Raw genomic sequence first — 47378 nt, 5'->3', positions numbered from 1 at the left:
TTACGGGACCAGTCTGTCCAAAATCAGAAAGAATTCATCCATCAATTGTTTGGACTTGCAGCATAAGATACGATTCCGTTAGGAATATATGTGCTTTATTCTCCTATATTTTATTTTTGCACCAGAATCATGAGAAGGGAGTATGTGTCTATTTTACCGTTGTGAGCGGCAATAACAAAGTAAAACTGCCGAAGAACGGAACGGTTGTATTTGCTGGCGCGCCGAACTCGGAATTTGCAATCACGTTGAACTAGCTACAATTCTAGATGGACTTCAACAAAACCAGTACGACACAGAAGAGGTGTTTTGCTGGTTTTGTTTGTATTTACGTATGATCTTTACGAAGAGGCTTTCCACGAATAATATCACGCTCAAACTCTGCAAGAACAGCTAGCATACCAGTTCTGGGCAATCATCTTTTGCCCCACTCATCTTCTCGGTGTAAATACGTTCGCAGCCGGCATTATGATGTACAAGCCCTATACGATGCAGGAATTATCCGAGGTGTTTCGGCTACTAAGTTTAACCAACATGGCACACTCACACATCAACAGGCTGCACTTGTGTTAGAACGAACACTAGAATATCTAGGTGTAGAAAAAGAGTCAAATACAGGGCCCTACCACATACCCATCAACCTAAGATTTTGAAATAACCCCCAAAACGAAAATTTTATATCCCTACAGTTATTTATGAAAGTTCAATTCATTTTTTCATTTTGGGGAACAACCAACTTCTTAAGTTGATGGGCATGGGGTAGCACCGTACATCCATCAACTTAAGAAGAATAAACGCCACCAAAACAAAAAAAAGCCCCAAATTTTTCTTGAAAATAAATTAGGGCTCTTGAACCAGAAAAGTATATTTTTAACTATGAAAACTACGATAAATTTTTCCTTTTTTCCTACTTGCTAAATTCAGCAAGTAAAATATTTTTAAAAGGATCAGGATTGTCAGCTTTTCCTAAACTGTTAAAATTGACAGCTAACGTATGCTTACCTCCAAGTGTACCTCCAGCAAAAGTACTAAACCCTGGAATGCCACCTGAGTGCCCCCATATCGAGACACCGTTTGGAAGCCTAGTTTCATAGATTCCAAGACCATATCCGACGATTTCAGCACTTCCTGTAGGAACTGTAGTAAGCATTTGTTTTAGTTGCTGTTCCTTCAGTAATTTACCACTGAGTAAGTAAGAGAAGAATTTGTTTAAGTCGTCAGCAGTAGAAATCATATCTCCAGCCGAGCTACCTATACTTGGATTATAATACGTAATGTCTTTTAGCTCACTTGCTCCGTCTGGTTGGAAATATCCACGGGCATGGTTGGTGCCTGGAATAACGCTTGAATTGCCAGGTAGAAATGTATTTGACAATTCAAGTGGTTCAATAATTCGATTTTCAATCTCTTCCGCATAGCTGTTTCCAGTTACTTTTTCGATAAGGATACCCAGTAATACGTATCCTGTGTTTGAATAAGACCAGCCCTTTCCTGGGGCAAAGTCTGGGGGCAGCGAAAGTCCCAACTTCACTAGATCTTCAGCAGTAAACGATTTATTTCTATTCTTAAAAAAATCAGCTTCTTTTGTCCTTGAGTATTCAGCGATACCACTTGTATGGTTCAATATCTGCCGGATAGTAATCTGTTTAGCATCATATCGGTTTCCTTGAATAACACCAGGCAACCATTTTTCGATGGAATCGTCTAGATTCAGGCGATTCTCTCCAGCTAATTGAAGTACAACCGTTGCGGTGAACGTCTTCGTTACGCTGGCAATACGAAAGCGAAAATCTGTTTTCATTGGTTTCTTGGTGCTCAGATTCGCTACCCCAGCGGCATAACCCCACGTTTTTCCACCCTCATAGGTTTTAACAAGTATCCCCGGGAATCCAAGATGCAATGTATCTCGCATTGCTTGTTTGACGGAATTACGATCTCGTTGAGTGCTTGTGTGTGACGAACTAGATACATTTTCAGTGGACTCTGCTGTTACAATTGATGTTGGTGTTGTGTATAACAGGGAACTCCCAGCTATTAAAATGGCAAGACTTGCACATGTAATTTGACTACGTGTTTTCATAAGGCATTCCTCTCCTCTATTCATATTGTATAGGTGGTTGCTTGCTGTTTCATACTAACCACACAGCTATCATCTTCACCGATTACAAAAGGTCAACATTGAATTTGTAATCATCTTCATAAGTATTATTTTACCAACGCCATTCTGCCCTAACAAACGGTAAATCTCTCTTTTTCCACATGTTTGTAAACCACAGAAATTACTTCTTTTCCTTGAAACACTTTTGTTACTAGTTTGTTTTTCATATATAAGTCATATCTGTTCCGCCTTTCACGCCTCGTAATATTTTTATCCTATACAATGAAACTCTCTTTTTCCTTACCCATTCCTTACAAATTGCTTACGTTCAAAATAGATTCTATTTATTAATATTATTTAAAATCTGCGATACGATTTAATCTTAATTTAGTTGTTTTATAGAAATATTTCTGGTTTTCAGAAAATAATAATCGGAATATTCATTGTTTTCTATATTATTTTTAGAAAATAATCCCATTAATAGGAGTGTTATGATTTAATTGTTAGTCAATATCTCACTTTTAGAGCGTTAGTGTCTTTGAGAAAGTCTAAGCAAGCTATTGATTTCATTACCATCACAAACGAACTGCAAAAAAAGAATAGGGTTGAAGAGGCGGGAGAAGTCTCTTATTCCACCCAATTAGTTTCTATCGTCCCTATTTAGTAAACTTAAGGAGCTCGTTTTTATGAAAACTACCGAATCAAAAAGTCTATGGGGAAATACAATTTATTTACAAGTTTTCTCTGCATATTCACTGCTTATGCTCGGAGTATTTATTGACATGTTAGCCATTATGACCATTGTTAGTTTTGAATGGGAAGTAGACCCCATCATGATTGGATTAATTCCTGTTGCGTATGCACTTCCTGGGATTATATTTAGTTCATGGGCAGGCGTGATTGCTGATCGCTTTAGAAAAATTCCAATTATGATGTTTTGTAATCTAATGGTTGGTTTATTAACAATTGTTCTTTTATTTGTCCAAAATATTCATTGGCTTTTGTTAGCATTAATGGTTCGTTCCATTTTCACCGTTTTTTACTATCCTGCACAGCAAACACTAACACGACAGATTGTTTCTCCTGATCTGCTTACCAAAGCAGTAAGTATCAATGGGATAGTTGAGCAAGGAACCAAGATACTGGGCCCACTTATAGGAGGAATGTTGCTGAGCTGGTTTCAGCCAGAGTTTTGTCTGATTATAAGGGCAATATGCTGTTTACTAGCTGCTTTGGTTCTGTTGCCCACAATAAGGTTACAGGAATCTCTGTCAAGAGAACATATAGAAAAGAAACAGCAAAGTACTTGGACTGCTTGGTTACAAGGCTGGGGTTATGTATTATCCAATCGTATGATATTATCAACCATGATTTTCTTTACAATAGCTATGGCAGTATTACAATTAGTAGACTCACAGTTCCCTACTTTATTTAAGAGCTTGTTCCCAAATGATAAGAGTAAAATGGGATACATCATTTCTATTATTGGTCTTGGGGGAATAATTGGCGCATTCTTAACTCAGAAATTAAAACATTTTCAATATGGTTGGATAATATGTGGAGGTATTGCTTTAATGGGAATTGGCTTTGGAGGAATCAGTCTGATAACTCTGATAAGTCCTGATGCATCCCTCATTTTTGCCTATCTGATCAGTTTTATAGCTGGTATTGGAAGTGGACTTATGTTTGTATCCAATCAAGTCATTCTACAAATAGAATCTCATCAAGAACAGGTCGGAAGAGTATTTGGGATTCAAAGCAGTTTAGCAAATGCAGCCCTCATTATTTCTCCTGCTATGAGCGGTCCACTGGTTCACTTCTTCGGAGTAATTGAACTCTATTTTTATGTGGGTATTGGGCTCATCATCATTGCAGTAATTGGGGTTGCACTACAGAAATATTTATGGGTTACACATAAACAAGAACCTGTAAGAGTAAATAATTTTTGAAGGGAAGATTTTTTATGGCCAATGAGGAATGTTATCCGTTAAGTCATCCACAGAGGAGAATATGGTATACAGAAGTTATTCATTCCGGTAAAGGGATATGTAATTTAAGGTTTTTGTTTAAACTTCATAGAAAAATGGATTATTTAAAATTAAATCGAGTTGTGAATCGTGTTATTAGTGAAAATGATGGTCTTTGCATCAGATTAAAAGAAAATGGGCATCAGGAACCTGAACAATATTTTATTAAACATGAAGAACAAGAATTTGAGTTTTTCGATTTCAGTTCCGTGGAGGATTCAGATTTGCTTGAGAAATGGATTGAGCAGAAAACAAAAGAAACGTTTACATTATTTAATTCAGATTTATACTATTTCGCTTTAATAAAATTAAACGATAATGAATGTGCAGTCTTTGGGAATGTTCATCATATTATCATGGATGGTTTATCAATCCAAATATTTACCAGTCAGATTGTAAAATATTATTATGAGATGCATAACGAGACTGAGGAAGGCGAAATTAGAAATTCATATGTTCAATTTCTGGCCAATGAACAAACATACTTGAATAGTATTCGCTTTCAAAAAGATCAAAAATTCTGGTTAGAGGAATTTAAAACAATTCCATCTGTGACGGGATTGAAGCCTTATAATACGTACCAAGTTAGTACCAAAGCATCACGTGAAACGTTTATATTATCGGAGCATTTGAAGAAAAAGATAGAGTTATTTTCTGAAGATTATAAATTAAGTGTATATTCTCTTTTTGTTGCTGCTTTCTCATTGTCTATGTATCGGTGGACCTCATCGCTTGATATTGCATTAGGAATGGCTTATGGCAATCGTATGACTAAAATGGAACGGGAATTAATTGGAATGATGGTGAGTACGGTTCCTCTAAGAATGGATATGGATCCAGAAGAAGAAGTATTTTCATTTATTGGTAGGGTGTCCAGAAAACAAAGTAAATCATTACGACATCAGAAATACCCATTTGATTTGTTATTAAAGCAGATTAATAAAGAGAATAACAGCAATGTTAGACTTTTCGGAACTACGATTGATTATAGAGATCGTGATGAAAGTGGTGACTCACTTTGGATTCCAAATGGTGAAGAAATGCAAGATTTTGCAGTACATATTGAGAATTTGACTGATATAGACTCTTTACAAGTACATATTGACTATCGTAAAGAGCTATTTTCTAAAGAAGAGATAAACCGCTTTTTTAAAACCATGTTAGCAATAATAGAAAATACATTTAAAAACCCAAAGCAAAAGGTTTCTGAGATTGAAATTATTTCAGAAGAAGATAAAAGAAAAAGTTTAGTAGAGTTCAACAATCCTAAGCTTGATTTTCCACCTCAAGTAACTATTCATGAATTGTTCGAACAGCAAGCGATGATTTATCCAAATTCTATTGCAGTTACGTATGAAAAAGGAAAAGTTACTTATAGGGAGCTAAATGAACGTGCAAATCAGTTAGCTCATTATCTGCAGAAAAAAGGAGTAGGACCTGATACTTTAGTTGGGCTGTGTGTTGAACGTTCTCTAGAAATGATTGTAGGTATTTTAGGGATTTTGAAGGCTGGTGGAGCCTATGTTCCACTTGATCCAACATATCCAGAGCAGCGACTTCAATATATTTTAGAGGATGCTGGCATTCAGTTATTCGTAACGCAAGAAAGTTTAAAAGAATTGAAATGGTTACCAGAAAATATTAAATCGATTTGCCTGGATCGTGATAGAGATGAGATTGGGCAAGAAAGTAAGACCTTACCGTTTTCTGATGTAAGTTCTCAAAACCTAGCTTACGTAATCTATACTTCGGGATCAACAGGGAATCCAAAGGGCGTTATGATAGAGCATCACAATGTCATTCGTTTATTTAAATCGACGGACTGTTGGTATCAGTTTAATGAAAAAGACACTTGGACGCTTTTTCATTCTTATGCATTTGATTTCTCAGTATGGGAAATTTGGGGAGCATTATTATATGGTGGGAAATTAGTTGTTGTTCCGTACTGGATTAGTCGATCGCCCAAAGATTTCTATCAACTGTTAGTAAAGGAAGAAGTCACAGTTCTAAATCAAACACCTTCCGCATTTCGACAGTTAATACAGGTGTGTGAACAAGAAGATGAGAATAAAAACTTGCAGCTGCGTTATGTGATATTTGGTGGAGAAGCGTTAGAACCTATTAGCTTGTTACCGTGGTTTCAAAGGTATGGGGAGAAAAAACCGCAGCTAATTAATATGTATGGAATTACAGAAACTACCGTTCATGTTACATATTATCCAATTACTCAAGATGATGTGCAACATGCTTCAAGAAGTAATATCGGAAAGCGGATTCCAGATTTAGAAGTGTATATACTAGACGTTTATCAACAACCTGTACCTATAGGTGTAGATGGTGAGCTTTATATTGGCGGGGCAGGGCTTGCACGTGGGTATTTAAATCGACCTGAATTAACTGCAGAGCGCTTTATACCTCATCCATTTAGTAGTGATCCGAAAGCAAGATTATATCGGACAGGAGACTTAGCAAGGTATTTGCCAGATGGGAATCTGGATTATCGTGGAAGAATTGATCATCAGGTCAAAATACGTGGTTTCCGAATTGAGATTGGGGAGATTGAGTCTACTTTAAATGCATATGCATCTATAAAAGAGGCTGTTGTAATTGTTAGAGATGATCAACCGGGTGACAAACGATTAGTAGCATATGTTGTAGGAGATGGAAATGTAGGTGCGTGGCGAGAGTATCTTAAAGCGAAACTACCGAGCTATATGGTCCCTTCGAGATTTGTGACGATGGAAGCCATTCCACTAACAGCTAACGGTAAAGTTGATCGTGAGGTCTTACCTATGCCGGAGGAAGAGCAGACTAACAGTGAAGCTGTTGCCCCACGGAATAGTAACGAAAAGATACTGGCTACCATCTGGAAGCGAGTATTAGGTGTTAAAAAGGTAGGAATCCATGATAATTTCTTTGAAATTGGTGGCGACTCGATTCTCAGTATTCAAATCATATCTCAAGCAAGTCAAGAGGGATTAAAACTTACTCCAAAGCAAATGTTTGAATGCCCAACCATTGCCGAGTTGGCACAAGTGGCTATAGAAACGCAGGGAGTACAAGCGGAGCAGGGAATTGTGACAGGAGAAGTGCCCCTTACTCCAATTCAGTACTGGTTCTTCGAGCAAGAACATTCACGTCCGGAGCATTGGAATCAATCGATGCTTTTAAGAGTAAAAGAGAGATTGGACGTGAAGTTACTAGAAGGAGCGATCTTAAACTTACTAAAACATCATGATGCTTTACGTTTCCGGTACGAACAGTTACCAAATGGAACGTGGAGGCAGAGAAATGAAGGGACTGATGAGCATTCTGTACTTCATGTGGTAAAACGGAACAAAGCTAATGAACAAGCGTGGAATAAAGTAATACAAGAAGAGATGAACATTACTCAAACTAGTTTCAATTTAGTTACAGGTCCGTTAATGAGAGTAGTTTACTTTGAGGACACCTTGTCTGGAAATGATCGAATATTCTGGGTGATTCATCATTTAGTAGTAGATGGAGTATCGTGGAGAATTCTATTGGAAGATTTACAGGCGGTATATAACCAGATGAAACAAGGTCAAGGAGTTCGCCTACCTGCGAAAAGTACATCTTTTAAAGAGTGGTCGGAACGCCTGCAGGCATACAGTGATTCGGGTATTTCAAAAGAAGTACAAGATTATTGGAATGAACGGGTAGAAAAAGAAACGATGAAAATTCCAATGGACTATCCAATGCAAGAAACAACAGAAGAATCGATTGATCAAGTGACGAGGACTTTAGGAGTAGAAGAAACACATGCATTGTTACAAGAAGTTCCAGTGACTCATAAGACAAGGATTAATGAGGTACTATTGGCGGCATTAGGACAAGCTATCGTCGATTTTACAAATCAGCAAACGGTTTCTATTCATCTAGAAGGACACGGGAGAGAAGAGATGGTTGAAGGTATTGATCTATCACGGACAGTGGGCTGGTTCACGAGTATTTATCCTGTTCATCTGAATTTTCAAGGAACTAAAACACCTATTAAAGGATTAAAGGCTGTAAAAGATCAATTGCGTCAAATTCCGAATCGTGGAGTTGATTATGGTATTTTACGTTACTTGAAAAAAGAATTACTTCCGTTTTATCAGCAAAAGCCTTCAATAAGCTTTAACTATTTGGGCCAATTTGATCAAGTGTTTTCAAAAGAATCTTTGTTTATGCAAGAGACAGGGTTTACATTTTTAGATCATGCTCCAGATTCCAAGCCATCTCATCTAATTGAGGTTATCGGTATGGTAAAAGATGAGAAGTTACATTTTTTTTGGATATATAGTAGAAAACAGTTTTCTAGATTAAAAATTCAAGCGATAGCAGATGGTATGTTGAGGCATCTTCTTCAACTTATTAATAAACCAACAACAGAGTCAGCTTTTACAGTATCAGATTTTGCTGATGCTGAGGATCTTACGGAAGAAAGCTTGAGCAAAGTATTACTTAAATTAACAAAGAAGAGGGTGTAAAGATGGGAGACGTTATAGATATATATGGATTATCACCTTTGCAAAAAGGAATATTGTTTCATACTTTATACGATCAAGATGATGAACATTCTTTTTCCTACATTGTACAAGTAGGCTTCTTGCTCGGGGGGCAATTGGATGTTGCTACTTTTGAAAAGGCTTGGGAATATGTTATTCATCGACATGAAGTTCTACGCTCAGTATTTGTGTGGGAGGAAGTAGAAAAACCTCTGCAAGCAGTTTACCAACGTCTTCCTTTTACTATTCATCAAGAGGATTGGAGTGCCCATTCGCATGAGGAGAGGGAGAAGAAATTACACCAGTTTTTGACTGCAGATCGTAGAAAAGGATTTTTATTAGATCAAGCACCGTTGATGAGAGTCACTGCGATTAAAGAAGCAGAAGAGGAAACGAGAATCATTTGGACACATCATCATATTTTGCTAGATGGGTGGAGTGTGTCATTGGTCTTTAGTGAAGTGATGGAAGTTTATCTCAAGATGATAAAGGGAGAATTGTTGAATCTTCCTAAATCTCTTCCTTATAAAAAATATATCCAGTGGATAAATAAACAAGATCAAAGTCAAGCAGAGGAATTTTGGACAGAAGAATTAAAGGGGTTTTATGCACCTACGCCATTAGCGATGGAAAGAAAGGATCAAGAACAGGAGAAGGGCTATGGAGAGTGTGTTTATCAGATATCTGAGGAACTCACTGAGAATTTACAAGAGTGGGTACGAAATAGTCGATTAACATTGAATACGTTAGTACAAGGCGCATGGGCCTATTTGATGAGTAGGTATAGCGGTGAAAGTGACATCGTATTTGGCATAACTAGCTCTGGACGTCCTACTGATTTGATAGGAGCAGAGAATATGGTAGGTCTATTTATTAACACATTACCTACGAGAATTCGATTAACGGATGATACATCAGTAGTAGATTGGCTTCGTAAAATACAGATGAAAGAAATGGAACGAAGACAATATGAGCATAATTCGTTGGTTGATATTCAAGGGTGGAGTGAGGTTCCGCGGAATAGTTCCTTATTTCATACCTTGTATGTGTTTGAAAATTATCCAATTCAAGGTAAGAGAAATGATGATTTAAGATTACTAGATGTTAAAAGCGCGGAACAAACAAATTATCCTTTAACACTCATTGTAATGCCCGGTAAGAAAATTACTTTAAAGTTGATGTATGATCGAAGCTATTTTAATGAAGAAACAATAAATCGGATTCAGGGTCACTTATTGCAAATATTAATTCAGATGACGAAGAGCTTAGATTCAAAACTCTTTGAAATTACTCATTTAACAGTGGAAGAGCAGACACAGTTACTAGAGGAATGGAATAATACTCAAGTAAAATATTCAGCTGAAGGCATGATTCATACGGTGTTTGAGGAGCAAGTCAAGAAAAATCCAGAAGCAATCGCAGCTATGTACGAAAATGAACAAATTACCTATAGAGAGTTGGATGAGCGTGCGAATCAGCTAGCACATTATTTACAAAAGCGTGGTGTAGGTTCAGAGTCTCTAGTCGGGGTATATATGGAACGTTCATTACAAATGATGATAGCGTTATTAGGTATTCTAAAATCAGGAGGGGCGTATGTTCCACTTGATCCTACTTATCCAGAGAGTCGGCTTCGTTATATATTAGAGGATGCTGGAATCGAAGTACTAGTGACGGAAGAAAATTCAAAAAATTTATATATATCTGAAGATGTTGAAACGATTTGTATGAATAAAGATTATACTGCAATTAAAAAAGAAGAATCAATCCCATGTATAAGTGGTGTAACAGGGAGAAGTTTAGCGTATGTTATGTATACTTCAGGATCTACAGGTAATCCAAAGGGAGTGATGATTGAGCATCATTCAGTAATCAATTACCTAGAATGGATGCAACATAAATATCCACTTTCTGAAAAGGATGTGGTCTTGCAGAAAACCCCATTCTCATTTGATGTATCTGTTTGGGAGTTATTTTGGGGTATTCACGTTGGAGCAAGTGTATCTTTCCTACCTCGAGGTGGAGAAAAAGATCCTTCTATTATAGCTGAAGTGATTAAAAAACATCAGGTTACTATAGTTCAATTTGTACCTTCGATGTTATCTGTTTTCTTAGATCACTTCAATCATATTGAATTGAACATGAATTGTTCGTCCGTACGCCATGTATTTTCTGGTGGAGAAGAACTAAGTTCAGGGTTAGTTAGACGATTTCAACAGAAATGGAATTATAGTGGACAAGTGAAATTAACCAACTTTTATGGACCAACTGAAGCCACTATTTATGTAAATGCATTTGATATTCAGCCTAATCAAGAATTTGTTTCTATTGGGCAGCCAATACAGAACACGCAATTATATGTATTAGACCAAAATCAACGCTTGCAATCAATAGGAATTGAGGGTGAGTTATATATTGGTGGTGCTGGTTTAGCACGTGGATACTTAAATCGTCCGAATCTTACTGCTGAAAAATTCGTTTCGCATCCATTTCGATTGGGGGGACGACTATATCGAACAGGAGATTCAGTAAGATATCTAACTGATGGAAATATAGAATTTATAGGTAGAATGGACCATCAAGTAAAAATGCGCGGTTTTAGGATTGAATTAGGAGAAATTGAAGCGACTTTAGAAAAATGTTCGTTTATTAAAGAGGCTGTCGTATTAGTTAGAGAAGACCGTCCAGGTGATCAACGATTGGTTGCATATGTAATAAGCGATGGAAATACCCAAGAGTGGAGAGAGTATTTACAAAACCAATTACCGAATCATATGATTCCAGCTCACTTTGTAGAGTTAGAACACTTCCCGCTTACTCCGAATGGGAAAATTGACCGAAAGGCCTTGCCAGCACCTGATGAGCAAGCTATTGGAGATTTAAATGTTCTACCTCGAACGCCATCGGAAGAGCTTATTGCCTCGGTTTGGGGTCAAGTGTTAGGGACAGAAAATATTGGTATTCAGGATTCCTTCTTTGAAAGTGGTGGTCACTCACTACTTGCTACTCAAATCGTCTCTCGATTGCAAGAATTGTTCCAAATCAAAATCCCATTACGTGAACTTTTCAAGCACGATACAGTGGAAGCATTAGCGAAACGAGTAGATCAGTTGCGCAAAGAAGATAAAAAACGAGAGGTTCCACCCCTTGTACCTATGACACGAGAAGAATCTATTCCACTTTCCTATGCGCAGAAACGTCTATGGTTTATTGAACAATTAATGCCAAATAGTGCGATGTACAATATTCATGCAGCGTGTCGCTTAACAGGTAAATGGTCAATTGAAGCATTGGAATCCGGATGGAATCAGTTGTTTGAGCGTCATGAATCATTACGAACGATAATTCTAAAACAAGAGGGTGAACCTTTTCAACAGGTTCAATCTCATGTATTCAGACATATCTCTCAAACGGATCTAACAGATCTCTCTTTAGAAGATAGGGAAAGAGAAATGAAACGGCTCATTCAAAACGAAGCGGAGGAACCATTTCATTTTGGACAAGGTCCTCTAATTCGAGCACGAATATTGAAAGTGGACAGGGAAGAATGGGTTCTCCTTTGTACGATGCATCATATTATTTCAGATGGATGGTCAATGGGAATCTTACTTGAAGAATGGATGGCTTTTTATGAAGGAGCACTAAGCGGAAAACCGGTGGAATTGAAGGAGTTATCTATCCAATATGCAGACTTTGTCATGTGGCAGAAGGAATGGCAAAAAGAAGAGAATTTGGATCAGCACCTTCAATATTGGAAGGAAGAATTATCTGGGGAGCTACCGGTTTTACAATTACCGATGGATCGTCCTCGACCTGCGGTTCAAACCCACCGTGGTGCAAGTCAGTCCTTAACGGTGGCGAATTCCCTACAGGAAAAGCTCAAAGATTTAAGTCTGCAAGAAGGATGCACTTTATTTATGACATTGATGGCAGCGTATCAAAGCTTCCTTTCTCGTTATACAGGACAAGACGACATCTTGGTTGGAAGCCCAATTGCAAATCGAAATGTTAAAGAGATTGAGGGATTAATAGGTTTCTTTGCAAATACGTTGGTTTATCGAGCAGATTTCAGTGAAAATCCGACGTTCCAAGAACTTTTGTCGCAGGTACGAAAAAAAGCACTAAAAGCCTACGAGTATCAGGACATTCCATTTGAGAAAGTGGTGGAATCTGTAAAACCGGAACGGAATACAAGTCATTCACCGATATTTCAAACCATGTTTACTTTACAGAATACGAAACAAGCGTTTCCTCAGCTATCTGAAAGAAACATGGAACTCATGGAAAGTCATGCTTCTGTTGCGAAATTTGATTTGAGTTTATTTGCTTCTGAGACGGAAGAAGGATTATCGCTAACCTTTGAATACAATACTGATTTGTTTAATGATACAACCATTGAACGCATGGCAAGTCATTTTGAACATTGGTTAAATCAAATTGTCTCTCATCCAAAATATTTATTATCTGAACTGAATATGTTATCGAAAGCAGAATATAAGCAATTAATAGAGGAATGGAATGAATCAGGTGTTGTAGATATACAAGAAAGCACGATTCATACATTGTTTGAAGAACAAGTGAAAAAAACACCAGAAGCAATTGCAGTAGTGTGCGAAGATGAAGAACTAACATATCGAGAGTTGGACGAACGCTCGAATCAGCTGGCACATTATTTACAGAAAAATGGTGTTGCATGCGAATCATTGGTTGGGATTTGCGTTACACGTTCATCCGAGATGATTGTCGGCCTCTTAGGAATTATGAAGGCAGGAGGAGCATATGTCCCAATTGATCCAGCGTATCCGGAAAGTCGACTGCAATACATTTTAGAGGATGCTCAAATAAAGGTACTGGTGACACAGGAAAAGTTACAACAAAAAATGGTTATAACTAAATCCGTTGCCGTGATTTGTATTGATCGTGATCGAGAAGAAATAGAACAAGAAGTAACTACAGTGTGTACCAGTGAAGTGACGGGCGATAATTTAGCCTATATTATCTATACTTCAGGTTCCACTGGAAATCCAAAGGGGGTAATGATTGAGCACAGGAATACAGTAACAATGATTCATTGGGCGCATCACACATATTCCCAAAAGGAATTAGCGGGAGTATTAGCTTCAACTTCGCTATCCTTTGATCTATCCGTTTTTGAAGTGTTTGTTCCCTTAACGATGGGTGGTAAGGTGATTGTCGCTGAAAATGCTCTACATCTAGACAAGTTGTCTACCAAGGGTGTGACTTTGGTCAATACTGTGCCATCGGCAGCGAAGGAACTGGTTCGCGCAAAAACAATTCCTTCTTCGGTAAAGGTGATGAATTTGGCTGGAGAACCATTACCATATTCACTCGTTCAAGATTTATACGAGAGAAGTACGATTGAGAAGGTGTACAACCTATATGGACCGTCCGAAGATACTACGTATTCCACATATATGGAATTAGAAAAGGGTGTCATGTATAGGGTACCACCAATTGGTAAACCAGTCTTCAATGCAGAAGTATATGTACTGAGTGCTGAACAAAAAATGGTTCCAATTGGTGTAGTTGGTGAGCTTTACATTGGTGGATCAGGATTAGCACGTGGATACTTAAACCGTCCTGACTTAACGCAAGATTGTTTTATACCGCATCCGTTTAAAGAAGGAGAGCGAGTATACCGGACTGGAGACCTAGTAAGGTATCTGCCAGATGGAAATTTGGAGTATCTTGGCCGAATCGATCATCAGGTAAAAATTCGTGGGTTCCGGATTGAACTAGGAGAAATTGAAGCGACATTGCAAAAGCATACATTAGTTAACGAAGTTCTTGTGATGGTGCGGGAAGATTATCTTGGTGATCCACGTTTGATTGCCTATGTTGTGGGAGATGGGGATGCTCATAAGTGGCGTGATTATCTCAAGGACCAGCTACCAAATTACATGATTCCAGCCTATTTTGTCGGATTGAATGCATTTCCACTCACTCCAAATGGAAAGATTGATAGGAAGGCCTTACCAGTACCAGAGAGACAGGAGATAGTGAGGGGTTATATTGCTCCCCGTACACCTACGGAAAAAACAATCGTTTCAATATGGCATCAAGTTTTAGGTGTAGAAAATATTGGAGTGCAGGATTCGTTTTTTGAAATAGGTGGGCATTCATTACTTGCTACACAAGCTGTTTCCAATCTTAAAGAGGCTTTTGGAATCGAGTTACCATTGCATGATCTATTTACGTTTCATACGGTGCAACAATTGGCAAAACAGATTGATCAATTGTTCTATAACAAAAATCAAGAAATACAGAATGATAGTAAGGAGAATGTAAGTCTTCAAGACTATATTCAAAAAGAAGCAGAAGTGAGTAATGATGAAGAATTACTTGAACTACTTAAGCAATTAGAAGAGCTATCAGAGGAAGAAGCACAAGGAATATTCGAGAGTAAGTTAGTTGAGGAAGGGGTAAAAAAATGAGAAGTGATTTACATGCAAAGCTGAGTTCACTTTCTCCTGAGAAAAGAGCTTGGCTTCAGAAGAAAATGCAAAAAAAGGAGAATAAAGAAGCACTTCCGTTGTCTTATGCACAACAACGTTTGTGGTTTATGGACAGATTTAACCCAAACAGTTCTTTATATAATATTCCAACTGTATGGCATCTAAAAGGAAATTGGATTCCTGAAGCATTAGAAAAGGGATTCAATCGACTCATTGAACGTCATGAATCATTACGAACCGTTTTTAAAGAAGTAGGAGAACAACCTGTACAACAAATTGTCGAATTCCTTCCTAGAGCATTACCCGTAAGGGATTACTCGCAACTTCCTCTAGAAGTAAAAGAAAAAGAGGTAGATAGTTTAATTGCGAGAGAAGCGCAAGAACCATTTGATTTAATGAATGGCCCTTTAATTCGTAATCAGCTTGTTCAATTAGGAAAGGATGAATGGTTATTACTATGTACGATGCATCATATTATTTCTGATGCTTGGTCCATCGGTATACTCATGAATGAATTACTTACTTTCTATGAAGAAGAAACGGGCGGGAATCCTGCTAAATTAAGTTCACTATCCATTCAATATGCAGACTTTGCGAAGTGGCAAAAGGAGTGGTTGCAAGGTGATGTGTTAAATCGTCAACTTACGTATTGGGAGGAAGAATTGTCTGGGGAGCTTCCTATATTACAACTGCCAGTGGACCGACCTCGACCGGTTACGCAAACTTACGCTGGGGATACGCATCACGTGATTTTTCCTTATAGATTACTCAATCAATTAAAGGATATAAGTCGACAAGAAGGATCTACCTTATTTATGACTTTAATGGCTGCATACCAGAGCTTTCTTGCTCGTTATACGGGGCAAAAAGATATTCTAGTCGGAAGTCCGATTGCAAATCGGAATCATAAGGGAGTAGAAGGATTAATCGGTTTCTTTGTTAATACGTTGGTTTACCGATCAGATTTGAGTGGCACCCCTACTTTTCGGGAGATTTTGAACCAAACAAAGAAAAAGGCGTTAAAAGCTTACGAATATCAAGATATACCATTTGAAAAAGTGGTAGAAGCTGTGCAACCTGAACGAAGTATGAGTCATTCTCCTATCTTTCAGACCATGTTTACACTACAGAATATAAAACAAGAACGACTAGATTTGTCTGGTAGAAGTATCGAAATGGTAGAAAGTAATATGTCTATTGTAAAATTTGATCTGAGTTTAACTGCCTACGAAGTGGAAGAAGGTCTATTTGTCTCATTTGAATACAACACGGATTTATTTGATAGTAGTACCGTTGCACGTATGGCAGGCCATTTTGAGAACTGGTTAAATGAAATCGCGTATCATCCAGATGAATCATATACAAAGCTGTCAATGTTATCGGACACAGAGCAGAAACAACTCCTAGAAGAATGGAATGATACTGACATAGTTTATGGTCATGAGTGTATGATTCATGAGCTATTTGAGCAGCAAGTGGCACGTACACCTGATGCAGTGGCGGTAGTTTATGAGGGTGGAAAGTTAACGTATCAAGAACTCAATGAAAAATCGAACCAATTGGCACATTATCTACAAAAACGAGGTATAGGACCTGAATCATTGGTTGGTATATGTGTTGAACGCTCTCCTGATATGATTATTGGTCTCTTTGGGATTTTGAAAGCAGGAGGGGCTTATGTCCCACTGGACCCAAGTTATCCCGAAAACCGCCTGAGATACATTTTAGAGAATTCACAAATTCAAGTGCTGTTAACAAACGAGGCACTACAGGACTGGTTACCTAAAGATATTCAAGCAATTTGTTTAGACCGGGATCAAGTAATGATTTCTAAAGAGAGTAATTTGGCTCCGGTAAGTGGAGTAACTGCAAATAACTTAGCCTATATCATATATACTTCGGGTTCGACGGGAAATCCGAAGGGAGTAATGATTGAACACCATTCGGTTATCAACCGCCTACAGTGGATGCAGAAAAAATATCCATTATCTGAGGAGGATACAATTCTACAAAAGACACCGTTTTCGTTTGATGTTTCTGTCTGGGAATTATTTTGGTGGTCATTTGTAGGAGCACGTGTTTGTTTGCTTCCACCAGGAGGAGAGAAAGATCCTGCGGTGATTGAGGAGTATATCGAACGATATCGTGTGAACACCATTCACTTTGTTCCGTCGATGTTATCTACTTTCTTGGATTATATGGAACAATATAATTCGAAAAGGGATGTAGCGTCTTTAAATCAGGTTTTTACTAGTGGAGAAGCATTAAATACTGAACAGGTTCGCCGCTTTAAGGGGGTATTTTACGATGTTCAGCAAACAAAGTTAATTAACTTGTATGGTCCTACCGAAGCGACTGTGGATGTGACTTATTATAATTGTGATTTAGAAAAAGAACCTATGCTTATTCCAATTGGTCGTCCAATTGATAATACAGAGTTGTATGTGTTAGATCAACATCAACAGGTGGTACCGATTGGTGTGGCGGGGGAACTTTACCTTGGAGGAGTAGGATTGGCACGTGGCTACTTCAATCGACCAGAGTTAACTACTGAGCGTTTTATTCCGCATCCCTTTAAGGAAGGGGAACGATTATATCGAACGGGTGACCTGGTGAGATATATGAATGATCGTAACTTGGAGTATATTGGAAGAATGGATAACCAAGTTAAAATCAGAGGATTCCGAATTGAACTGGGAGAAATCGAAGCAGCTTTACATGATCACTCATCTGTAAAAGAGGCTGTCGTGTTGGTGAAGGAAGATCGACCAGGAGATAAGCAGTTAGTAGCTTATGTAGTGGGTGAAGGGGATACAGGAGAGTGGCGTGAATATCTTAAGAAGCAATTGCCACATTATATGGTTCCGGCATACTTCTTCCAAGTTGAAGGGATGCCACTCACTCCAAATGGTAAGGTGAATCGGAAAGCTTTATTGGAATTGGAGGCACAGTTCATAAGTGAAGATATTACTACTTCATCACGAACACCAGTAGAGGAGCTCATTGTTTCCGTATGGGGCCAAGTGTTAGGTATAAAAAATATAAGTGTTCAGGATTCTTTTTTTGAGATTGGTGGTCACTCGCTGCTAGCTACTCAAGTAGTTTCACGCTTACAAGAAATCTTTCAAATCGAATTACCGGTACGTGAACTATTTGAGTATGCAACGGTGGAGTCACTGGCAAAGCGATTAGATCAGTTACGTAAAGGAGATAGAAAACGAGAGATTCCGCCACTAATGCCGATGGAAAGAGGGGAAACTATTCCGCTCTCTTATGCCCAACAGCGCTTATGGTTTATCGATCAATTTATACCTAATAGCGCCCTTTACAATATGCCAATGGTATGCCGCCTTACAGGGAGTTGGCTACCTGAGGCATTGGAAAAGGGATGGAATCAGCTCATAGAGCGTCATGAATCATTGCGGACGGTCTTTCACGAAGTGAACGGTCAGCCCGTGCAGCAAATTGAACCGTATGCTTTTCGATCAATTCCGAAAACGGATTTAACTATGCTTTCTCCAGAAGACCGAGAAGAAGAAGTTAAACGTTTGATTCAACAAGAAACAGAAGTGCCATTTGATTTAACAGAGGGCCCACTAATCAGGACAAGTATTTTGCAAGTGGGAGAGGAAGAATGGATTCTCCTTTGTACTTTACATCATATCATTTCAGATGGATGGTCAATGGGGGTCCTACTTGAAGAATGGATGGCATTCTATGAGAAAGCTACGGATGGAAAGATAGCAGAACTTGAACCATTACCGGTTCAATATGCCGACTTCGCTCAGTGGCAAAAAGGATGGCTGAAGGAGGAAGTGCTTGATCAACAACTCCAATATTGGAGGGAAGAATTGTCTGGGGAGCTTCCTGTACTCCAACTTCCTATGGATCGCCCGCGTCCCGCAATACAAACTCATCATGGGTCGACATACACCCTGGTTCTGCCAAGCACGCTACATGACAAATTAAATGAATTTAGTCGTCAAGAAGGGGCTACACTCTTCATGACCCTGTTAGCTGCATATCAAAGTTTTCTATCCCGCTATACGGGACAAGAAGATATTCTGGTCGGAAGTCCAATTGCTAATCGAAATTATAGAGAAATTGAAGGACTTATTGGTTTCTTCGTCAACACCTTGGTATATCGGGCTAATCTAAGTGGTAGACCGACATTTCAGGATGTTCTGTCTCAGGTTCGTCAAAAAGCATTGAAGGCGTATGAGTATCAAGATATCCCTTTTGAAAAAATTGTGGAAGTTGTACAACCAGAGCGGAGTACAAGTCATTCGCCAATCTTCCAGACTATGTTCATCTTGCAAAATATGAAACAAGAGTTCCCGGTGTTATCTGGTAGAAGTATTGAAATGATAGAAAGCCATAGTCCAATCGCAAAGTTTGATTTAAGCGTAATGGTAGCTGAGACGGAAGAGGGATTACTTTTTACTTTTGAATACAATAAGGATTTATTCAATGCCACAACTATTGAACGGATGGCAGGGCACTTTGAGAAATGGCTACACGAAGTTTCCCATTACCCGCAAAATCCGTTGCATAGTCTGAGCATGCTATCGGAACCTGAGCGTACTTTGTTATTAGAAACATGGAATGACACTGTAATGGAAATGCCCCCACAGGGTCTTATTTGCGACAGATTTGAGGAACAAGTAGCAAAGCGTCCTGAAGCGATTGCGGTAGTTGATCAAACAAAAGATTGGACTTACGGTGAACTGGATGCACAAGCAAATCAGTTGGCAAATGTTTTACAGCGAAAAGGAGTTGCTCCAGAGTCAGTCGTGGGAGTTTATCTTCCGAGGTCGGCTGAGCTCATGGTAAGTTTACTAGGCATATTAAAAGCTGGTGGAGCTTATGTCGTTTTAGATCCGTTGTATCCAAAATCAAGGTTAGAATACATGATTGAAGATGCAGGAATTCAATTTGTAGTGACGGCGGAAGGACAAGAAGGCCTTTTCGAACAGGTCGAAATGGTGAGGTTAGAAGAGTTAACAGTGGAAAGCGTAATCGCACCTACACGGCAGATAAATCCAGAGAACTTAGCTTACATTGTCTATACCTCTGGTTCTACAGGAAAGCCAAAGGGTGTCATGATTGAATATCGCTCATTAATGAATATGGTTTCTTGGCATCAAGAAGTTTATCGTATTACAGCAGAGGATCGTGCGACTCAGATTGCAGGGATTGCTTTTGATTCGGCTGTCCAGGAGATTTGGCCGTATCTAACTGCTGGTGCAGCACTCTACTTGTCAACAGAGGAACTGAGAATTAATCCAGAAGCACTAAGAGACTGGCTCATTGATTCGCGAATAACAGCTAGTTTTGCACCTACGCCTATTCTGGAAAGACTCTTGAAATTATCTTGGCCAGGTAAAACGGATCTTCGTTTTATCATTACCGGCGGGGATCAATTAACGCAGTATCCATCTAACGATATTCCTTTTGCGGTAATCAATCAGTATGGTCCATCGGAAAATACCGTTGTTACCACGGATTGTTATGTACCTGTAGGAGTGACAACAGGTACGCCATCGATTGGTCGACCGATTGCGAATACAGAAGTTTATGTGTTAGATTCTCATCTTCAGCTAGTACCAAGTGGTGTGATTGGAGATCTCTATATTGGAGGGAAGAGTCTTGCTCGTGGATATGCTAATCGTCCGGACCTTACAAAGGAAAAATTTATTTCGCATCCATTCAAGTCAGGAGAGCGTCTCTATTACACCGGAGACAAAGCAAGTTATCTTTCTGATGGTGCTCTCCAGTTCCATGGTCGTATAGATGACCAAGTGAAAATTCGTGGTTTCCGGATTGAATTGGGAGAAATAGAAGCAGTTTTGCAGGCACATTCTTCTGTGAAAGAAGCGGTTGTATTGGTACGAGAGGATGATCCAGGCGACAAGAGATTAGTAGCTTATGTAGTTGGTGAAGGAAGTGTCCAAGAATGGCGAGAGCATCTACAAACACATTTACCAAATTATATGGTCCCAACAAACTTTATTGAGATGGAATTTTTACCACTTACACCGAATGGAAAACTTGATTTAAAGGCATTGCCAATACCTAGCAAATTATCTACTGAAAATACCGTTCACGCACGAACTCCGCTAGAAGAACTTATCGCTTCAGTGTGGAGTCAAGTGCTAGGAATAGAAAATATAGGTGTTCAGGATTCTTTCTTTGAACTTGGTGGTCATTCTCTACTTGCTACTCAAGTGGTTTCACGTTTACAAGAAGTCTTTCAAATAAAACTACTGGTGCGTGAACTGTTCGAGTATTCAACGGTGGAGGCACTGGCGAAGCGATTAGATCAGTTACGTAAGGGAGGCAAAAAACGAGAAACTCCACCATTGATGCCGATGGAACGAGGAAATGCCATTCCACTTTCTTATGCTCAACAGCGCTTATGGTTTATCGATCAATTTACACCTAATAGTGCACTTTATAATATGCCGATGGTATGCCGTCTTACAGGAAATTGGTTACTAGAAGCATTGGAGTTGGGATGGAATCAGTTGATAGAGCGTCATGAATCATTGCGGACAGTATTTCATGAAGTGGACGGTCATCCTGTGCAGAAGATTCAACCGTATACTTTCCGTTCCCTTCCACAAATTGATTTAACTAAGATTTCTCCAGAAGAGAGAGAAAGAGAAGTGGAGCAATGGATTCAAACTGAAGTCGAATCCCCATTTGACTTAGAGCAAGGGCCATTGTTCCGTGGACAAATCGTGAAAATTTCAGAAGAAGAATGGGTTCTTCTGTGTAATATGCATCATATTATCTCGGATGGATGGTCGATGGAAATCTTGCTCCAAGAATGGATGGTATTTTATGAGGAGGCGATTGGCGAAAAACCAGCAGAGCTCGCACCATTACCAGTTCAATATGCCGATTTTGCTCAATGGCAAAGGGATTGGTTAAAAGAGGAAGTACTAAATCAACAGCTTGCATATTGGAAGGAAGAACTGTCTGGTGAGTTACCAGTCTTAATGTTGCCGATGGATCGTCCCCGTCCTCCGGTACAAACCCACCATGGATTAACTCATAATGTGTTGTTGTCACGCTCATTACTGGATAAATTAAACGAACTTAGTCGTCAAGAAGGGGCAACGCTTTTCATGACCTTATTGGCATCTTATCAAAGTTTCCTTGCCCGTTATACAGGACAATCAGAGATTCTTGTTGGAAGCCCAATTGCGAATCGAAATTATCGAGAGATTGAAGGATTGATTGGTTTCTTTGTCAATACGTTAGTCTATCGGGCTGATTTAAGTGGCGCACCGGCATTTAAAGAGTTGTTGTCTCAAGTGCGGATAAAAGCATTGAAGGCATATGAGTACCAAGATGTTCCGTTTGAGAAAATTGTGGAGGTTATCCAACCTGAACGAAGTACAAGTCATTCTCCGATTTTCCAAACCATGTTTACTTTGCAAAATACGGGACAAGAGCTACCACAGCTACATGGACGAAGTATAGAAGTAATGGACAGCCACGCTTCAATCGCCAAATTTGATTTAAGTTTAACTGCCGCAGAAGTGGAAGAGGGCTTATTGCTTACTTTTGTTTATAGGACTGATTTATTTGACAGTTTAACTATTGAATCCATAGCTGAAAATTTTGGAAACTGGTTGAATTTAATCGTGGAACATCCTGATAAATCATTAGCTAAGTTGCCGATACTGTCAGGATTACAGCAAAAACAGTTAGAAGAGTGGAATAATAATGCTGTAGCATATCCACAGGAATTTGGGATTCATCAGCTGTATGAAGAGCAAGTAAATCGTACACCTGACGCGGTGGCAGTGGTAGATGAAAAACAGCAGTTAACCTATCGAGAGCTGAATGAAAAAGCAAACCAATTGGCACATTATCTCCAGAAATGTGGGATTGGGAGCGAGTCATTGGTTGGTCTCTGCTTCCAGCGTTCAGTTGAGATGATTGTCGGTCTCATGGGGATCTTGAAAGCTGGGGCAGCCTATGTTCCATTGGATCCATCGTATCCAGAAAGTCGCCTACGATATATTCTGGAGGACACAGGGATTCAAGTATTGGTCACGAACGAAGCATTAGAAGGTTGGATAACTGAAGAAATCAAAACAGTTTGTTTGGATCGGGATAAAGCGATGATTTCGCGAGAAAGCACCCTTTCACCAATATGTGAAGTGACAGGAGAAAACTTGGCGTATGTAATCTATACTTCGGGATCAACAGGGAATCCGAAGGGAGTTATGGTAGAGCATCACAATGTGATTCGTTTATTTAAATCGACGGAATGTTGGTATCAGTTTGATGAAAAAGATACTTGGACGCTTTTCCATTCTTATGCGTTTGACTTCTCGGTATGGGAGATTTGGGGGGCATTACTCCATGGCGGAAGATTGATTGTTGTTCCTTACTGGATTAGTCGATCGCCCAAGGATTTCTATCAACTGTTAGTAAAGGAAAAGGTTACGGTTCTTAATCAGACACCATCCGCATTTCGACAATTGATACAAGTGTGTGAACAAGAAGATGAGAAGAAAGACTTGCATCTGCGCTATGTCATATTTGGTGGGGAAGCACTCGATCCTACCAGCTTGGTACCATGGTTTCAAAGGTATGGAGAGCAGGAACCACAGTTAATTAATATGTATGGAATTACAGAAACTACCGTTCATGTTACGTATTATCCAATTACTCAAGATGATGTGCAGCATGCTTCAAGAAGTAATATAGGAAAACAGATTCCAGATTTAGAAGTGTATGTACTAGACGCTTGTCAACAACCTGTGCCTATTGGCGTAGCTGGCGAACTATATATTGGTGGAGCAGGACTTGCACGTGGATATTTAAACAGACCCGAATTGACTGCAGAGCGTTTCATTCCTCATCCATTCAGTAGTGACCCAGGAGCGCGATTATATCGGACAGGAGACTTAGCGAGATACTTACCTGATGGAAATCTGGATTATCTTGGGCGGATTGATCACCAGGTGAAAATCCGTGGTTTCCGAATTGAGCTCGGAGAAATTGAATCTGCTTTAAACGCACATGTCTCCATAAAAGAGGCTGTTGTAATTGTTCGAGAAGATCAGCCGGGTGATAAACGGTTGGTGGCATATGTCGTGGGTGATGGGAATGTAGGCGAGTGGAGAGATTATCTCAAGGCGGAACTACCAAGCCATATGGTTCCTTCAGGATTTGTGATGATGGAAGCCATTCCACTAACTGCTAACGGAAAAGTTGATCGTAAGGCCTTACCTGTACCAGAGGAGAGGAAAATCGAAAGTGAATGTGTTGCCACGCGGAATGGTAACGAAGAAACACTGGCCACCATTTGGAAGCAAGTATTAGGGATTAAAAAGGTGGGAATCCATGATAACTTCTTTGAAATTGGTGGAGACTCGATTCTCAGCATTCAGATTGTCTCTCGTGCGAAGCAAGCAGGTTTGCAATTGACGCCAAAGCAAATGTTTGAACACCAAACGATTGCTGAGTTGGCGCAAGTAGTCAATGAAGAACGGGGTGTACAAGCAGAGCAGGGAGTTGTAACTGGAGAACTGATCCTTACACCAATCCAGCAATGGTTTTTTGCACAAGATCATCCAAACCCACACCATTGGAATCAATCCATGTTTTTTAGAACAAAAGAGCGACTGGATATAGTATTACTGGAGAAAGCTGTGCGTACCCTTCTAATCCATCATGATGCCTTGCGTTTAAGATATGAACGGTTACCGAATGGAGCTTGGAAACAGCGGAACGAAGGAATCGAAGAACAATCGACGCTGACCGTTATTTCATTAGAAGAAGTGCCGCAAGCAGAATGGCATCAAGTGATTCAAACGGAGATTGACACTGCACAAGCAAGCTTGCACTTACACGCAGGACCGCTAATGAGAATGGTGTATTTTGATGAAGGTGAGAAAAGAGCCGGCCGATTATTCTGGGTGATTCATCACTTAGCAGTGGATGGTGTTTCTTGGCGGATTTTACTGGAGGATCTGCAAACGGCGTATAATCAAGCGAGCAAGGATCAGATGATCCAATTACCTACAAAGAGTACATCCTTTAAAGCGTGGTCGGAGAAATTGCATCATTACGCTGAAGCTGGGATTGTGCAAGAAGTGCGTGATTACTGGGAGCAGCAATCCGAACAAGAAGTGGCTATGCTACCAGTGGATACCACCCTCGAAGTTCCAGCAAACACAGGAAACGAGGAGATTACCGTGGTGCTGGATGAGAAAGAGACCCGTACGTTATTGAAAGAGATTTCAAGCACTCATCGTGTCCAAATCAATGAAGTACTATTAACAGCATTGGTACAGGCTACGGCAGCATGGACAGGTCATCCGACGCTGACCGTGGATTTGGAGGGGCATGGTCGGGAAGAGATTATCGAAGACGTTGACCTATCTAGAACCGTGGGGTGGTTTACAAGTATTTATCCTGTTCACTTAAATATTACCGGTGCCGACACGCCAATTGCAGCATTAAAAGCAGTTAAAGAACAAGTGCGTAAAATTCCTAATAAGGGTGTTGACCATGGAATTTTGCGGTATCTGAACACAACAATGTGTGAGCAATGGGGGTCTCAACATACACCGTCTATTAGTTTTAACTATCTTGGACAATTTGACCAAATGTTTTCTGACGATGCAATACTTATTCCAGAGAACGGATTTAAGCGCTTAGATCATGCTTCTGGTTCCAAGCGATTGCATTTAATTGATGTAATTGGAATGGTAACGGATGGGAAGCTTCAGTTCACTTGGGTATACAATGTAGGACAATATGCGAAATCAACGATTCAAAGTATTGCAGAGAATATGCTCCATCAACTAAGTAAATTGATTCAATCTGCGGATGGAGAATCTGCACTGACCGTTTCAGATTTTGTGATGGCTAATCTTGACCAAGCCAGTTTGACAAAAGTATTAACCAAGATGAATCGTGGAAATAATTATCCGATTACCGATTTATATCCACTATCGCCTTTGCAAGAAGGAATGATTTTCCATGCATTGCATGACCAAGGGGAGGAACATGTAGCGCCGTATATAGTGCAATTAAGTTTCATGATTAGAGGAGAATTGGATATTGCTACTTTCGAACTGGCGTGGAAATCGATAATTCAGCGGCATGAAATTTTCCGCTCAGCTTTCCTTTGGAATGAAGTTGAGGAGCCTTTACAAGTGGTGTATGAGAGTGTTCCATTTAAGGTGAATGTAGAAGATTGGCGTACGCTGACTGCTGAAGAAAAAGAAGAGAAAAGAAAAGCCTTTTTGGCATTGGATCGAAAACAAGCCTTTCTTTTTGATAAAGCGCCATTGATGCGGGTGACTGTCATTCAAGAAGGTGAGGAAGAATATCGAATTGTTTGGACACATCACCATATTCTGTTGGATGGATGGAGCCTACCACTGGTCTTTAACGAATTGCTTACAGTGTACCAGAAGAGAATGAATGGAGAAGCCGTGCATTTACCTAATTCATCGCCATACAAGAAATATATTCAATGGCTAAGAGAACAGAATCAGGAGCAGGCGGAGCAATTCTGGAGAGAGAAACTTAAAGGTTTTACAGCTCCAACCCTGCTGGGCTTAGAAAGTAAAGAGCAAGAAAAAGGTTACACAGAGAAGGTAACTTATTTATCAGAAGAGCAAACCCAAGCGTTACAAAACTGGGCGAAGCGCAATAGGCTCACTTTGAATACAGTAATTCAAGGTGCGTGGGCGTATCTCATGAGCCGGTATAGTGGAGAAGATGAAGTTGTCTATGGTGTAACTAGCTCAGGACGCCCTACGGAGATTATTGATGTTGAAAACATTGTAGGTCCTTTTATTACCACATCACCGACGCGAATTCAGTTGATAGATAATATAAAAATAATGGATTGGTTGCAGAAGATACAAGAGGAAGAGATAGAAAGAAGACAATATGAATATGCTTCTTTGACAGAGATTCAAGGATGGAGTGAAGTTCCTAGAGGAACCCCGCTGTTCCATAGCTTGTATGTGTTTGAAAACTACCCAGTGAAAGAGGAGTCCTCAGGAAATCTAGAAATTGGTGGGTTGGAAGGAGTAGAGCAAACTCATTATCCATTAGGATTGACAGTTGTCCCAGAAAGCCAGTTGTTGTTAAAGTTGAAGTATGATCGTAGCAAGTTTAATGGTCTCACTATTGAACGGATGCTGGGGCATTTAAGCCAGGTGTTAAAGCAAATGATCGAGAACGTTGATCAAACTCTGTCGGAGCTGGTGTATGTTACGGAAATAGAACAGAAACAACTACTGGAAGAATGGAATGATAATGCAGCAGCGTATCCACGTGAAAGTGTGATCCACAAACTTTTTGAAGATCAAGTGGATCGTACACCTGATGCGGTGGCAGTGGTGGATGAAAATCAGCGGTTGACGTATCGAGAGCTGAATGAGAAAGCAAACCAATTGGCCCATTATCTTCAGAAAATGGGGATTGGGACGGAGTCATTGGTCGGGCTTTGTTTCCAACGTTCAGTGGAGATGATTGTCGGTCTCATGGGAATCTTGAAAGCTGGATCAGCCTATGTTCCGCTGGATCCATCGTATCCAGAAAGTCACCTACGATATATTCTGGAGGACACAGGAATTCAAATATTGGTTACGAACGAAGTATCACAAGGTTGGATGCCTGAAGAAGTTGAAACAGTTTGTTTGGACCGAGATCAAGCAATGATTTCGCAAGAAAACACTCTTTCACCAATATGTAAAGTAACAGGAGAAAACTTGGCGTATGTTATCTACACTTCAGGTTCGACCGGGAATCCAAAAGGGGTTATGGTGCAGCATCATTCGGTATTAAATCTATCCTATGGTTTACAGAAAGAGGTTTTTTCACATCGGGCACATGATAACATGCGCGTTGGTCTAAATGCCTCAATCGCCTTTGATTCATCCGTTAAACAATTACAAATGCTTTTGTATGGTTCTAGTTTGTATATTATTTCAACAGAAGTTCGCAGTGATCCTCAACAGTTTATATCTTATATTCGGGAGAATAAGTTGGAAATGTTCGATATAACACCTTCACTACTCCAATTACTAATAGATGAGGGGTTGTTAGAAACAAACGATAGTGTTCATGTTCCAAGCAAGGTACTGGTCGGTGGAGAAGCGATTATGCCATCACTGTGGGAACAACTAGTAGAGAATGACCATATCCATTTTTATAATGTATATGGTCCTACGGAATGTACGGTTGATGCGACATGCTATCGTATCAAAAAAGATAGTAAGAGAGTAACCATTGGGCGTCCGTTGCCAAATGTTCAAGCCTATGTATTGGATGAGAAGTTGTTACCTGTTCCAGTTGGTGTAACGGGTGAACTTTATATCGGTGGAGCAGGCCTAGCGAGAGGATACTTGAATCGTCCAGAGTTAACGTTAGAACGTTTTATTCCACATCCATTTAATGAAGGAGAACGGTTATACCGGACGGGAGATCTAGTCCGTTATTTAGCTGATGGCCATTTGGATTATCTGGGAAGAATCGATAATCAAGTGAAAATTCGAGGATTCCGGATTGAGCTTGGAGAGATTGAAGCGAATTTAGAAAGTCATCCATCGGTGAAAGAGGCGGTAGTCTTGATAAGAGAGGACCAACCAGGAGATCAGAGATTGGCTGCCTATGTGGTGGGTAAAGGAAGTATGCATGAATGGCGTGAGCATCTCAAGAGGCAAGTACCGAATTATATGATTCCTGCACACTTTATTGAGGTTGATGCGATTCCCCTTACAACAAATGGGAAGGTTGATCGAAAGGCACTGAACAGCTTAACGATTCAAAGAGAAAGTACCTTTTCTACACCAATCATCCCACGGGATGAAATCGAGTATCAGCTGATTACAATCTGGCAGGATTTGCTACAGTTAGAAGATATCCATGTAAACGATGATTTCTTCAATATAGGAGGTCACTCTCTCCTTGTAATCAAATTGATTTCAAAGGTCAGAGAGAAATTTGGAAAAGAGATTAAGGTGCCCGCACTAATTAAGAATCCGACAGTGGAAGGAATCGCTTGTCTCATCCGTGAGAATCATCGTATGGAAGAATCATTATCGGTTCTGGTTCCATTACAAGAATCAGAGAAAAGACCTTTCTTCTGTGTTCACCCGTTTATGGGTAATGTACTCTGTTACATTCAGCTAGCAAGGTTACTCAAGGATCACTGCTCATTTTATGGTCTACAGAATCCTCTCGTAGAGAAAGAAGGAATGAACGGGTTGATTTTATCGGAAGTAGTTCAACTCTACATCGAGGAAATGAAGCGGGCTCAGCCAGAGGGGCCGTATCGTCTGGGAGGATGGTCTCTGGGCGGTGCCATCGCCTATGAAATCGCAACTATGCTACGGAACCAGGGAGAAGAAGTTGAGGTGTTGGTACTATTGGATACCAAGGTGCCTTCAGAACGGGATTACAAGACAGAAGATGAAATGCTATCTTATATATTGGAGCATTTCATCAATATAGAGTTAGTGGATCAGGAAGAAGAGCTTGTTCATCAACAGGACATGCTTGTTGAGCAATTAATTGTGGAAGGAGTGCTCCCGCCTGATGCAAATCTTACGAATTTGAAGCAAATTATCAATGCTCACAGGAAATGTCTGAATTTAATGGCAGAGCATGATTTAACACCATATTTTGGGGAAGTCATTTACTTTAGTGCTGAGGAAGGTAAAGAATTGTTTACGGATTGGAAGCCTTTATTAAAAGGAAGAGTGAATATGTATTCGGTCCCTGGATCACACGAAGAAATAGTAGCTTCCCCCGCAGTTGAAAAGTTAGCTAAGTATCTACTAAATGAATTAGAAGGAATAAAAGAGACGTCCCTTTCACTAACGGAAAAGTAGAGAGCACAAAATAGGCAACTTTATAAACAAACATTGTTATTATTAAAGTTGTTATTTGTGAGTAGTAGTGTAAATAAAGAGAGCAGTCCAATAACTGCACATCAAGTGTAGGAGATTATGTATATATCAAGAGCATTACTTTTTAAGGGGCTAATGAAAAATTGCTTGATAGGGACATAGAAACATATATGAGTTGTTCATAGTATGCTGTAAATTATCTGAAGTTTTTGTACCAGAAGCGAATGCTTTGATGATATTGCTGAGGAAAGGTGTATATTTTCATTGATATGTTAATATGCACCTTTTCTATTATATTTGCACTTGAATAGATGCAAGTTAGAAAATGAAATTGAATTTCTATAACGTATACATAGGAAGCCATCCTTTTAAAAAGGAAGTGATTTATCATACAAATTCATGCTGTGAAAATACCAAAGAATATTGGAAATCATTTGTTTAATCAATTTAGTAACTTGATTTCAAATGAGAAGAGAGAACGAATGAAGCGGTTATTAAATTTATGTGATATTAATAGGACTTTAATAGGAGATTTGTTAATCCGATCTCTAGTCTGCCAAAAGTATAAAATTAGTAATGAAGAAATTAGATTTATATATAATGAGTATGGAAAACCTTTTGTTGAAAACTTTTCTGACTTTCATTTTAATATTTCACATTCAGGAGAATGGGTGGTTTGTGGCACTGCTAATTCTAATGTAGGGATTGATATAGAGAAAGTTTCAGAAATAGAGGCTCTTAAATTAGCAAATGAGTTTTTTTCAGATGAAGAATTTTATGATATATCTAGTATGAATTCTGATGAACAAATTAATTATTTTTATGATATATGGACATTAAAAGAAAGCTATATAAAAACGATTGGAAAAGGGCTTTATATCCCGTTAAATTCATTTTCTATAAAAAAAGAGTCACGAACTTTAATCTCATATAAGAATATACCTAAAGACTTTTACTTTAGACAATATAGCATTGAGCCGAATTATAAGATATCTGCTTGTGCAACAAGGGAAGAATTTCCGCAGGATATAATAATTAAAGATATTTATACAATTTGCCAAAATATAAACAAATTTTAAAGTAAGGAGAAAATCAATGCAGAAGACTAAACTTTTTTGCTTTCCACATGCTGGGGGATCTGCGTTTAGTTACGCAAAATGGAAAAATTACTTTAATCCATATATTGAAGTAGTCCCAATAGAGTTAGCTGGTAGAGGATATAGAATTGAAGAAAGCTTGTACCAAAGTATGGAAGAGGCCGTAAATGATGTCTACACTAGTATAGTTAAGCAGATAGAGCATTCGCCCTATATTCTATATGGGCATAGCATGGGAAGTTTGATTGCCTATGAAGTAGCCAGAAAAATACAAGATTCTAAAAACGTATTGCCTGAATTTCTTGTTTTGTCCGGTAGAAACCACCCAAATAGTAAAATGAAAAATATCCGACATAATCTTTCTAACGAACAATTTAAAAGAGAAGTTATTGCAATGGGAGGTACACCGTCCGGGGTACTTCAATCAGAAGAATTAATGGGAATTTTCCTCCCAATTCTAAGAGCAGATTTTAAAATTGTTGAGACATATATTCATGACAATAATATGCAAGCATGTGGTATTGATTTTCTTATATTTAATGGGGAAAATGATGAATTTACTACATATAATCAAGTAATAAAATGGGAGCAATACACAAGTAAAACGTGTACTTTTCACTCTTTTAAAGGTAATCATTTCTTTCTAAATGAAAATATTGAAGAAATAGCAAATAGAATTATAAGAAAGTTAGATTCTAAAAGATTTTCAACTAGTTTTTAGAGTTTTTCTAAGTACAATCATGGCTGAGAAACCAAAAATTAAAGGTGAAAAATACAGGTACTGCTGGAATATCATTGAATGGAGTCATAGAAGCCTCAACGAAATGTTCAAAGGTAGGTAATGATGGAATTCTAAGCAAAATATATGAATTAACTTTAGTTTATTTAGGCTTTACCTGTAGGTGAAGTTTTCTTATTTCATTTTATTTTATCACCAGAAAAATGATCTTCTAAATTAAATTTAAGCATTTTTGAATTTAAACATGTCGTGCTTTCTCATATTGACAGTAATCGACTTACGTGGCTGGAAGAAAGAATTGCTAATTATTTGGGTAATACACCATTATACTTGATACAAGGTACATAACAGTTAGGGAACCTGTATGTAAAGCTACTGTATATGTGAAGTGAAAAGGCCGGCTCTTATACTTATGAGTCGGCCTTTTTGTTTTATGGATATCAAATTAGAAAGCAACATTTCAAAGGGTATCTTGTGATATAACTAAGTAGAATTTTAAACAAGGGGATGATGAGATGAATAAATTGAAGGGGAAAGTTGCATTAGTAACAGGTGCTAGTAGGGGAATAGGGCGAAGCATTGCCTTACATTTGGCTCAAGCTGGTGCGTTAGTCGTAGTTCACTATAGTAAAAGAAAAGAAGAAGCAGAAAGAGTAGTGCTTGAACTACCCCCACTTTCACTTCGTTTAGAAGTGGGGGATTCCTAAGTAAAGAGTTCTAATAAAATTAAACAAGATGGCGGTTCTGCATTTGCAATCAGTGCAGACTTAAGTACTTTTAACGGTATAAATTACTTGTATTCAATGTTGGATCAATCTCTTCAAAAACATATAGGTAATACTACATTTGATATACTTGTAAACAACGCTAGAATTGGGCAGATTTTAACGTTAGAGGAATCTACAGAGGGGTCTTTTGATGAGGTTATGAATATTAATGTGAAGGCTCCATTTTTCATTATTCAAAAGGCTTTGCCACGTTTAAAAGATGGAGGACGTATTATCAATATTTCGTCATTTGTTACACGGATAGCCTCCCAAAGTGTTTTTGCCTACAGTATATCTAAGGGGGCAATTAATATACTCACTTATACTTTAGCCCGTGGTATTACAGTAAATGCAATTCTCTCAGGCATAATTAATACAGAAATGAATGCTGAGACATTGGGGAATCAAGATGGACGAAAATATGATGCAGGTTTATCGACCTTTAATAGGTGGGGAGAACCTAATGATATAGCTGATATTGTAGGTTTTCTTTCATCATCAGACAGTCGTTGGATAACTGGTGAGTTAATCGATGCAAGTGATGGATCTTGCTTATAATGCTAGAGGAAAAGCCGACTTAAATTGAGTTGGATTTTGCAAATCTATTATTTATTTGTTAAACCAGTGAACTACGCACCACTTATTAGCTCTTACAATAGCCAACTTGAAATGGGTCCAAAGGTGGTAAGTCAATTAGAGTAGAGAACTAATTATGCTGTAGTAGGATTAATGTTAAGTATAAATGATAAAAAGCAATAAATATGCACAATTTCATATATAAATAGATACTTTTTGTTAACTGTTTTAAAGGGGAGGAAATGTATGGAATTAGTATGATAGAATCAATTTGTATTAAATCGAAAGGGGATGAGTGTAAGTTAAAAAGAATGATTCTAGGGGTTTCATCATTAGTAGTGGGAGCAACAGTTGGTTTAGCGACAGATGTATCCGCAGCACCTGCCCCACCATTAAAATCATTAAATGTAGTAAAAGTTGAATCTCAATTAGGCGGAGTTGAATTTATTGGTCCTAATAATCTAAGTACAGTTAAAGATCATGGAGGAAGCTATTTATCATTTATACAAATGAAATGGGATATGGTAAAAATTCGATTGCTCAAATGAGTGGTCAAAAACTAAAAAAAGTAGATTCTAAGATGATTGATATTAATGGTGATAGAACAGTTGATGGATGGGAATATAAATGGGATGCTTCGGGACAGCAAAATGGACAATTTAAATATCAAAACACATCTACAAATGCACCTTGGAATACATTATCTACGTCATTAAATATTAAATAAGCTAACAGAAGAATCTAATGTTAATTTTTTTGTCGGTTGCAATAAATGTAATGTTTAGGTAACTAAAGGAGTCTACGTTTTTTAGTGGGCTCTTTTAATCTAATGATAAGATACTGGCAAATTGATAAGCTATTTTATCCAATTGTCACATTCGAAATTTACATAATGTTATTTCGGTAAACAAATTTATGTTTAATAGTGTGAGTAATTAAACATAAATCTATCAAAAAATCAATAAAGTTATTAAATGAGTCTTTCAGCATAATTATCTAAAACTACATATTTATGAATTTTTATAATATTTTTAGTATATATCTAGTCCTAAATCATACCATTTTATAACAAAATACTATAATTTGATTAGTAATAGTAGTGAAAAAAACATTAAACATAACTAGGTAATATAGCTAATGTTATTTTTTCACATAATTTGTTTAATAGTATGCATATCGTTATTATTCAATGTAACTAAAATAATTTAAAAGGAGATAGGAAGTTATGTTTAAAGTAAAAACAAATGGAAGAATAAAAAAGATTGTTATGATTTCTGCGGCTTGTACCATGATGTCAATGTATGGGGCACCAATTTCTAGTACAGAGGCAGCAATCCGATCGCATGCTCCATCAGTTTATGTAACACCACAAAATACTGCTGCTTCAGATATTATTAGCATAGACTGGTCACCAATCCAAACGGCACCTTATACATATTGGGCTGTACATAACTGGAATCAGGGAGGAGAGGGTGGCGGTTATGCCGGCTTCCAACAACAAAGCGGTTTTGATCAAACCGGTAAACGTACCCTTCACTTTGCACTTTGGGATCCAATAGCATCAAATCAAGCAATAAAAGCTGAATATTTATCGCCGACTTCGGAAGCCAGTAGATTTGGTGGAGAAGGAACAGGTTTGAAGGTACAAACAACTTATAATTGGAAAGATAGTGAATGGTATCGAATGACACTACGTTCTTGGCAAGAAGATGGTCATACAAAGTTTGGCCAGTGGATAAAAGATAATAAATTAAATCAATGGAAGTTAGTTGCTATTATGGATCATCCAGTTGCGAATGTTCCATTTAACTATGGTTTATCGATGTTTCAAGAGGACTGGGCTGGTAATGGACAAGATGTAAGAGAAGCACGCCTTAAAAATGGCTATAGCAGAAAAGTTTCTGATAAACAATGGAATTCTTGGAATAATCAGCGTATCTCTGGGCAACATGATACCTCTTATCAATACGATGGAGGAGCAACTTCAGAATATCTATGGGTTAAGGCGGGAGGAAATACTCAATCAACTATTGGTACTGGAAAGACTTTTAATATAAATCAGCCTAGTCAACCAGAAATGGGAAATTTGGATTTTGATATTCAAAATATTCGTTTTGAAAATGAAAAATTAAATGTGTCTTGGAAATTGAAAGAACAAAGTACTCCCCAGTTTAAAGGGGAAATTGAAATCTATGACAATGAAAAGTTAACGGGACAAGCTTTGAAAGTAATCGACAATATTAAGTCCTATCAAACTGAGGTAAGTCAAACTATGCAATTGCCTCAAACAGCTTATGCTAAAATTACATTAACAGATATATTTGATCGAACTGTAGAGAAAAAAGTAGCAATTACAAATGGAAATTCTGATATTTTAGTAGGGAATCAATTTGCATGGTCCCTAAAAGGAATTAGTGATTTCGAGTTTGCTAAAATCAATTTCAATAAGTCGAAAGAAGAAATGCAAATTGACTTAAAAGCAGGCGTACCGCATCATTATTTTAATGAAACATATGCGAGTATTAAAGTACAAAATGCATCAGGAAAAGTAGTATACAATAAAGATATTTATGGAAACAAACAACAAAATGCTGAATCGCAAAAAATTCCAGTCAAAGTAGGAGATTATATTGAGTTGACACACTTAGAGGGTGTGCATAGAGCTACTTTCAAAAATGTAGACAACAGTAAACAAGAGAGCTTTGGAAAAAAAGCCATGTACGAAATTACAAAAGAAGGTCTGAAGAAAGTAGAAAAAATGCCAGAAGCAACAATTTTAGATGGAAATCAATTTGTATGGTCCTTAAAAGGATATAGTGATCGAGAAATTGCAAAAGTAGATTATAACAAAACGTCAGAAGAGCTAAAAATAAAATTAGAAGCTGGTGTACCGCATTCATACTTCAATAGTACATATGCGAGTATTAAAGTCCAAAACTCATCCGGTAGCGTTATATACAATAAGGAAATCGTAGGGAATAGACAACAAAATGCCGAAATCCAAATTGTGTCTGTAAAAGTGGGAGATTACATTGAATTAACTCATATAGAAGGAGACGCAGTAAATGAAAAGACACGCGCAACATTAATGAATCTTGAAAATAACAAAAATGAGACTATTGGAAAGACAGCAAGGTATCAGGTTACAACAGAGGGCTTAAAAAAAGTAGAAAAAATGCCAGAGACAACAATTTTAGACGGAAAACAATTTGCATGGTCATTAAAAGGATATAGTGATAGAGAAATTGCAAAAGTAGATTATAATAGAACAGCAGAAGAGCTGAAAATAAAATTAGAAGCTGGCATACCGCATTCGTACTTTAATAGTACATATGCAAGTATTAAAGTCCAGAACTCATCCGGTAGCGTTATGTACAATAAGGAAATCGTGGGAAATAGACAACAAAATGCTGAAACCAAAACAGTACCTATAAAAGTGGGAGATTATATAGAATTTACTCATATAGAAGGGGAAGCAGCAAAGGAAAAAACGCGAGCGACTTTAACTAACCTTGAGAATGGAAAACAGGAATATATAGGTAAGAAAAGAATATATCAGGTTACATCTACAGGATTAATAAGACAATAAATGTATTAAAAAGTTGGGGGAATCCTCAACTTTTTTTATTGAAATAAAAGGTTCTGGTGCAAAAACTTCAAGGTAATTACAAGTAATCTCTAAAACTTGGACATACTGATACTATTACTCTAAAAAGGTGTGTGATCGGTATGGAAAAGAAAAATTGGTTCAAATGGAAGCACTATCAGCCTGATATTATTTTATTGGTTCTGGTGCAAAGATTGTATTTATTTGAAAGAGGTATATAGATTCCTAATGGAATCTATTCTTATGCAGCCATTCCGAATAGTTGATGAATAAACTTCACTTCATTTTTGACAGACTTGTCCCGTAAAATAAGTTGGCCTTTTTTAATGATATGCATCGCTTCTATTCCTGAAAGAATAGATTTAGCTGTACGAAAAGATTTCAATCCTAGCATTGAACGAACTCTCTTTTTAATAAAACGATGATCTTGCTCTACAATGTTATTAAGGTATTTTACCTGCCTTATTTGGATGCCCACAGGCATCTTTTTCTCTGTCTTCAACTCTTCAATCGCTATAGGATAGGCCGGGTTTTTGTCCACTGTAATCACACGGGGCTTTGAAACATGAAAAGACTGCAAAGCTTTCTTGAAAAAACGCTTTGCAGCCCTATGATCTCTTGTTTTGCTTAAATGAAAATCAATTGTATATCCTTTTGAATCAACAGCACGATATAGGTACATCCATTGACCTTTGACTTTCACATAGGTCTCATCGACTCGCCAAGAATCATTGTTTGATTTAAGATGACGTCGTACTCGCTTATCTAATTCGGGACCATATTGATGAACCCATCGCATGATAGTTGTATGAGCCAGGGATAGCCCGCGTTCTTCCATCATTTCGACTAAATCACGAAAACTGAGGTTGTACCGTAGGTACCATCTCACGGTTAATAAAATAACATCCGGTTGATAATGTTTCCACTTGAATAGATTTTTCTTTTCCATACCAATCACATCCTTTTTTAGAGTAATAGTATCAGTATGTCCAAGTCTGAAAGACTTTTTTTAGATATTTTGAAGTTTTTGCACCAGAACCTTTAAGTCTTCCATTGCTATGGCTATCGCATGTTTTTCTGTATCAATTAACGATAACCCCTGTTTAATAGGAGACCAATATTCATATCCGTAATCTTCAAACCACGCAAAAACTTTTGTACTGAAAAAACCATCATTTCGTTTGATAACTTGGACTTTGTATCTTTTGCTTGGGGAAACAATTTCTTTAATGATTTCTTCCATTGTCTATCTCCCTATATCTTTTATCCAGATTGTACCACATCAAGAATATAAATGATGAAAGGTATTTTGATTGCATAAGGTATACATGTGAAGTTAACATAACGTCCTATTATCAGTAGTCCATGTAATTAAAAGTAGTAAAGACACTAGCAGATAATAGACCTAATAAAAATTAGGTCTATTATTTTTATTTAATTCAAACTCTTCTTCATGTATTACTATACTTGTAATTCTCACTTTTTTTTAGTATGTGACTTAATTTAAGAATTCAAATTATAAATGGAGTGTACAGTGCGAAAATTCTGCCCCTGAAAAAACGTTAATTTTCTTGTTTACAAACAAGAGGGCATAGGAGTAATATATTGTACATAAATTCATATCACTATTCGCTGAATCCATATGGAGCGGGGGAACCAAATTTTGTGCGATTGCACTCGGGGTGAATCCTTCTTAAATGAAGGTAGGGCTACTCTCAAGGCCCGAATCCGACAGCTAACCTCGTAAGCGTTTCGAGAGGGGATACTATGGTGACTTTTAAAAACACTGGGTGAACTTTGGTGTCTTTTTTTATACTCTTTTTCTGGAAAATAATTCAAAAAAAGGATGAGAAACTTGAAAGAGACACCCATAAAAACGAAAAATCCACTTTGTTCTTTCCCTTCTAATTCCAAACCTTCTAAATTAAGAAGAGAATTAGGGATGAGACATTTAACAATGATTTCTATAGGCGGAAGCATTGGGACTGGGTTATTTATAGCAAGCGGAAATACGATTCATACAGCAGGACCTGGTGGAGCAATTATAGCTTATTTGTTGATGGGGTGTATTGTTTACCTGTTGATGACCAGCTTGGGAGAGATGGCAGCGTATATGCCTACATCGGGTTCTTTTAGTACGTATGCTTCTAAATTTGTAGATCCTGCATTTGGTTTTGCAATTGGTTGGAATTACTGGTTTAGCTGGACTATTACTCTTGCAGTTGAAATTTCATCAGGAGCTATTCTTATGAAATATTGGTTTCCATACAGTCCATCTATTCTTTGGAGTGCGTTATTCATACTGTTTATGCTTGGAATTAATATTCTTTCAGTGAAACATTATGGAGAAATGGAGTTTTGGCTTTCACTTGTAAAAGTTATTACTATAGTCGTGTTTATTATGTTAGGAATAGCCACGATATTTGGAATTTTCAAAGGGAATCCTATTGGATTTCACAATCTAACAATTGGGGACGCACCGTTTCATGGAGGTTTTCTTTCTATTCTTAGTGTGTTTATGATTGCGGGATTTTCCTTTCAAGGTACAGAAATGGTCGGAATTGTAGCTGGAGAAAGTAAAGATCCTGAAAAGCATATTCCAAAAGCTGTGCGGCAAATCTTTTGGAGAATTCTTTTATTTTACATACTTACCATTTGCGTAATTGGAGTCATAGTTCCCTACACAGATCCGAATCTAGTTAACAATGACATTAGTAATATTACAATGAGTCCCTTCACACTAGTATTTGAAAAAATTGGCTTCGCATTTGCAGCTTCTATTATGAATGCAGTTATCTTGGTATCTATTCTATCAGCTGGTAATTCTGGAATGTATGTTGCAACCCGAATGTTATGGGTAATGGCAAAAGAAGGGAAAGCTCCAAATTGCTTAAAAAAAGTAAATAAACAAGGTGTTCCTATTAATGCTTTACTTATGACAACGACTGTGGCAATCGTTGCGTTTGCAGCTTCTTTATTTGGAGAAGGGCAAGCATTTATATGGCTTTTGAATGCTTCGGGACTATGTGGATTTATTGCATGGTTAGGGATTGCTATAAGCCATTATCGTTTTCGTCAGGCTTTTTTACATCAGCAAAAGAATTTAAATAAGCTCCCGTATCAAGCAAAGTGGTATCCTATCGGTCCTATTTTGGCATTTGTAATATGTACTATTATTATTTTAGGACAGAATTATTCAGTCTTTATAGGATCACATGTCGATTGGTATGAAGTACTTGCTACTTATATTGGTTTACTGCTTTTTCTTGTATTTTGGTTCGGCTATAAAATTATAAAAAAAACAAAGGTGATTCCATTACATCAAGTCAATTTAGAGCATGATGATCATTAAGAATGGAAATTAAGGAGACAAAAATATGGAACTAGACATTCTACTCAGGTTACTTGTAGCAATACTTGTTGGAGCAATAATTGGATTAGAGCGTCAATGGCATAATTGCATTGCTGGATTACGTACAAATGTACTTGTTTCCGTTGGTGCTGCACTTTTTGTACTATTAAGTGTACTCACTCCAACTGATAATACACCTACAAGAATAGCTTCTCAAATTGTAAGCGGGATTGGTTTTTTAGGTGCTGGAGTTATTATGAAAGATGGATTGACAGTTCGAGGACTGGATACAGCAGCAACCTTATGGTGTTCTGCTGCTGTAGGAACATTAGCAGGTAGTGGCTACTTACTTATAGCTATAACGGGAACCATTCTTATTGTCAGCATAAATAGTTTACTAAGACCTGTTTCAAAATGGGTTTCCGAAAAATCCGAAAAAGGTTTTAAATATTCCCAACAAGTTACCGCTCTCTCTTATAGAGTAAAACATAAACCATCAGAGAAAAAAGATTGCTAAAGAGAAGCTAATTTTAAGAACGTTATCAATAATAATAATAGAGACCTATTCTAGATGGGCAAATAGAGAAATAATTAGTGTGCAATTTATTCAATATTTGAACTGATGAAAAATAGTTTATACAAAGTAATAAAAGAATACGGAAGTACATTAAAAACAGCCCTGAGCTGTTTTGGTAGTCCAACCTTACAGTAGCAGTTTATCTTTCTTCGAATATATAAACTAATTACTTAAGGCGTCTAGAAAGGTGGGAGCTTCATATCAAACAAATAGAATGTTTTACAGAACCATATTTTAAAACTGTTGGTGGACGAAAAAAGGCATATAGAGTGTTTGGTTACAAAGATGGGGAAAAAAAATCTTTTCCGATTACATTTAAAACATTGAAACAGGTAAGAACGTTTACCTACAAACATGCTCTCGAAAATCCTGGATGGTTAAATGCCAATGGTGATATTAGTGAATATAATGTTAAAGTGGATAGAGATGAATATAAAAATGTCTGGCAAGATAATGTTATAGAAAATGTATATAAAAATTACACTGATTTTAATAATTGGTAGCAGTAATTCTTAAACTGCTATGATTCCAAATTAATTTTTTACAAAACGCTATGAATAAATGTAAAAGTATGAGGCAAGGAAATTCACTCATGTAGAGCAACAAGAAATCAAAACTGGAATTGATAAATAGATGACTTAAAATGTTTCAGAAATGAAACTAATTGAGTCATCTATTTTTTATTATGTAGGGAATGTTGTTGTTCGAAGTAACGAATATACGACTACAGATTGAATTTATTAGAAAATAATTTTTCTACCTTTGAAATTTTAATGACTCCTAAGTGTTTATCAAGGTATATCTTTACAAACAGTCAAAGAACATCTATGAAATATTAAAACATCAAGTTTATAAAGGCTGTTAAAAAAATTTATAAACGTTTATTTTAGATGAATACCTTTATAAATGAAAGTGGCATAATTATGGTAAAAAAATGTAAGGTAACTATCAAACGTGGCAAATATTTATGGATATATTCGTGTAAGTACAAAAGATCAAAATGAACAACGTCAATTACATAAGATGATGGAACGAGGAGTGGAAGCTCGGCGTATTTTTTTCGACAAAGCAAGTGGACGACACTTTGATCGTCCTCAGTATCAATTATTACGAAAAATATTGAGTACAGGTGATATTCTTTACATAGATGCTTTAGATCGTATGGGACGTAATTATGATGAAGTAATTTCAGAGTGGAAATACATAACAAGAGAATTACAGGCTGATATTGTTGTTTTAGAAAATGAAACTTTATTCGATAGCCGTAAGTTCCGTGAAATGGGGGACATGGGTCGGTTGATGGAAGGGATTACTATAGCTAAATCTCAAGGAAAACACCTAGGACGTCCTCAGGTGAACCTTGCCACCTTAAGCAAACAACAAATGCATATAATAGAAGCAAATTACCCCAAATGGAAAAGTGGAGAAATAACAGCTGTTATCTTTATGGAAATGTTAGGTTTGAAAAAAATACATTTTATAAAATAATGAAGGAATATGAAGTAGCATCTCTCCTATAGGAAATGCTACTTTATCCCCGGTTGTAAGAATACGTGTACTACCCCTTGTAGCTCATCAGACACTGAAACAGGGAGACAAAAACCGCCATTCTTTCCAATAATTCTACAGAAAGAACAGCGTATTTTTCGTTTTATGGATACAATTTCACTTTAGCTTGATGCTGATGGGATACTACCCTTAAATGTATGCCATAATTCATGTTTGGATGAATGCTTACTTCTGTTTAATAGGCAGTGTATAATAGCCAAAAGCCAAATCTAGTAAGGCGCTCGCTTCTTGACGCAGTAACAGATCCATTGGACGGAAGGTAAAAGATCCGTCAGCATTAATAGTAGTATCAGGGTCTACGATTCCTTGTGAGGCAAGGGCTTGAATGGACTGGACCGCCCAGGCATCCGCAGTGTCAAGCAATTTCACATGATTGGCTTGGTCAGGTTGAATATGCTTCAAGTTTTGAATCATGGTTGCTGCAACTTGTCTGGTAATCGGAGTCGCGCGGTCATATCCTGGTATGCCTGCTATGAATTGTTTTTTAATTTCTTCGGTTTTTCCTGGAAAAATGCTCCATCCATGTGCAAGCAACAAGGCATCAGCAAATTCTCCTTGTGTCATGGTGCCCATTGGATCGAATAGATTACCTGCTTTAGCATTCATGATGTCTAAAGCATAAAGATTGTCGATGTGGATTCTATAGTTACTCTTTTGCGGGACGTCTGCAAAAGTTGGTTTGATATTGATTTTCTGAGATTGAGCAACAATGCCTAGACCCTTAGGACTGGTGTAATAAAAATATGCGATTTCTCCGGCCGCATTTTTTTGAAAAGCAATCTTATTTCCTTCCGAATCCTCAAACAACAACGGGTGAATCATTTTGAGGACTTGTTTGCCAGTTGTTTCATCTTCCATGACCAACGCCCCATTCTCATAGGTAAAGTGAGTACGAATCGCAAACGCACGTGTGTTTTGGTACAAGCCCAAGTATTTTTGTGCTTCTTTTCCCTTTAACGAGAGATACACTGTTTTCTCCGCTTTGGGAGCAGGGAAATAATGATCCATGAACACTTCGTACACTTCTCGACTCATCATGGAATCATTATTGTAAGACATGAAGAATGCGGTTTTCTGTTCAGGTACCAAAACCATTAATGAAGAATGTCCAGGCATATTCCCACCTTTTAATACAACATGTTGACCATTGGCGAGGTCATTGAAATATGTTTCAAATCCAACTGTCGCAATAGGAATCGTCTTATCTGCGAAAACTTGGTGGGTATGCATCATATCCATGCTTTTTTTACTTACTATTTCTTTACCGTCAAACTTTCCATTCTGTAGCTGCATGATCATGTACTTTGACATGTCTTCTCCAGTGGACAAAATACTTCCTTGTGGTCCATCAGTTGGAGCGTGCCCATTTGTTGGAATAGGATCGCCAGTGGAACCGTAATGTGTAGCCATTCTCTTGAGAAGGTCAGGCGTAAAGCGCACACTGGTAGACTTCATGCCTAATGGTTTAAAAATATTCTTTTCCATATATCGTGAGAAAGATGTGCCCGTAACATTCTCCACTGCATGTCCTGCGAGTAAAAATGAGAAGTTGTCATACGTATAAGCTTCACCGGGTGGCCGTACCACCGTCGGCATATGTTCGGGTAGAAATTCCTTAATAGATATATTTTTATTTACATATTCAGGCCCGATTAGCGTGGTGATATCGGGCAGGTCTACGCCGCTGGTATAGGTCAGCATATCAAACAGTGTGAGGGGTTTTCCTGTTTGATTGGGTATTTTCAAACCACCGAGATACTGTTGTACATCTTGATCTAGTTTAAGCTTTCCTTTATCGACTTGTTGCATCACAGCCAAGGCAGTAAAAGTTTTCGAAACTGAAGCGATTTGAAAGACCGTTTCCTTAGTGACGGGAATTTTCTTTTCTTTATCAGCATAACCATAGCCTTTATTGACGACGACATTTCCATCATGAACGACGACAAAACTAGAACCGTTCACATTGTACTTCTTCATTTTTTCCTCAAATAACGGATCAGCAAAAGATTCTACTTCTTTTTTATTATTGGGCGTTTTCGTAATTTGGATATCGGTCGTGGATGCCGATGATTTTGATTTTCCAACTTCTAATGGCTGTGGGGAACACGCAGAAATCATACTTGAAGAAGAGAGAAAAATTGCGACGAGACCCAGTTTGTTGATCGCTTTTTTCATTTTTGTACACTCCTTTATTCGATTGGAATTTTTTTGTTGGCACAACGAGTTATTAGCTCGTTAGTGTATGAACAGAGTGTAGCAAGCGGCAAGTCATAGTAGATAGTGATCATCTGTCATTTCCTATATGACACAAAAAATAGAAGAGGTTACGGCTGTATTGATAGTCATGTCATACAAATCATGACACTTTGACACTACCGTATGTGACAGACAAATACTTAGAATCAAAGGGCGGCTCTTTACGTATTAGCAATGAAAGATGAGGGGAGATTCTAATGACGAAAACATCAACTCGAAAAGTTTTGCAAGATTTCTATTTTTTGTTGTTTACCTTTGGATCTGGAGTATTTTACTTTTGCTTCTATTTAGTTAGCATTACATTTGCATTAGTGATGACGGTTATCTTCCTGGGGGTTCCCTTGTTGGCGAGGGTGTTGCAAACAACTCACACATTTGTCCAGTATGAACGCATTCAGACGAAGGTTTATACGGATATATCGATAGAACCATTACTGCCAAGGACAAAAAGTGGAGGGGATAGATGGATTAAATCGGGAGAAATAATTCTCAATAGTAGCAATTGGAGGGCGGCTTTTTGGCTCATGCAGAAATTTTTTGTTGGAATGATGAGCCTTATATGTGTCTTTATACTGTACATAACTCCGCTCGTATTTATCTTTACACCCTTTCTTTTTCCATATTTTGATATATACTTATTGGGAATTGCGGTGAATTCATGGGAGAATGCTATTTTTGTCATGATTATTGGTTGTATCCTCATCTGGATACGTATTTGTATTGGAAACAGCTTAGTTCGAATAATTGGAATGTACACGCGTTCTATGTTTAAAGCTATAAAGGGGTGATAATTTGTTTAAAACTTTGAAACTATGGTTCTGGTATGATTGGGCATTACTTTGTATACGTTTTATCATTTGGTTATCATTGATGTTAACGACTATCCAACATCAAGACCATTTGACTGTACCACTTTGGATCATTATTATTTGGGAAGTTGTGTCATTTTCAGTACCTTGGATTTGTTTAATGTTCAGTTATCGCTATTATCTATTTGTTGAGATACTTTTATTTGGGGGAGTGTGCTTCTACTTAACTTTATTATTTCCGTCAGCGTATCTTGCTTTTTTAATGCCAACTTTCATGATTGCGGCAAATAGTGCTGATAAATCATACCGTTGGTCGGGTTCAATCACAATTATTTTATTCCCATTGCTCATTACGATATTTTCTCCGGTAACAGATTTATGGGTGATAATCCTACAAATCGGTTTAGCTTTTGCTATGGGTTCTTGCTTTCGTTTACTGGTTGTCAATTACCGTCAAAGCGAAACTATTAGGAACCAGAAGCATGTATTGGAACAATACGTATCCCAAGTTGAGCGGATTACTTTACTGGAGGAACGTGACAGGCTCTCAAAAGATTTACATGATACGATGGGGCATTCCTATACCTCAATTATTATGGGAATGGATACACTACGTACGGAATTAAAGACTAAAGAAGGAGAGCAAAAGCTCGACTCATTATTACAATTGGCCCGTAATAGTATGGAAGAAGTAAGAATGTATTTGCATCAAATGGATTTACCACAAGAATCTCTTTCCTTAACTGTCACATTACAACAATTGACAGAGGAATTTGAGAAACATGCAAAAGTAAATGTACGCTTTCGAATAATAGGGGAAGAGTATATGGTCTCCAAGCAATCAAAGATGACATTATACCGGAGTTTGCAGGAATCATTAACAAATGCGGTTCGCCATGGACACTCCACCGAAATCATTGTGTCACTTCATTTTGAGCCACAACAGATAAGATTGGACGTGCAGGATAATGGCTGTGGGGTAGAGGAATGGAAGGATGGATTCGGATTAACTGCGATGAAAGAGCGCGTGAGTCAATTACAAGGGAGAGTTATTGTTTACTCCAAAAAAGGAGAAGGGACGTTAATTTCATGTGTGTTACCGAGACTTGTACAATTGTCCAATGAACGAATCCGCTTGTGTATCGTCGATGATCATTCTTTTATTCGAGAAAGTCTTCATACAATTTTGGATGGACAGGAGGGCTTGCAGGTAGTGGGGATGGCTGAAGATGGAGAACAGGCTGTGGAATTGTGCGAAAGCCTGAATCCAGATTTGGTATTAATGGATTTGGAGATGCCCAATCTTGATGGGATTCGTGCGACCAAAATAATCAAGGGGAAATGTCCTGATATTCGTGTCCTCATTCTGTCAACGTTTCAGGATATAGAAAGGGCGAAGGAAATCATACGAAGCGGTGCTGACGGCTATTTGTTGAAGTCCATAAATTCACGTGAACTAGCTGAATCGATTCGCCTAGTCTATCGGGGAGGCACAATGATAAACCAGGACTTGTTTCATAGAATGTGGGAAGAAGATGAAAAAACAGGATCAGTTAAATCAAAATCAGATGGAAAAGAGTTTGGCTTAACGAAACGCGAACTAGAGGTATTGAATTTATTATCACAAGGTAGCCGTTATAAAACAATTGCTTCGAAGCTTTACTTATCAAACGGAACAGTAAGAAATTACGCTTCCAATCTCTATGAAAAGCTGGGAGTCAAAAATCGAGAAGAAGCCGTGCAAAAAGCTAAAGATACAGGCTTACTTTTGTAAGAGGGAATGTAGTCAACTGCTAGAGTACGTGAACAATTCTATATTTTAGAGCTACATTTTAAGGATAAATAGTGTTTTAAGAGTTTTTTAGTTTATTTGAATGAGAGTCATTATGTTTCCGTTCTTAAGTTGATGGATGTGTGGTGCTACCCCACATCCATCAACTTAAGGATTTAGACTATTCTTAAACTAAAAAGCACGTTACTATTCTCTTATGTTAATGAGAAAGGGTGACGTGCTTTT

The 47378-nt window shown here is 37.9% G+C and carries 17 protein-coding genes, 4 pseudogenes and 1 riboswitch; of the genes and pseudogenes, 17 read left to right on the top strand and 4 right to left on the bottom strand.

Annotated elements, in window-relative coordinates; translation table 11 throughout:
* Positions 1–904: 904 nt before the first annotated feature.
* Positions 905–2077: a serine hydrolase domain-containing protein gene (locus MR155_RS27215; protein ID WP_242311570.1), complete on the bottom strand. Its 1173-nt coding sequence runs from the start codon at positions 2075–2077 to the stop codon at positions 905–907.
* A 550-nt stretch (positions 2078–2627) separates the two neighbouring features.
* Between MR155_RS27215 and MR155_RS32295 the strand changes: the two genes are divergently transcribed.
* The 11 genes and pseudogenes from MR155_RS32295 to MR155_RS27165 all read left to right on the top strand — a co-directional run.
* Entirely contained in the window at positions 2628–2759 is a 132-nt protein-coding gene (locus MR155_RS32295) for a DnaB-like helicase N-terminal domain-containing protein (protein ID WP_003192741.1), read from the top strand.
* 22 nt (positions 2760–2781) lie between these two features.
* Positions 2782–4044 carry an MFS transporter gene (locus MR155_RS27210; RefSeq protein WP_078205050.1) on the top strand — a complete coding sequence of 421 codons (1263 nt, stop codon included), beginning with the start codon at positions 2782–2784 and terminating at the stop codon, positions 4042–4044.
* A gap of 14 nt (positions 4045–4058) precedes the next feature.
* Entirely contained in the window at positions 4059–8615 is a 4557-nt protein-coding gene (locus MR155_RS27205) for a non-ribosomal peptide synthetase (RefSeq protein ID WP_242311569.1), read from the top strand.
* Positions 8616–8617: 2 nt separating this feature from the next.
* Complete coding sequence (locus tag MR155_RS27200; RefSeq protein WP_242311568.1) at positions 8618–15088, top strand: non-ribosomal peptide synthetase; 6471 nt, start codon at positions 8618–8620, stop codon at positions 15086–15088.
* Positions 15085–29994, top strand: a complete 14910-nt coding sequence (locus MR155_RS27195; protein ID WP_242311567.1) for a non-ribosomal peptide synthetase — start codon at positions 15085–15087, stop codon at positions 29992–29994. Before MR155_RS27200 ends, MR155_RS27195 begins: the two co-directional genes overlap by 4 nt.
* 422 nt (positions 29995–30416) lie before the next feature.
* Positions 30417–31091, top strand: a complete 675-nt coding sequence (locus MR155_RS27190) for a 4'-phosphopantetheinyl transferase family protein (protein WP_043314397.1) — start codon at positions 30417–30419, stop codon at positions 31089–31091.
* 16 nt (positions 31092–31107) lie between these two features.
* Entirely contained in the window at positions 31108–31830 is a 723-nt protein-coding gene (locus MR155_RS27185) for a thioesterase II family protein (RefSeq protein WP_151304223.1), read from the top strand.
* Positions 31831–32363: 533 nt separating this feature from the next.
* Positions 32364–33173, top strand: a pseudogene (locus MR155_RS27180) (SDR family oxidoreductase).
* A 260-nt stretch (positions 33174–33433) separates the two neighbouring features.
* Positions 33434–33918: pseudogene (locus tag MR155_RS27175) on the top strand (DUF4879 domain-containing protein).
* A 498-nt stretch (positions 33919–34416) separates the two neighbouring features.
* On the top strand, positions 34417–36780 hold the full coding sequence (locus MR155_RS27170) for a putative mucin/carbohydrate-binding domain-containing protein (protein WP_151304227.1): 2364 nt from the start codon (positions 34417–34419) through the stop codon (positions 36778–36780).
* Positions 36781–36920: 140 nt separating this feature from the next.
* A pseudogene (locus MR155_RS27165) lies at positions 36921–37001 on the top strand (IS6 family transposase); the annotation flags it as partial.
* A gap of 38 nt (positions 37002–37039) precedes the next feature.
* Here the strand turns inward: MR155_RS27165 and MR155_RS27160 are convergent.
* Positions 37040–37747: an IS6 family transposase gene (locus MR155_RS27160; protein ID WP_201063612.1), complete on the bottom strand. Its 708-nt coding sequence runs from the start codon at positions 37745–37747 to the stop codon at positions 37040–37042.
* Between the two features lie 60 nt (positions 37748–37807).
* Positions 37808–38041, bottom strand: a complete 234-nt coding sequence (locus tag MR155_RS27155; RefSeq protein WP_242311566.1) for a hypothetical protein — start codon at positions 38039–38041, stop codon at positions 37808–37810.
* 377 nt (positions 38042–38418) lie between these two features.
* Positions 38419–38564, top strand: a riboswitch (cyclic di-AMP (ydaO/yuaA leader).
* Positions 38565–38653: 89 nt separating this feature from the next.
* Between MR155_RS27155 and MR155_RS27150 the strand changes: the two genes are divergently transcribed.
* From MR155_RS27150 to MR155_RS27135, 4 genes and pseudogenes are all read left to right on the top strand, one after another.
* Positions 38654–40150: an amino acid permease gene (locus MR155_RS27150; protein WP_277958774.1), complete on the top strand. Its 1497-nt coding sequence runs from the start codon at positions 38654–38656 to the stop codon at positions 40148–40150.
* 25 nt (positions 40151–40175) lie between these two features.
* The gene (locus MR155_RS27145) at positions 40176–40667 is read left to right on the top strand and encodes an MgtC/SapB family protein (protein WP_000417877.1); all 492 of its coding nucleotides are present in this window, start codon (positions 40176–40178) and stop codon (positions 40665–40667) included.
* Between the two features lie 329 nt (positions 40668–40996).
* Positions 40997–41230, top strand: coding sequence for a hypothetical protein (locus MR155_RS27140; protein WP_000468174.1), 234 nt, complete (start codon positions 40997–40999; stop codon positions 41228–41230).
* Between the two features lie 451 nt (positions 41231–41681).
* Positions 41682–42247 (top strand): annotated as a pseudogene (locus tag MR155_RS27135) (recombinase family protein).
* A 214-nt stretch (positions 42248–42461) separates the two neighbouring features.
* On the opposite strand, the gene MR155_RS27130 reads toward MR155_RS27135, so the two are convergent.
* On the bottom strand, positions 42462–44471 hold the full coding sequence (locus MR155_RS27130; protein WP_242311565.1) for a serine hydrolase domain-containing protein: 2010 nt from the start codon (positions 44469–44471) through the stop codon (positions 42462–42464).
* A 278-nt stretch (positions 44472–44749) separates the two neighbouring features.
* Here MR155_RS27130 and MR155_RS27125 point away from each other — a divergent pair, with 278 nt between their 5' ends.
* Both MR155_RS27125 and MR155_RS27120 read left to right on the top strand, forming a co-directional pair.
* The gene (locus tag MR155_RS27125) at positions 44750–45340 is read left to right on the top strand and encodes a sensor domain-containing protein (protein ID WP_201063622.1); all 591 of its coding nucleotides are present in this window, start codon (positions 44750–44752) and stop codon (positions 45338–45340) included.
* A gap of 4 nt (positions 45341–45344) precedes the next feature.
* Positions 45345–47135, top strand: a complete 1791-nt coding sequence (locus tag MR155_RS27120) for a helix-turn-helix transcriptional regulator (RefSeq protein ID WP_242311563.1) — start codon at positions 45345–45347, stop codon at positions 47133–47135.
* Positions 47136–47378 lie beyond the last annotated feature (243 nt).

The organism is Bacillus cereus group sp. BfR-BA-01331 (genome assembly GCF_022663915.1).
GTDB lineage: Bacteria > Bacillota > Bacilli > Bacillales > Bacillaceae_G > Bacillus_A > Bacillus_A mycoides.
This window is presented reverse-complemented; position numbering and strand designations above follow the sequence as displayed.

Coding starts and splice junctions, on each gene's coding strand:
- MR155_RS27215 (WP_242311570.1), bottom strand. CDS start 2,077: ATGAAAACACGTAGTCAAATTACATGTGCAAGTCTTGCCATTTTAATA.
- MR155_RS27210 (WP_078205050.1), top strand. CDS start 2,782: ATGAAAACTACCGAATCAAAAAGTCTATGGGGAAATACAATTTATTTA.
- MR155_RS27205 (WP_242311569.1), top strand. CDS start 4,059: ATGGCCAATGAGGAATGTTATCCGTTAAGTCATCCACAGAGGAGAATA.
- MR155_RS27200 (WP_242311568.1), top strand. CDS start 8,618: ATGGGAGACGTTATAGATATATATGGATTATCACCTTTGCAAAAAGGA.
- MR155_RS27195 (WP_242311567.1), top strand. CDS start 15,085: ATGAGAAGTGATTTACATGCAAAGCTGAGTTCACTTTCTCCTGAGAAA.
- MR155_RS27185 (WP_151304223.1), top strand. CDS start 31,108: ATGCAGAAGACTAAACTTTTTTGCTTTCCACATGCTGGGGGATCTGCG.
- MR155_RS27170 (WP_151304227.1), top strand. CDS start 34,417: ATGTTTAAAGTAAAAACAAATGGAAGAATAAAAAAGATTGTTATGATT.
- MR155_RS27160 (WP_201063612.1), bottom strand. CDS start 37,747: ATGGAAAAGAAAAATCTATTCAAGTGGAAACATTATCAACCGGATGTT.
- MR155_RS27155 (WP_242311566.1), bottom strand. CDS start 38,041: ATGGAAGAAATCATTAAAGAAATTGTTTCCCCAAGCAAAAGATACAAA.
- MR155_RS27145 (WP_000417877.1), top strand. CDS start 40,176: ATGGAACTAGACATTCTACTCAGGTTACTTGTAGCAATACTTGTTGGA.
- MR155_RS27130 (WP_242311565.1), bottom strand. CDS start 44,471: ATGAAAAAAGCGATCAACAAACTGGGTCTCGTCGCAATTTTTCTCTCT.
- MR155_RS27125 (WP_201063622.1), top strand. CDS start 44,750: ATGACGAAAACATCAACTCGAAAAGTTTTGCAAGATTTCTATTTTTTG.